This window comes from Micromonospora sp. WMMD729, from assembly GCF_049315225.1.
Lineage (GTDB): Bacteria > Actinomycetota > Actinomycetes > Mycobacteriales > Micromonosporaceae > Micromonospora.
On the sequence record NZ_CP186059.1, the window covers coordinates 514797 to 571615 of the forward strand.

A 56819-nucleotide genomic window follows, 5' to 3' on the forward strand; every position below is an offset into this window, starting at 1 on the left:
GCGCGTCTTCTGGGCCACACCCGCCGCGGCAGAGCCGTGGCCGATAGTCTCGCGGCATGTCGGAGCACTCAGCGAACCCCTCAGCGACGGTCGCCGCAACCGGCCGTCCCCTGGCGGTCAAGGCCGTCATCCCGGCCGCCGGACTGGCCACCCGCTTCCTGCCGGCCACCAAGGCGGTTCCCAAGGAGCTGCTGCCGGTCGTCGACCGGCCGGTGTTGCAGTACATCGTCGAGGAGGCCGCCCAGGCCGGCATCGACGACGTGTTGCTGATCACCGGTCGGGGTAAGACGTCGATGGTGGACCACTTCGACCGTCGCCCGGACCTGGAGACCAGGCTGGAGGAGAAGGGCGACGCCGAGCGGCTGGCGGCCGTGCGTCGGCCCGGTGAGCTGGCCGAGATCTACACCGTCCGGCAGCCGGAGCAGCTCGGGCTCGGGCACGCCGTCGGGTACGCCGAGTCGCACGTCGGCGACCAGCCGTTCGCGGTGCTGCTCGGCGACGAGTTCGTGAAGCCGTCCGAGCCGCTGCTGCCGGCCATGCTGGAGCTGCAGGCCCGTACCGGCGGCGTGGTGCTCGCCTTCTTCGAGGTCGACCCGGCCGACACCAAGCGGTACGGCATCGCCTCGGTCGAGCCCGCCGAGGCGGACCTGACCGACATCGGCGAGGTCGTCAAGGTGACCGGCATGGTGGAGAAGCCGCAGCCGGAGGACGCGCCGAGCAACCTGGCCGTGCTGGGCCGGTACGTGCTGCCCGGCACGATCTTCGACGCCATCCGGCGGACCAAGCCGGGCAGTGGGGGTGAGATCCAGCTGACCGACGCGATGGAGCTGCTGCGCAGCGAGGGCACGCCGGTGCACGCGATCGTCTATCGGGGCACCCGCTACGACACCGGCATGCCGCTGGGCTACCTCCAGACGGTGGTGCAGATCGCCGCCGAACGCGAGGACTTCGGCACCGAGTTCCGGGCCTGGCTGGCCGAGTTCGTCAAGGCCGACGCGGCAGGCGGATCTGGTACATGACCGCGACGGCCGACGCCGAGGCGGCCGCGAACGAGTTGACGCCGCTCGCCGACTACCTGGGCAGCGTGCTGCGCAGGTTACGAGCGCTGCCGCCACTCGACCTCGACCTCACCCAGGCGCACGGCAACGTCCTCGCCGAGGACGTCGTCGCGCCGCACGCCTTCCCGGCCTTCGACCAGGCGGCCGTGGACGGGTACGCGGCCCGCTGGGAGGACATCTCCGGAGGGGGTCGGGGCCCGAGCTACATCCCGGCCCCCTCCGGCACGCCCGGTGGGCGGAGCATCCGGCTCAACGTCGTCGGCGACCTGGGCGCGGCGAGCTGGCGTCCGGTGCGGCTCACCCCCGGTTCGTGCTTCTCGGTGGCCGCCGGGGCGCCGCTGCCGGTCGCCGCGGACGTGGTGGTCCCGGTGGAGTGGACCGACCAGGGCATGGCCGCCGTCGAGATCTTCCGCACCCCCAAGCGGGGGTACGGCGTCCGCCGCGCCGGTGAGGAACTGCCCGCCGGCACCCTGCTCGCCCGCGCCGGCACGTACGTCTCGCCGGCCCTTGTCGCGGTCTTCGCCGCCACCGGCATCGGGCACGTGGTGGTGCGGCCCAGCCCTCGGGTGGTCATCGTGGCCACCGGGGACGAGCTGGTCGACGTGGGCCGTGGCAGCCAGCCCGGTCAGGTGGTGGACGCCAACTCGCACGCGTTGACCGCCGCCGCGGCCGAGGTGGGCGCGCTGGCGTACCGGGTGGGTATCTGCGACGACGACCCGGAGGGGCTGCGCGGGCTGCTGGAGGACCAGACCCTGCGCGCCGACCTGATCATCACCACCGGGGGGACCGGCACCGGCCCCGGGGACATGGTCCGGCGGATCCTGTCCCGCCGTGAGGGCGGCCGGGCCGGGCCGGTGGCCTTCACCGACGTGGCGCTCTATCCCGGCACCGCGCTCGGGTTCGGCACCGTCGGCGCCGAGGAGGTCCCGGTGGTCTGCCTGCCCGGCGACCCGGGCGCCGCGCTGATCGGCTTCGAGGTGCTGGCCCGACCGGCGATCCAACTGCTCGCCGGCGCCGAGCCGGTGTTCCGTCCCAGCGTCCGGGCGCACCTGTTGGAGACCGTGTCGTCTCCGGGCGGGCTGCGTGAGTTCCGGCCCGCGCACGTCGCCGAGCGACGCGGCGGCGGTTACACCGTGCAGCCGTTGCGGGGCGGCCCGTTCACCCTCTCCGGCCTCGCCGAGGCGAACGGCCTGCTGGTGCTCGGGGAGCGGGTCACCACCGCCGCTGCGGGCTCCACCGTGGACGTCCTACTGCTGGACCGCCGTCGGTGAGATCCCCCGGAGGTCCACTTGCGCGCGAACCGGTCCCGCGCGGGAGACTGTGCGGGTGAGTCTCTTCGGAGCAGTCCGTGCGCCCGGATGGCCGGCGGTGCTGGTCGACGGCCCGGTGCTGCTGCGCCCGTATCGGCGCTCCGACGCGGCGGCATGGTCGGAGGTACGCCGGGCCAACCAGGCCTGGCTGGCCCCCTGGGAGTCGTCGCTGCCGGGCGGTTGGGACGAGTTGAATTCGCCGGCCGCGTTCCGGTGGGTGCACCGCGACCAGCGACGCTCGGCCCGTGAGGGCGAGGGGATGCCCTTCGCGGTCTGCCTGCGTGAGGCCGATGGGGAGCGGCTGGTCGGGCACCTCAACGTCGGCAGCATCGTGCGCCGGGCCTTCTGCTCCGGTTACGTGGGCTACTGGGTCGACGCCCGGGTCGCCGGGCAGGGGGTGATTCCGACCGCGCTCGCGCTCGCCGTCGACCACGCGTTCGGCCCGGGTGGACTGCACCGGATCGAGGTCAACATCCGGCCGGAGAACCGCCCGTCGCGGCGGGTGGTGGAGAAGTTGGGCTTCCGCGAGGAGTCGTACCACGTGCGCTACATGCACATCGACGGCGCGTGGCGCGACCACATCGGATACGCGATGACGAGCGAGGAGATCGCCGCCGAGGGCGGTCTGCTGGCCCGTTGGCACCGGATCCGCGCCACCGCCCGGTAGCGGCTGTCCCACGCACGGGATCGGCGCGGCGCGGCGGTATCCCGGTCGGTGCACCGTAACCTCAAGTAACTGCAAGCTGCGGCAAGCGCTCACCGCCCGGATGATCCACGCGCTCAGGCGTGATCGGTGGAAGATCCTGCGGTCGGGGAGCGGTTGCTCCGAATTCGGTGACGGGAGGGGTGAGGGTGCCGACCTCGGTGCTCCTCGCCGTCCTCGCCGCCGCCGGCCTGCTCGCCCTGGCTCCGGCGCTGGTTCGCCGGTACGACGCCACCGAGCGGCTGGTGGCGGAGCGGGCGCAGTCGACGGCGCGGGTGCTCCAGCGCCGTCGGCGGCGTCGTACTGTGCCGGGACGGCAGCCCCTGCACCCACCCCGCTCCCTCATCGTCACCCTCAGTGAAGACGCGACTACGGGGAAGCTGGCCGTGCCGGTCTCCGGGCCGCCGGCCGCCCGCCGCTCCGGCCGGCTGCGCGCCGTACCGTCGGCCCCGAAGCGCCCCCGTCGTCGTCCACCGCGTCGGCAGCACACCCCCGCCGTGTACCGGCGACGCCGCGTGCTCGCCGCACTGCTGCTGCTCAACGTCGTCGAGCTGATCGGCGTGCTGTTCGTCAGCCCCGGCTTCTGGATCGGCTTCTCGGTCACCTTCATGCTGCTGGCCCTGTACGTCGTACACCTGCGCAGACGGGCCCTGGCCGCCCGCCGGCGGCGTCGGGCCCGGGCCCGGGAGGCCGCGTGGCTGGCCGCCCGCCAGGCTGAGGTCCGCCGCGAGCAGGCCCGTAGGGCGGCGGCCCGCCGGGAGGCGCAGCGCCGTCTGGCGGCCCAGCGCGAGGGGGTACGCCGAGCCGCCATGGGCCTCGACCGCCCCGCGGACCTTCCGGCGGCGGTCAACGGCGGCTCGGTCTCGTACCGGCGCTCGGGTGGCCTGCGCGGCCGCCCCTACGAGGCCGGCCGCGGCGCCTGACCGCGCCCGGGTGGCCTCGTGGCGCTCAGGCCTACACCGGCCTCGTAGGGCTTGATCGACTCGGTTTCCGGGAAGGCGTGCTGTCCGGGTGTCCGGGATGCCCCGCCCTCCGGGATGTCGAGTGGATCTCGGGGGCGGTGGGGCGGCGCACCGGGGGTGGATTCGCGGTGGAGGCGGGCGACCTGTTAGCCTTGCTGCCGGCCCGCCCGGTGCAAGCCGGGTGGGACCGAAGCCGGTTCGCCGGCGGGGGGCTGTGGCGCAGACTGGTAGCGCACCTCGTTCGCATCGAGGGGGTCAGGGGTTCAAATCCCCTCAGCTCCACCAGCAGGGCAAGGGCGGGTTCTCGGGAAACCGGGAACCCGCCCTTGCTGCATGCCGTGGCTGTCGAGCGTCAGCTGACGGTGATGTCGCTGCACCACATGTAGGTCTGGTCCATGTGCGACGCCTTCCACAGCACGAACAGGATGTGGTTTCCGCTGCGCGTGGACGGGATCGTGACGTTGAACGAGATGTTCTGCGCCGGCGCGTAGCGACCGGTTGTCGCGATCAGATCCAGGTTGCCCCACCCGAGTTTCTGGGTGGCCGGGTTGAACCCCTGCTTCGAAACGTAGACCTGGAAGAAGTCAGCACCGTGGCTGGCCTGGTCGTACATCTGGACCGTCAGGTTGCGGCTGACGGGGGTCGACTTCCACGCTCCCGGCTGGTTGAGCGAGTCGTTCCGGGCGAGGGCGTTGCTGCACAGCTGCCCGTCCGGGGTGCGGGCCTGGAACTGGCCACCGAGACCGTCACGCAGTTGGCTCATCCAGTTCCACATGGTGTCGGGATTGGCCTGGAACGCCCGGTAACACATCGGGTCCTGCTGCTGCATGGCCGGGTTGGTGTGCTGGTTACCCCAGGTCTTCCAGCACTGGTACGCGCGGGTCGCCGGGTTGATGACGGTGCCGTGTGCCTGGGCCGCGCCGACCGAGGGCAGTGCGCCGGCCACCATGGCGAACAGCAGGACCAGCGCCTGGAGGGACCGACGGACGGTTGACCGGGGTTGTCCGCCGGACTGATCGGACTTGGTTGAACGCACGGTTCAGCCTCCGTTCTTCGGGATGATCGGGGGGTTGGGAACGCTCCCAAACCCACTGTTACATCCATGTGTCTAAATATCAATGCTGATCTATCTAAAATGGGATATGAGGTGGCCAGGGTGGTCGCCACCGACCGGGGGAACGGGGTCAGAGGCCGGCTGCGGCGTCGTACCGGCGACGCTGGTCGGCCATCTCCGACTGGGTCAACGCCTCCTTGAGCGCCAACTCCTCGTACTTGTCCGGGAACATCTCCCGCAGCCGGTCGACGAACCTCACGTCGGCGGTCGCCTCGACCACCTGGATGCCCGGCGGGTTGGTGGACATGTCCATGATCAACGGACCGGCCAGCTTGACCGCCACGTCCCAGGGGCGCTTCTTCTCGGCGATCCCGCACAGGTGGAAGCCGTAGACCGTACGCACGTCGGCCAGCGCGGCGGCGTCGGTCGGCTCGTACCCGTAGACGCGGACCCCGCAGATCACCGGCGGCTTACCCTCGGTGGCCACCTGCTGGGCACCGTGGCCGGCGTGGTTGTGCTGCCCCGGATCCGCCTGTTCGAGCGTGGTCCGCATCCGGGCCGTGATCTGTGCCTGCAGGTCCGCCGGCTTCGCCTCCTGGTCCGCCTGCCTGACCAGGACGACCGCGCCGGCCGACACCACCAGCAGGATCACCGCCACCCACACCAGCCGGTTCCGGTACCACCTGGCGGCATTCTCTGGGGAAGTCATGATTGCCTTTCACCTCGTCGCCGGTTCCGGCGTCCTGGCAGACCGAACCGGACGTCCCGGCGGATGCGACGTCGAGCGCGTCGGCCGTCGGGGACACGTGTCGGGGGATGCGTACGACGGACACGGCGGCCCACCCGGCGGGTTGTCCGTCGTCACGGAGATGGCCCGGCTGTGTGGCAGGCGAGCGGCTGCCCAGGTGGCGCGCTGCCGGCACTGCGCTGCTCCCGCGCTGGCCGTTCCCGGCGCGGTTGCCCCCGCGCTGCGGCGATACGAGCCATTCCAACACGTCTGGCCCCACTGTGGCAACATCGACGTACATCATTGCAAAATCGGCACCGTCGTCAGGCGAACCGTTCGGTCGTCACGGTGACCAGGCCGTGCTGCCGCAGCAGGTTCGTCAGGTCGGCCAGGGTTGCGGGCACCTCCTCGACCCCGTCGGTGCCCAGCAGGACCGTCACGTCGAGGGCCCAGGCGAGGCTACGGCCGACGCGTCGCAGGTCCCAGATGAACCGGGTACCACCGCTCTCGTACCGACCGTCGGCGACCGATCCGGAGGTTCCGCCACCCGTCGTACGCCAGCGGCTCCGTAGCGCGGCCACCTGCTCCGCCCGCAGGTCCTTGGCGAACAGGAGGCGGTACAGCCGTCGTTCGAAGAAGCCGTCCGGCGGCTGGGCCGGGCCGAGCCGCAGGGGCGCGGTCGCCGCGATCGGTTGGTGGTCGCGGAAGTACGTCCGCAGCACGTCCTCGGGCGGCAGCTCGCCCCCGCCGAGGCGGCGGTAGGCGTCCGCCGCCTCGGCGCGGCCGGTGGGCACGACCCGGGCGAGTACGGCGGGCTCGGTACGCAGACCACGGCTCAGCGTGGCGGAGCTCCACCAGCCGCCGTCCGGTCTCCAACTCGTGCTGTGCAGGCCGGTGGCGCAGAAGTCGTCCTGGCGGGTGAACTCCTCGACGAGGATGCCCGCCTCGGCCTGTCCGCCCGGGTCGGGCAGGAGCAGGTGGTAGTCCAAAGTGCGGCTCGAACGCGGCCGATCGACGATCATCCGTCCGATCCTGCGGCCACGGCCGACGCCGGGCAAGAGCCGTCCACAGGTGCCCGGCAGCGGTCGTCCGTAGCAGACGGACGGCCGTGTGGAGCAGTCACGTCACTCATCGGACAGACCGCAACCGAAGGACGCCTTCAGGAGTGCATCTGGCATCAGTCGACGCCCGGGACGGTCCGGGATTCACACGGGGAGACAGAAATGAACCACACCGCTCGACGCAGGATGCTCGCCGGCACCGCCGCCGGACTACTGGCCGCCTCGCTCGGCGTCGCCGTGTCCGCGACGGCGACCGCCGCACCCGCCAGGACCACCGCCGGCGCCTGCACGATCAGCACCCTGCCCTACCCGGCGGACACCTACCGGGCCGAAGCGGACGCCATCGACCCGTCGGGCCGCTTCGTCGTCGGGTCCGCCCTGCGGGTCCTCGACACCGGCAACCAGTCCGTGCTGCTGTTCTGGGACGGGCAGCAGCTCACCGAGACCGAGATGCCCGGCCGCAACGGGGTTGTTCCGGTCGACGTCAACGAGAGCGGCACCGTGATCGGCAACGGTTGGGCGGAGGACGGCATCAGTCAGCCGTGGACGTACCGCGACGGCACGTTCGAGAAGTTGCCGGTGCTGCCGTCCACCGGCATCGTCGTCTCCGCCATCAACGCCGCCGGTGACATCGTCGGTTACGGCTCGGACATCGTGCCCGGCGAGTACGTCGGGCTGCGCTGGCCGGCCGCCCGGCCGGGCACGGTCGAGGTGCTCGACGCCCCGGTCAACGCGCAGCCGACCGGGATCACGCCGAACGGGACCATCGTGGGTACCGCAGGCCCGTTCGGTGACTGGACCGGCTGGGTCCGCCGGCCGAACGGCAAGGTCAAGCCGCTCGCGGTCGCCGGTGGTGGGTCGACGGTGGTCAACGCCGCCGGGGGCCGCTGGGCGATCGGCCAGGTCTGGCTCGGCGGCGACAGCCCGGCGAAGGTGCGGTGGAACCTCCGCGACGGATCGCACTCGATCCTCGACCCGGAGGCCGGCCTCGACGACGTGAACGCCAAGGGCATCGTGGTCGGCGGTGCCCTGGTCACCCGCGGCGCCACCTCCCGGGTCCTGCCGGGCGGTGGTACCCGGATCAACATCGGCGCCCGGTCCATCGCCGACACGGGCACGATCGTCGGCTTCCGCAACGCCGACCGGGTGACGCCGGTCCGGTGGACGGGCTGCTGACCTTCCGAAGGTGACGGTGCGTGGGGCCGGTCCGACCATCGGGCCGGCCCCCGCCACGTCAGGGCCGGGGCCGGTCCGACCATCGGGCCGGCCCCCGCCACGTCAGGGCCGCCAGAAGCCGGCGGTCGCGAACCGGTGCTGGTACTCCAGCATCCCGGACGTGTCGTGCACGTCGAACACCACGCTGCCGGTACGCCTGCTGCCGGCGGCCAGGTCGTTGCCCGCCGGGATGGGCTTGCCGCAGCCGGAGAAGGCGCCGGTGACCGCGTTGGTCTCGGTGCCGTCGGCAGCCACCCACTGGAAGAAGAGCGGGTTCGCCGAGCCGGTGCCCTTGGTCACCGCCACCGTCACGTCAGCGATCACGAACAGACCCTCATCGGGCTTCAGGCCGTACGACTTGCAGGGTTTGGTGGCGGTGCGGAACTTCGTCACGGTGATCTCGACGGTGCCGCCGTTGTCGTCGATGACGAGGGTGTCCCCCACGGACATGGTCCGCGCCACGCCGGCGACCGACGGTACGGGCGAGGGCGTGGCCCCGACCGCCGGTTGCCCGACGCCGCCGGTGACGCCGGGGGTGGGCAGCGCCTCGGTCACCTCGTTGGCGGCGTGCTTCGCGCCGATGACGACGGCCACGATACCGCCGGCGCAGAACATCAGGGCGAGCACGGCCGTCGTCACCGCGACAGCGACCACGGTCCGCTGCGACGTCGCCGTCGGTGTGGGCGGCGGCATCGTGATCGGCTGGCCCGGCCCGGCGGCCTGCGGGTACGCGGCACCGGAGTACGGCGGCGGAACCGGCCCGCTGCCCGCAGCCGACCAGGGGCTGGGCGTCGCGGGCGGGACCGTCGGGTCTGTCGCGGACTGCTGCGGTGTCGCCGGGAGCGGCTGCGTCGGCGGCGGCTCCGGGCTCGGCTGCTGAGGGTCCTGCGGTCCGACGGGGGGCTGGGGGTGGGTCACCGTACTCCTTGACGCCTCGTACGTGCGGTTCGGGAACCCGCCGACGCTACCGCGCGCCGCCGGGCACCCGATCGCCGCGCCCGGGCGGTGTCCCATGGCCACAGCAGTGGCCAGCATGGACGGTGACGGTCAGCGCGGGGCGAGGACGGCGGCGGTGCGGACCAGGCCGTCGGCGACCACGAACCGGCCGTCGATCGTGGTCGGCGGGTCGGCCACCTCCGCCGCGTCCACCCGCTTCGGTGCGATCCGGGCGGTGAACGTGCCGGCGTCCGGGTCGATCTCCAGCCGGGCGTCGTGGAAGTCCAGCCAGGTCCCGACGACCGGGTGCCAGACCTTGTAGACGGTCTCCTTGGCGCTGAACAGGACGATCGGCCACCGGATGCCGGAGGGTAGCCGCGCGAAGCTCTGCTCCTCCTCGGGCAGCAGCACGAGCCGGCGTACCCCCGCATTGATCTCGCGGTGCTGTTCGGCGTCCATCCCGACGGACCGCACGTCGGTGGTGCGGGCCGCCGCGGCGGCGCAGTAGCCGGCGGTGTGGGTGATGGCGCCCACCACGCCCGCGGGCCAGACCGGCGCGCGGTTCGCGGCGCTGGGCACGGCCACCGCCGGCAGGCCGAGCTCGGCCATGGCCCGGCGGGCGCAGACCCGGCCGGCGGTGAAGTCCCGTCGACGGGTCTGCACCGCCTGGTCGCTGAGACATGCCTGCTCGGCGTCGAGGAGGTCGCCGGTCCAGTCGCCGGGCCCGGCGACGGCCACGGCGACCGTTGGTGGCAGGAGGTCACGCACGGCCGAAACCTACCGTCGGGTAGTGAGCGGTTGCTCGCTCCACGGTCATATTTCCGACTCCCACGACCGGAGAACGTACCGCAAAGATGTAACACCGGAGGGACGCGTCGCGCTCTCCATGATGGCTCCGGGGGGACCACCATCAAGAGCTGGCATGTCCCGTGAACATCTAAGAGGAGCTGCGATGAGCGATGGCGCCGAACGGCCGAAAGGTCGGGCCGACGACCACGCACCGACGACCCCGGGCTGGAACTGCGGCTCCTGTGGCGACGAGTGGCCGTGCGCGACCAAGCGCGGCCGGCTGCTGGCGGAGTACGGGGGTGACCGGGCGATGCTCAGCGTCTACCTGGGCTCCTGTCTCGCCGCCGCCGCCGAGGATCTGCGGGCCGCGCCGGTGATGTCGTTGCAGGACCGGTTCATCGGCTGGCTGCCCCGGGGCACGCGACGAAGCTGAAACCGCAGGTGGCCCCGCCGGCGAACCGGGCGGGGCCACCTGCGGACGCGGTCGGCTCAGGGCCGCCGGGGCCGCCGGGTCAGCGCGAAACCGACCACCCCGGCCACCGCGGCGAGCACGCCGCCGATGCCGGTCCAGATCCAGCGCGAGCCGAGATCCGGCAGCCAGTCCGTCAGCGAGTCGCCCTCGTCGTCGGCCTCCGGCTCCGGCGTCGGTACGGCGTTGAGCACCGTGCCCGCCTTGGTGTTCGGCACCAGCGGGGCGGCCAGCTCACCGTCGTCGGCCGAGGCGCCCCGGTCGGTCAGGACGCCGACCAGCAGGTCCACGTCGACGGGTGCGCCCAGGTCCGGCTCGGGCAGGTCGGTGACCGAGAGCCGGACGACGTACGTGCCGGGCAGCGGGTCGGCCGACCACGGTTCCGCCCAGGGTCGGACCTCGCGCAGGGTGCAGCCCAGCGTCACGCTCGACGCCTTGCCGTCCACCGTCGGCGTCTGTGCCCCGGCGGTGCACGCCTGCCGCCGGCGCAGCCCGTCGAACACGTCGATGGTCCAGGTCGACGGGCCGCTGCGGGCCTTCGGGAAGGTGACGGTGGCGTTGATCTCGTGGACCTGCCCGGCGGTCGCGGTGAACGACCAGTACAGGTGGTCGCCCACCGAGGCGTCCACGCGTACCGGTTGGCCGGCGGTGATCGGCGTGGCGGTGAGGAACGAGGTGCCGGCCCGGGTCACCGGCGTGGCGCCCGGAGAAGGGGTGGGGGCGGCCACGGCCGTCGCGGGCAGCAGCGCGACCCCGCCGGCGGCGAGCAGCGCCGCCAGCGACCGGAACAGTGCGGTACGCATCAGTTCTCCCTCCAGGTGGCGACCCACCAGCGGGTGAGCAGGCCGGCGATCAGGCCGGTGAGCAGACCTGCCACGGTGAGCAGGACGAGCAGCACCCAGCCGCGGCCGAGATCGGGGCCGTCCGGGGCGCCGGCGGCGGCGACCACGTCGATGGTCAGCTCCACCGGCATGCCGGGCGTCGCCGCGGTGCCCGGGCGCGCGGCGAACGAGTTGCTGACCACCAGGCAGACGGTGGTGGGCTCGGCGGCGGGCGTCGGGCTCGCCTCGGCGGCGTCCTCGTCGTCGGTGGTGGCCTCGTCGTCGGCGGTGGCCGACCAGCGCAGACCGGCGGAGAGCACGTCGGCCCGGCCGCTGCCGGCGTCCGCGCCCCGGACCAGTTCCCGTCCGTCGGCGGCGGTGGCCCGCAGCAGCACTCCGTAGTCGCGGTTCACCGGCCGGTCCAGCGCCATGCTCACCGACGCGCGCAGCTCCTGCCCGGGGCGGACCGGCACCCGGTAGTAGCGGTGCTCGGAGAACGACTCCCGGTCGGCGTACACCCCGGGGGCGAGCAGCGGCGCGGAGTCGCAGGCGTCCGTGCCGCCGACCACGGTCGGCGCCCGGGTGTGGGTGTCGCCGGCCCGCTCGACGAGTTGCTTGATCCGGCCGGTCAGCTCGTCGGCGCTCTGCGCGGCGGTGTACGTGCCGCCGGTCGCGCCGGCGATGCAGAGCAGTTGCCGGCGTACCTTCTCGTCGGGGGCCAGGCCGAGCGTGTCGACGACCAGGCTGGTGCCCTGCGCGGCCAGTTCCCGGGCCACCTGGCACGGGTCCGGCGGGGCGCAGGTGTCCTCCCCGTCGGTGATCAGCACGATCCGCCGGGTGGTGGCCCCGGTGCCCAGGTCCTGGGCTGCGGAGCGCAGCGCCAGCCCGACCGGGGTGAACCCGGTCGGCCGCAGGGTCGCCACGGCTGCCTTGGCGGCGGTCCGGTCGACCGGGCCGACCGGCACGATCTGTTGGGTGTCCTGGCAGCCGACCTTCTTGTCCTTGCCCTTGTACGTCGCGCCGAGCACCCGGATGCCGAGCTGGGTCTCCTCCGGCAGCGCGTCGACCACGTCGTTGAACGCCTGCTGGGCCACCGAGATCCGGCTGCGTCCGTCGATGTCCGCTGCCCGCATCGAGCCGCTGACGTCGAGCACCAGCTCGACCCGGGGTGGCTCGGCCACCTGCTCCTCGTCGGCCGCCGCCGGGAGGGGCCCGGTCAGCGCGGTGGTCGCCAGCAGTCCGAGAAGGACGGCCGCCGATCGTCTGAAGTTGATCACGGCCCGCAGTGTAGTGAGATCCACTTTGGAGGGCCGGCGGGGTGGTTGGTCGTCCCGGACGGTCGGAGCGCCCGTTGCGGGCGCTGGGTCCACGTCAGGTCACCCTCGGTGCAACGGCCGGAGGATAGTCCTCGGCCCGGCCGGAATCGGTCGGAAATCCGACCCAAGTTGACCCGTTGTGCCGGTGGCGCGCGGTGGTTAAGCTCTTCATGCGCGCCCCAATCGCCCGCTTCCCCCGTGGCAGGCGATCGGGGCGCGCGTCTTTGTGTCCAGCTTGGTGCGCATACATCGGGCCCGCACGCTTCACGCGTGCGGGCCCGATGTCCTTCGCGCTGTGCGGCGCGTCGCCTGCCGGTGCTTATATCCAGCGACCGTCGAGCCACATCCGGGCCAGCCAGTCCGAGTACGGGATCAGCTTGCCCACGAAAATCGGATAGAAGTAGGCGAAGCACAGCCCCACGAGCAGCACGTACGCGCCGGCCGCGATGCTGCCCACCAACCGTCGTTCGTAGCCGGCGGTCCCGGGCGTCAACGCCGTCGTCTCGCCCACGTCGCCTCCCGCCGGGGCGATCAGCGCACCCAGCACGTACACCACGGCGAGCACCAGGAAGGGCAGCGCCGGGGCCGCGTAGAACGAGAACATCGTGCGGCCGTCGAGGGCGAACCAGAACCAGGGCAGCAGGCCGGCGGCCACGGTGAGCAGGATCGCGCCGGCCCGCCAGTCCCGGCGGGCGACGCCCAACCAGACGAGCGCCACCAGAGCGGGCAGGAACGACCACCACAGCAGCGGGGTGCCCAGCAGCAGGATCTCCGAGGCGCAGGTCGGCGCGCCGCAGGCGCCGTCCCCCGACCAGTGGAAGGCGACCGGGCGGCCGAGCAGCAGCCACTGCCACGGCCACGACTGGTACTTGTGCGGATCGTCGAGCTGGGCGTGGAAGCCGTACGCGATGCGGTGGTACTCGTAGAGGTTGACCAGTGGGCCGATCACCGGGGTGTCGCTGAGCGACCCCGTGGGGTACGCCGTCGAGGACGCCAGCCGGTAGTAGCCGTCATCGCTGAGCAGCCACCCCGACCAGGTCGCCAGGTAGGTGCCGACCATCAGCAGCCCCGCCAGCACCAGCCAGGGCACCTCGTCCAGCAGGGTGTCCCGCCAGGGCCGGCGGACACCCGCCGACCGGCGGAGCCCGACCTCCCAGAGGACCACGAAGAGGGCGAACACCGGCACGAAGTAGAGCGCGCTCCACTTGACCGCGCAGGCGCACCCGATCAGCACCCCGGCGGCCAGCCGCCACCACGGCCACGTCCGCCATCCGGTCGACGGCCGGCCCGCGGGCCCGGGCAGGCTCGGGTCGAGGCCGTCGTCCAGCGCGCGTGCCCAGCGCCGACGCCGGGCGTCCCGGTCGAGCACCAGCGCGCCGAAGGCGGCCAGCACGAAGAACATCAGGAAGATGTCGAGCAGCGCGGCCCGCGACAGCACCAGGTGGAAACCGTCAAGCGCGAGCAGCAGGCCGGCCGCGCAGCCGAGCACCGTCGAGCGGAACAGCCGGCGGCCGATGCGGACCAGCAGCAGCACCGAGAGCGTGCCGATCAGGGCCGCCGAGAACCGCCAGCCGAACTCCGGCGCGGTGGTGAACAGGTGCCCGCCGACGGAGACCTTCGACTCCGCGTCCTGGTACCCGAAGGCCCACTCGCCGATGCCGATGAGCCACTTGCCCAGCGGCGGGTGCACCACGTACGAGGGGACGTTGTCCTTGTAGTTCCACTCGACGCCCCGGCTGATCAGCCCGTACGCGTCCTTGGCGTAGTACGTCTCGTCGAAGATCTTGCCCTTGGGGCTGGACAGCCCGACGAAGCGCAGGATCGCCGCGATCGCCACCACCACGGCGGTGGCGAGCCACGAGTACGGGTCCATCCGGGTGTCGACGGTCGCGAACCGGCGACGGACCACGGCGGACACGCCCCCGCCGTCGGTTGGCGGCGCCGCCGCTTCCGAAGGGGGGCTGGGCTCGCCGGACACCTCGACCGTGTCTGCCGGGTCGGCGCTCGGGCTCTGCGCTGTCGACGCACTCGTCACCCGGCGATCGTAGGCTGCCAGGGTGTCCTGTGGCGCCCGTCGTCCCTGATACCGGTATCCGCTGTCGATGAAGGAGACGATGACGTGGGTGAAATGTCCGAAGCTGGGCGCCTGATCCTGCTCGGTGCCCCGCTCGGCAACCCCGCCGACGCCTCGGCCCGGTTCCGCGAGGTGCTGGCGAGCGCCGACGTGGTGGCCGCCGAGGACACCCGCCGGCTCACCCGGCTGGCCCGCGATCTCGACCTCACCGTCGGCGGTCGGATCGTCTCCTACTTCGAGGGCAACGAGGAACGGCGTACGCCCGAACTCGTCGAGGTCATCCTCGGCGGGTACACCGTGGCGCTGGTGACCGACGGCGGTATGCCGAGCGTCTCCGATCCGGGATACCGGCTGGTCCGGGCCGCGCTGGACGTCGGCGCGCCGGTCACCGTCGCGCCCGGGCCCAGCGCGGTGACCACCGCCCTCGCCGTCTCCGGGCTGCCCTGCGACCGGTTCTGCTTCGAGGGGTTCCTGCCCCGCTCCGGAGGCGCCCGCCGGTCCCGACTGCGGGCGCTCGCCGCCGAGGAGCGCACCCTCGTCTTCTTCGAGGCGCCGCACCGGATCGGCGCGGCGCTCACCGACCTGGCCGAGACGTTCGGCGCGGACCGGCCGGCCGCGCTCTGCCGGGAGCTGACCAAGACCTACGAGGAGGTCCTCCGCCGTCCCCTCGGTGAGCTGGCCCGCTGGGCCACGGAGACCGAGCCGCGTGGGGAGATCACCCTGGTGGTGGCCGGCGCGCCGGTGACCCCTGCGGAACGCCCCGACGACGAGACCCTGCGCGCGGCGGTCGCCGAGCGGGAGGCCGCCGGCCGGTCCCGCCGGGACGCCATCACCGACGTCGCCACCGAGTACGCCCTACGCCGCCGCGAGGTCTACACGATCGTGCACAGCTGACCCGCCCCGCGCTCACCAGGCGGCGGCCAGGAAACCGAGGGTGATCAGCGACGGGCCGGCGAGCGCGGCGGTCACCGCCCACCGGCGGTGCCGCCGGCCGGGCAGCCGGGCCGACCCGGTCCACCGGACGATGCCGGCGGCGCAGCCGAGCACCACCAGCAGCCCGGGCAGCCAGCGCAGGTGCCGGCTCGCGCCGGTGTCGGCGTACGCGGTGCCGCCGTCCGGGCCGGTCATCCGGGCCCGGTGCGCGGTCCCCGGTGCGCCGCCTCCGGCGGGTACGCCGCTGACCCGTACCCCGTGGGCCAGGAACCGGCCGTCGTCCGCCGTGAAGATCCCCCGGCAGCTCTGGGTGAGCCCTGCCCCGGTACAGGTGTCGATCACCACCGTGCCCTCGCGCCCGTGCCCGACGGCGAGCCAGAACGGTCCCGCGCTGACCCAGGCGAAGAAGGCGGTGACCAGGCTCAACAGCACCAGCGCGGCCAGCCCGGACACGGGGTCGGGCAGGGCTGTCGTCCGGGCGGTCGCGCGGCGGGACGTTGCCGAGGTGCGGGGCGCGGAATCCTCCCGGACCGGGGTGCCGTCCCAGTGCACCTCCTCGATCGGCGCCCAGAAGGCGCTGTCGCCGTCCGGCAGATCCGTTCCGTCCGACCGGTACGCGTCCCAGCTGCGGCCCTGCTGACGGACCGGCACCCGGCGCGGCACCGCGTCCACCGGCGCCCCGGTGGTCGGCTCCACCTCGACCGTCGCCGCCCCACCCGGTTCACCACCGGCGCGCGCCGCGCTCCCGGCCGCCGTCCCGGCGTACGAACCGGCCGCCGCCGTCCCGGCGTGCGAACCGGGTGGTGGCGTCTCGGCGGACGGGCCCGGCGGGTGCGGGCGGGCCGGACTGGGGGTGGGCGCCGCTGGGCTGGGCCGCGCCGGGGTCGGCGTCGGCGGCCGTGGCGTCGGGCTCGGCCGGGACGCGGCGTCCGGCCGTGGCGCCGGACCCGGCACGGTGGGACGCTCGTCATGGTCCCGGGCCGCTCGTCTGCCAGTCACGACGTTCATTGCACACCGGTAGCAAGGGCTGAACGGGCAGCTGGACCGCGTGTCGGCGACAAATCGGACCAAAGGCCGAGGGGGTCGGCCCGGTCCGTCGACCCGGCACCCCCTATTGGTTCGCGGGCCCGCCGGACGGGTCACTAGGCTTGCTGCTCATGAGTCACGTTCTCGCGGCAGTGGCCTGGCCGTACGCCAACGGCCCCCGCCACATCGGCCACGTCTCCGGTTTCGGCGTTCCCTCCGACGTCTTCGCCCGGTACATGCGGATGGCCGGCCACGACGTGCTCATGGTCTCCGGCACCGACGAGCACGGAACCCCCATCCAGGTGCAGGCCGACGCCGACGGGGTCACCCCGCGCGAGCTGGCCGACCGGTACAACAGGGTGATCGTGGAGGACCTGCACGGCCTCGGCCTCTCCTACGACCTGTTCACCCGCACCACCACCCGCAACCACTACGCGGTGGTGCAGGAGTTGTTCGAGGGCATGTACCGCAACGGCTACATCGTGCCCAGGACCACCATGGGCGCGATCTCACCGTCGACCGGACGCACCCTGCCGGACCGGTACATCGAGGGCACCTGCCCGATCTGCGGATACGACAGCGCCCGGGGCGACCAGTGCGACAACTGCGGCAACCAGCTCGACCCAATCGACCTGATCGACCCGAAGTCGCGGATCAACGGCGAGACCCCGAAGTTCGTCGAGACCGAGCACTTCTTCCTCGACCTGCCCGCCCTGGCCGACGTGTTGCGGCAGTGGCTGGACACCCGCGAGGGGTGGCGGCCCAACGTGCTGCGGTTCTCCCGGAACCTGCTCGACGACCTCCAGCCCCGGGCGATCACCCGTGACCTGGAGTGGGGTGTGCCGATCCCGCTCGACGACTGGCGCGACCGCCCCGACAAGCGGATCTACGTGTGGTTCGACGCGGTGATCGGCTACCTGTCCGCGTCGATCGAGTGGGCCCGCCGCTCCGGCGACCCGGAGGCGTGGCGGAAGTGGTGGTCGGCCGACGGCGAGGGCAAGGACGCCCGGTCCTACTACTTCATGGGCAAGGACAACATCGTCTTCCACTCGGTGATCTGGCCGGCGCTGCTCTCCGGCTACTCCGGCGAGGGCTCCCGCGACGGTGAGCCGGGCGAGCTGGGCCGGCTCAAGCTGCCCACCGAGGTCGTTTCCAGCGAGTACCTGACCATGGAGGGGCGCAAGTTCTCGTCGTCCCGCAAGGTGGTCATCTACGTCCGGGACTTCCTGGAGCGCTACGACGCCGACGCGCTGCGCTACTTCATCGCCGCCGCCGGCCCGGAGAGCAACGACACCGACTTCACCTGGGCCGAGTTCCTGCGCCGCAACAACGACGAGCTGGTCGCCGGCTGGGGCAACCTGGTCAACCGGTGCGTCTCGATGGCCGCGAAGAACTTCGGGGCCATCCCGCCGGTCGACCCGGCCGGGCTCACCGAGGCCGACGAGGCGCTGCTCGCCGTGGCCCGGGCCGGCTTCGAGACGGTCGGTGACCTGATCGGCCGGCACCGGCAGAAGCAGGCCATCGGCGAGGCGATGCGGGTGGTCGCCGAGGCCAACAAGTACCTCTCCGAGCAGGCGCCGTGGAAGCTCAAGGCCGAGGCCGACAAGCCGCGCCAGGGCACCATCCTGCACGTCGCCCTCCAGGTGGTGAGCGACGCCAACACGCTGCTCACCCCGTTCCTGCCGCACTCCGCCCAGAAGGTGTTCGAGCTGCTCGGCGGCACCGGCGTACACGCGCCGATGCCCGTCATCGAGCAGGTCGACGACCTGGACGGCGGCCCGGCGTACCCGGTGCTCACCGGGGACTACACGGTGGGCGCACGCTGGGAGTCGGTGCCGATCGAGACCGGCCGGCCGCTGGCCGCGCCGACGCCGGTGTTCCGCAAGCTCGACCCGTCGATCGTCGACGAGGAGCTGGCCCGCCTGGCCGGCTGAGCGTCCGGCGGCACGCGGCGGCACGTCCTGCCGCTGCGTGCCGTCAGAGCGCGTAGGGCGTGTCCATGACCTGGTCGGCGGTCACCTCGACGCCCGGCGCCCAGGTCTCGTAGACGCCCCGGTCGTGGCACTGCGCGCCGGTGTCGACCACCGCCTCCGGGTCGGGGTGCCGCAACCGCAACCGCAGCCAGCCGGCCTCCTCGCGCAGCACCAGGCACGGCACGCCCCGCCAGGTGGCGAACCGGAGCCGGCGGGCCACCGCCTCCACCGGGTAGCGGGCCGCCCGGGTCATCGCCAACACCCGGAAACCCCCGGGCAGATCGGCCACCGCCTCGTACTCGGTGTCGCCGTAGCGGCCGACCAACTGTGTGGAGCGCAGGGCGTCGCCGGTCGGCACGAACTCCTGGTCGGGGGAGAGGCCCGGCACCGCGGCCAGCAGGTGCCGCCACTGCGGTCCCACCATCCGCAGCCACGCGCGCTGCTCGGCCTGGTAGCTGTAGAGCACCACCTCCACCCCCTCGGCGGTGTACGCGAGCAGCGTCGCGTTCGCCGGCATCGGCAGGTCGGCGAAGTCCCGGGTGACGAACTCCGGGATGAGCTGCCCGTTGCTCGGCACGAACCCGGTGCCCAGCACCGCGGGGCCCACCCGGTCCCGGGGCCGCAGCGCGGGCAGCCCCCGGTGCGCCTCTCCCACCGGCACGTCGTAGTCGCCCGGGTCGGCCGCCCGCCAGCGCAGCGCGTACGCCACGTCCGAGCCGTCCCGCTCGACGTCGCCGTCGGTGCGCAGCACGGTGGTCGCGGCCGGTGTGCGCAGGTGCGCCACGTCGTGCTCCCGGTAGCAGAAGCCGTGCGGCAGCCAGCCCCGCACGTACCCGGCGAGCTGCCGCGCGGAGAGCACCTTCACCATCCGGGTCCCGCGCCGCACCACCGCCGAGGCGCGCACCGCGGCCAACACCGGGTCGCCCGCCGCCGACGGCTGCTGGCTGAGCTGGTGTACGTGCGACCAGCCGTGCTCCCGGTGCGCCGGCAGCATCAGCGGCGTCTCCGGTTCCTCGGCGGCCTCGACCGCCCCGTGCACCGCGCTCACCTCGGTGACGTGCACGAATCGACGCCACGGCAGGGCGGTGCCCGAGCGGGGCGTCCGTTCGAACCCGGCCACCTCCTCGGCGCTGAACAGCTCGTACGCGGCACCCCGGGCGATCTCCTCGGCCGGGTACACGCCGCCGCCGAACGCCACGCGCAGCCCGGTCCGTTCGCCGGCCGCGTCGCTCGTGTGCGGTGTGACGCTCACGCCGCCGTACCCGATGGCTCGGCCGCCACTGACTCGCTCCGCTCGCTCACACCCCTGCCTCGCTCCGCTCGGCAGCGGCGTGAGACGCCACGCTGCTGTGCCTCCTGGTTCGCTCGCTGCGCTCGCTCACTCCGCGACGGTAGAGTCGCGCGGCGTAGTCGAGGTGAACGCCGGGTGGCGGGCGGGTGGACGACGTCGGTGTGTGATGCTGTCGCTGATGAGCGAGCCGACTGAAACCCGCCGCGAGCGTGCCGCCCGGCGGGCCGGAGAGTTCCCGCCCGCCCCCGAGCCGCTGCCCCGGCCGGTGCTGGACAGCCACACCCACCTGGACATCACGGTCAGCGAGGCCGGCGTACCGGGTGGCGGGCCGGTCGACGACCCGGTCGCCGCGGTGGTCGACCTGGCCACCTCGGTGGGAGTGGACCGGTTGGTGCAGGTGGGGGTCGATGTCGCCTCCTCACGCTGGGGCGCGGACATCGCCGACCGGCATCGGTCCGTGCTGGCCACCGTGGCGCTGCACCCCAACGAGGCGCCCCGGCTGGCGGACCTCGACGAGGCGCTGCGGGAGATCGAGTCGTTGGCCGCCCGGGACCGGGTCCGGGGGATCGGCGAGACCGGGATGGACTTCTTCCGGACCGGCGACGAGGGGCGCGTCGCGCAGGAGGAGAGCTTCCGGGCGCACATCGCCATCGCCAAGCGGTACGGCAAGGCGCTGGTCATCCACGACCGGGACGCCCACGCGGACGTGCTGCGGATCCTCGACGACGAGGGCGCCCCGGACACGGTGGTGCTGCACTGCTTCTCCGGTGACGCCGAGTTCGCCCGGGAGTGCGTGCGCCGGGGGTACCTGCTCAGCTTCGCCGGCACGGTCACCTTCGGCAGCGCCACCGCTCTGCGCGAGGCCGCCGCGCTGACACCGCCGGACCAGATCCTGGTGGAGACCGACGCCCCCTACCTCACCCCGACGCCGCACCGGGGACGGCCGAACGCGTCGTACCTGATCCCCCTGACCGTCCGCTTCCTCGCCGAGACCACCGGCAGTGACCTGGACGAGCTGTGCGCGGCCATCTCGGCCACCGGCGACCGGACCTTCGGCCCGTGGTGAGTCTCCTCGGCCCGGCGGAGATCCGGGAACTCGCCACCCGCCTCGGCGTCGCGCCCACCAAGAAGCTGGGCCAGAACTTCGTGCACGACCCCAACACCGTCCGGCGGATCGTCACCGCGGCCGGCCTGACGCCCGACGACGTGGCCCTGGAGGTCGGCCCCGGCCTCGGTTCGCTCACCCTGGGACTGCTGCCGGTCGCCGGGCACGTACACGCCGTGGAGATCGACCCCACGCTCGCCGGCGCGCTACCGGAGACCGCCGGCCGGCACGCCGGGGCGGACGCCGGCCGGCTCACCGTGCACCGCGCCGACGCGCTGCGCGTCCGGGCCGCCGAGCTGGGCGACCCGCCGCCGACCGCGCTGGTCGCGAACCTGCCCTACAACGTCGCGGTGCCCGTGGTGCTGCACCTGCTGGCCGAGCTGCCGACCCTGCGGCACGGCCTGGTCATGGTGCAGAAAGAGGTCGCCGACCGGCTCGTCGCCGGTCCCGGCTCCAAGGTGTACGGCATCCCGTCGGTCAAGCTCGCCTGGTACGCCGACGCCCGAAGCGCCGGACGGGTGCCGCCGAACGTGTTCTGGCCGGTCCCCAACGTCGACTCCGGTCTGGTCGCCTTCACCTGTCACGAGCCGCCCCGATCCGACGTACCCCGGGAGCGGGTCTTCGCCGTGGTGGACGCGGCGTTCGCGCAACGTCGCAAGACCCTGCGCGCGGCGCTCGCCGGCTGGGCCGGCGGTCCGGACCGGGCCGAGGCCGCCCTCACCGCCGCCGGCGTCGACCCCGGCGCCCGCGGCGAGTCGCTGACCGTCGAGCAGTTCGCGGCCATCGCCGCGTCGGCTCCGGCCCCCACGCCGACCGCGAAGTAGGCTGACGCCCGTGCCCGCCCAGGACGCCGAGGAGCTGATCGTGGCCAAGCCGTTCGACATCCGCCTTCGCCTGCGGGACATCACCCCGTGACCGAGGCCTGGCGACCGGACGACGAGGACGAGCGACGCGGGGCCATCGGCCCGGTACGGGTACGCGTGCCCGCGAAGGTCAACCTGCACCTCGGGGTCGGCCCGCTGCGCCGGGACGGCTACCACGAGTTGAACACCGTCTACCACGCGATCTCCATCTACGACGAGCTGACCGCCCGCAGGGGCGACACCCTCGCCCTCACGATGGAGGGCGAGGGCACCGGCGAGCTGGCGCTCGACGACTCCAACCTGGTGATCCGCGCGGCGCACGCCCTGGCCGGGTACGCGGGTGTCCTGCCGCACGCCCGGCTGCACCTGCGCAAGCAGATCCCCCTCGCCGGTGGGCTGGCCGGCGGCAGCGCCGACGCGGCTGCCGCGCTGGTGGCCTGCGACGCGCTCTGGGGCACCGGCCTGTCCCGCGACGAGCTGGCCGGGATCGCCGCCGACCTCGGCTCGGACGTGCCGTTCCTGATCTACGGCGGTACCGCGCTGGGCACCGGTCGCGGCGAGGCGGTCAGCCCGGTGCTGGTCCGGCCCACGTCCTGGCACTGGGTGGTGGCGATCGCCGACGTCGGCCTGTCCACGCCGGCCGCGTACCGCGAGTTGGATCGGCTTCGTGACGCCGGCACCGCCGGCGCCCCGCTGGGCAGCACCGATGCCCTGCTCGGTGCGCTGCGTCAACGCGACCCCCGGGTCCTCGCCCGTACGCTCGGCAACGACCTGCAGGACGCGGCGCTGGCCATGCGCCCGGCCCTGGCCGACACCCTCAAGGCCGGCGAGGCCGCCGGCGCGCTCACCGGCATCGTCTCCGGCTCCGGCCCCACCTGCGTGTTCCTGGCTGCCGACGCCGCCGCCGCCGAACGGATCGCCGCCGAGCTGACCAGTGCCGGGGTGTGCCGGGAGGCACGGGTCGCGCACGGTCCGGTGGCGGGGGCGCGCGTCGTCTGACGTCGCCGGCCGCGCGGCGCGGAGGGTCCGGTCGTCCGCGTACCCTTGGGTCAGGCGTCCCGAGGTGCCCGCCGGCACCCGGACGCCTTGATCTTGAAGGGTGGAACGTGGCCAACATCGTCAATCTGGACCGGGTGTCCAAGGGGTACGGCGCCGCCGGGCGGCTGCTCACGGACGTCTCGCTCGGCCTGGACGACGCCGACCGGATCGGTGTGGTCGGCCTCAACGGCGCCGGCAAGTCCACCCTGCTGCGCCTGCTCACCAAGCAGGAGGAGCCCGACGACGGCCGGGTCACCCACCGCCGTGACCTGCGCGTGCTCTGGCTGCCGCAGCAGCTCACCCTCGCCCCCGACGCCACCGTCCGGGACGTGGTGCTCGGCACCGCCTGGCTGGTCGAGGGCATGGGCGCGGAGCACGAGTGGGCCGGCGACGCCGGCGTCCGCAACATCCTCGACGGCCTCGGCATGCCGCACCTCGGCCTCGACCAGCCGGTCGGCCCGATGTCCGGCGGTGAACGGCGACGGGTCGCGCTCGCCGCGCTGCTGGTCCGCGACGCGGACCTGCTGATCCTCGACGAGCCCACCAACCACCTCGACGTCGGCGGTGTGGACTGGCTGGCCCGGCACCTCGTCGGCCGCAAGGGCGCCCTCGTCGTGGTCACCCACGACCGGTGGTTCCTGGACGCCGTCTGCACCACCACCTGGGAGGTGGCCGACCAGACCGTCCGGGCGTACGAGGGCGGCTTCGCCGCCTGGACCCTGGCCCGCGCCGAGCGCGAGCGGGTCGCCGCCGCCACCGAGGCCCGCCGGCAGAACCTGCTGCGCAAGGAGATCGCCTGGCTGCGTCGTGGCCCGCCCGCCCGCACCTCCAAGCCCCAGTTCCGGATCGACGCCGCCAACGCGCTGATCGCCGACGTGCCGCCGGCCCGCGACACCATGTCGTTGCAGCGGATGGCCGTCTCCCGACTCGGCAAGCAGGTGTACGAGCTCACGGACGTCGAGCTGCACGCCGGGCCGAAGGAGATCCTGCGCGACGTCACCTGGCTGGTCGGCCCCGGCGACCGGATCGCCATCCTCGGCGCCAACGGCGCCGGCAAGACCACCCTGCTGCGGATGCTCGCCGGCATCACCCGACCCGAGGGTGGCCGCCTCACCACCGGCTCCACGGTCCGGCCGGCGTTCCTGTCCCAGGAACTCGCCGAGCTGCCCGGACAACTGCGGGTGCTGGAAGCCGTCGAGGAGGTCGCCCGCCGCGTCCAGCTCGGCGACCGGGAGGTCTCCGCCGCTCAGCTCGCCGAGGTCTTCGGCTTCGACGACCGCCGGCTCTGGACGCCCGTCAGCGACCTCTCCGGCGGTGAGCGCCGCCGGTTGCAGATGCTGCGGCTGCTCGCCGGCGAGCCCAACGTGCTGCTCTTCGACGAGCCCACCAACGACCTGGACACCGACACCCTGGCCGCGCTTGAGGACCTGCTCGACTCGTGGCCGGGCACGATCATCGTGGCCAGCCACGACCGCTACCTGATCGAACGCGTCACCGACACCGCGTACGGGATGTTCGGCGACGGCCGGCTGGTGCACCTCCCCGGTGGCGTCGACGAGTACCTGGCCCGGGCCGCCGAGCGGGCCGGTGCCACCCGGGCCGGCGGCACCGCGGCCTCCGCACCGGCCGGCCCGGCCACGAGCGGCATGTCCGCCGCCGAGGTGCGCCAGGCCCGCAAGGAGCTGACCCGCCTCGAACGGCAGCTCGGCAAGCTCGACCAGCGCGAGGCGACCCTGCTCGACCAACTCGCCGCCGACGCCACCGACTACGCCCGCGTCGCCGAGCTGGACACCCAGCTCAAGGATCTGCGCGCCGAACGGGAACGGATCGAGGAGAGCTGGATGACCCTCGCCGAGGAACTGCCCGAGGGCTGACCCGACCGGGCACGCCGGCCGGGGGCCGTGTGCGGCGTCACACCGGCACATGCGGGACAATCATCAACGACACCTCACCCCACGGCGTTGGAGACCCAGACATGGCCCACACCCCCATCAACCACCCCGCGCGGCCGATCTACCGGGCGATCGCCGGGTTGACCGGTCTGTACCTGGTGGTCTTCGGTGTGCTCGGCATCATCGCGAGCGCCGGCAACGAGGTCCTCGCGCAGGACGACACGAAGGTCCTCGCCCAGGGCACCAACCTCGGCTTCTCGCTACTCAGCGTGTTGCTCGGGCTCGTCGTCGTGGCCGGCGCGGCGCTCGGTCGCAACATCGACGTGGCGGTCAACCAGTGGCTGGCGTACGCGCTGATGGCGATCGGCCTCGGCGGTCTCGCGTTCATCCGTACCGACGCCAACATCTTCAACTTCAACGTCATCACAGTGATCGTGCTGCTGTCGGCCTCCCTGGTGCTGCTGATGGCCGGGATGTACGGCAAGGTCGGCACGGACGAGGAGGCGGAGGCGTTCCAGAAGGCTCGTCTCGTTCTCTGAGTCCTTTTCTTGGTTGCGGCCGTGGGTCTTCGCCGGAGCCCGAGCTGCTCCGGGCGGTCAGGCTTGATCCCTGCGCAGCTCGGGCTCCGGCGAAAACCTGACCTGGTCCAGCCTCCGGCGGACCCGTCCTGCTTCGTGGTTCTTCGGACAGTTGGCCCTGCCTTGGGTGACAATCCTCCTGAAACGGTCAAACTCAGGTGGATGGGGTCTCGGGTATGCCGCACTTTCCGGTCAACCATCCGGCACGGCCGCTCTACCGGGTTCTGTCCGGGCTGATCGGTGTCTACATCCTGGTGTTCGGGGTCTGGGGCGTCGCCGAGACGATCGGTGACCCGCTCTTCGCCCGCAGCAGCACCTGGGCCCTCGGCCTCCGGACGAACCTGGCCTTCTCGCTCGCCTCGGTGGTCTTCGGAGTCGTCCTGATCGTCGGGGCGTCCCGGCGCACCAACCTCGGCCACTACATGAACCTCACCGCCGGCGTGGTGTTCCTGGTGACCAGCATCCTCATGATGTCCGTGCTGCAGACCGACGCGAACTTCCTGAACTTCTCGATGTCGACAGTGGTCGTGTCGATGCTGTTCGGTCTGGTGCTGCTGGGCACCGGCCTCTACGACAAGGTCGGCCCGTCGGAGCACGCCGAGGCGGAGCTGGAACGCCGCAAACATCCGGTGGCCGACGCGCACCGGAGCTGAACCGGGGTCAGCGCCGGCGGGCGGTGATCAGCGTGGGCTTCGCCTCCAGATGCGACAACCCGTTCCAGGCCATGTTGACCAGGTGCGCCGCCACCGTCTCCTTGCGCGGCTTGCGCACCTCCAGCCACCAGCGGCCGGTCAACGCGACCATGCCCACCAGCGCCTGCGAGTAGAGCTCGGCGAGTTTCGGGTCGTACCCCCGGCTCTTGAACTCGGCGCCCAGGATGTGCTCGACCTGATGGGCGACGTCGTTCATCACGCTGCTGAAGGTGGCCGTGCCGGACATCAGCGGCGACTCGCGGACGAGCACCCGGAACCCGCTCGTCTCCTCCTCGATGTAGCCCAGCAGGGCCATCGCCGCCTGCTCCAACAGCTCCCGCGGATGCCCCGCCGTCAGGGCCGTGGTGATCCGGTCCAGCAGGGACCGGACCTCCCGGTCGACCACGACCGCGTAGAGCCCTTCCTTGCCGCCGAAGTGCTCGTACACCACCGGCTTGGAGACCTTTGCCCGGGCCGCCACCTCCTCGATGGAGGTGGCGTCGAAACCCCGCTCGGCAAAGAGTTGCCGGCCGATCGCGATCAACTGCTCCCGGCGCTGGGCCGCCGACATGCGTACCCGGGAAGTGGACTTGGGTTTTGCCGCCGCGGCCGGCGCGGGCCGCCGGCCGGCCGGCTCGTCACTCGCCTCGGGCATGTCGCCGCCTCGCTGGCGCTCCGTCACGCCCTGCCGTGGAATGGTGTCTCCGCTGTGCCCGTTCACGTCGTCGCCTCACTGGCGGGCGGACCGACCGCCCTACCGTGCCGTGCGACCAAACCCGGATCGGGCCCGGCCCTCGTCCGCCGAGCCGTCCGGTCCCCCCGTGTCGCTCGGTCATCCGGCCATCCTGCCAGGCGACATCCCGTGGCACCGCCCGGTTTACCGGGGTGCGACCGGCTTCACGAGCTTGGCGGCGAGGCGTTCGGGCTTGGGCCAGCGCACCTGCGACGCCGCGCCGACCTTCTCGAACAGCCAGATCACCCGCGCCGAGATGTCCACCTGACCCCGCAGCACACCGTGCCGGGCACTGGTCGGGTCGGCGTGGTGCAGGTTGTGCCAGCTCTCGCCGAACGACAGGATGGCCAGCGGCCAGAAGTTCGACGCGCGGTCACCCTGGCGCATCGCGAACGGGCGCTCGCCGTACACGTGGCACACCGAGTTGATCGCCCAGGTGACGTGGTGCAGGAGGCCGATCCGGACCAGCCCGGCCCAGAAGAACGCGGTCAGCGCGCCCTGCCACGACCAGGTCACCAGACCCCCGATCAGCGCCGGGCCGAGCAGCGAGACGGCCACCAGCGCGGGGAAGAGCCGGTCCACCCGGCTGATGTCGCGGTCGGCGATCAGGTCGGGGGCGAAGCGCTCCCGGTTGGACAGCTCGCGACGGAACAGCCAGCCTACGTGGGCGTGGAACAGGCCCCGGGTCAGCGCCCAGACGCTCGTGCCGAACCGCCACGGCGAGTGCGGGTCACCCTCCAGATCGGAGAAGGCGTGGTGCCGCCGGTGGTCCGCCACCCACTGGATGATCTCGCCCTGCACGGCCAGCGAACCCGCGACCGCCAGGCTCACCCGCAGCCACCGCTTGGCCTTGAAGGAGCCGTGCGTGAAGTAGCGGTGGAAACCCACCGTGATGCCGAGCCCGGACACCACGTACCAGACCAGACCGATGATCACGTCCGTCCAGCCCAGCCAGCCGCCCCAGGCGACCGGCACGGCGACGAGCAGGGCGACGAACGGGATCACGACGAACGCCCACAGGGCCGCCAGAATCCCGGGAGACTGGGTGCCGTCGGTGAGCGGTTTCGGGCCGGGGCCGGTGGTGGGGGGTTCGAGCACGGTGGTGGACATGACACCTCGCAGAGGGACGGGGGAAGATCACTAACCTACGCTTACGTCACCGTAACTTACGGGCCGGTAGATCGCACGAGGAACTTTCTCAGAGCTGTCGTACGCCCGTTTTAACCTGCTGGTCACGGCCGATTTGCTGGCCGCCGGGGTGCGCCGTTCGCGCGCCCTGGAACGGCTCTGCGTGGCGCGGATCCAGGTCCGCCCGGGCACCGGGCGCAACTGTCTCCAGCGCCGCGTGCGCGGGGGTGCCACCGGGATCATGAAGGGTATGAGTGCTGGCGTCGACGCGGTCGGGCGTTAAGGTGTAGCGGCGGGATGCGTATCCTGCCGCGTCGTCTTTCCTGACGGTGCGATCGGCCGTGGTGTAATTGGCAACACCCGGGTCTTTGGTACCCGTATTTCAGGTTCGAACCCTGGCGGCCGAGCTGTCCCCATAAGTCCGCTTTGGGTTCTCCTGGGGGTAAGAGGGAACCGTGCCGGGCCTCGTGGTTAGCATGGCCGCGAGAGTGTCCGCCGTCCCGACGGGAGCCACGTCGTGCCCCAGCCCCACCTTCGAACCGTCGTCGTACTCGCCGCCGGTGAGGGCAAGCGGATGAAGTCGACACTGCCCAAGGTGCTGCACCCCCTGCTCGGCCGAACCCTGCTGGGCCATGTGTTGAGCGCGGCGGCACCGCTGGCCGCCGATCGGACCGTCGTCGTGGTGGGCCACGGCGCTGACCAGGTCCGTGCCCACCTCGCCCAGATCGCCCCCGACGCCACGCCGGTGCTACAGGCCGAGCAACTCGGCACCGGGCACGCCGTGCGGATCGCGTTGGACGCCGTGCCGGACGGTTCGGGCACGGTCGTGGTGATCAACGGAGATGTGCCGTTGCTGCGCCCGGAGACGGTGGGCGCGCTGGTGACCGCGCACGAGGAGGCCGCTGCGGCCGCCACCGTGCTGGCCGCCGAGGTGCCCGACCCGACCGGACTGGGGCGCATCGTCCGGGACGCCGACGGTCGGCTGGAGCAGATCGTCGAGGAGCGCGACGCCGACGCGGCGCAGCGCGCGATCCGCGAGATCAACGCCGGCATCTACGCCTTCGACGCGGCCCGGCTGCGTGCCGCCCTGGGCAAGCTCTCCACGGACAACGACCAGGGCGAGGAGTACCTGACCGACGTGTTCGGCCTGCTCCGCTCGGCCGGCGAGCCGGTCGCGGTGCACGTGGCCGTCGACCATGTCGAGACGCTCGGCTGCAACGACCGGGTCGAGTTGGCGTCGCTGCGTCGGCTGCTGCGCGACCGGGTCAACGAGGCGTGGATGCGTACCGGGGTGAGTCTGCTCGACCCGGTGACCACCTGGATCGACGTGACGGTGGCGCTGGACCGGGACGCGGTGATCGACCAGAACACCCAGTTGCGCGGCGCCACGGTGGTCGGCGCGGGCGCGCTGGTCGGGCCGGACGTCACACTTGTCGACACGATCGTGGGCGAGGGCGCGTCGGTGGTGCGCAGCCACGCGGTCGGCGCCGAGGTGGGTGCGGGCGCGAGCGTGGGGCCGTACGCGTACCTGCGGCCGGCCGCGCGCCTCGCCGACAAGGCGAAGGTCGGTACGTTCGTCGAGGTGAAGAACTCCGAGATCGGGGCGGGCTCGAAGGTGCCGCACCTGACCTACGTGGGTGACGCGACGATCGGTGAGCAGAGCAACATCGGTGCCGCGTCGGTCTTCGTGAACTACGACGGGGTCAACAAGCACCGCACGGTGATCGGCAGCCACGCCCGCACGGGCGCGGACAACATGTTCGTGGCGCCGGTCGAGGTGGGCGACGGCGCGTACACGGCGGCCGGTTCGGTGATCGTCGACGACGTGCCGCCGGGGGCGATGGGCGTCGCCCGGGCGCGGCAGCGCAACATTGAGGGCTGGGTGGTGCTGCGGCGGGCCGGTACTCCGGCGGCCGAGGCCGCGCAACGTGCCCGCGGTGGGCAGCGGTCCGACGACGCGAAGGGTGCGTCGGAAGCGGGCGGCACCGCAAGTGACAGTGAGGCAATGCACGGGCGGGCCGAGACGGTGGGCGGTGCGTCCGGCGCGGGAGATACTGCAACCGAATAGTCCCCGACCCACCACCACCGGGCCGGGTACCGCCGACAAACGGGAGCAGACGGGCCCATGGGCAGCATCGTCGCCGAAAACCGCAAGAGCCTGATGCTCTTCTCCGGACGGGGTTTCCCGGAGTTGGCCAAGGAGATCGGCGAGGTGCTCGGCGTGGCACCGACGCCGGCCGACGCGTACGAGTTCGCCAACGGTGAGATTTTCGTACGGTTCAAGGATTCGGTGCGTGGTTCGGACGCCTTCGTGGTGCAGTCCGTGACGCACGGGGTGAACACCTGGGTCATGGAGACCCTGATCATGGTGGACGCGTTGAAGCGGGGTTCGGCGAAGCGGATCACCGTGGTGCTGCCGTTCTACCCGTACGCGCGGCAGGACAAGAAGCACCGGGGTCGGGAGCCGATCTCGGCCCGGCTGGTGGCGGATCTGCTGAAGACCGCCGGTGCGAACCGGATCCTCACCGTCGACCTGCACACCGCGCAGATCCAGGGCTTCTTCGACGGGCCGGTGGACCACCTCTTCGCGATGGACGTGCTCGCCGAGTACGTGGAGCACAGGTACGCGGGCCGGCCGATGACCGTGGTGGCGCCGGATTCGGGCCGGGTGCGGGTGGCCGAGCGGTGGACCGACCGGCTGGGCGGTTGCCCGCTGGCGTTCATCCACAAGACCCGGGACCCGATGAAGCCGAACCAGGTGGTGGCGAACCGGGTGGTCGGCGAGGTGGAGGGTCGGGTCTGCCTGATCGTCGACGACATGATCGACACGGGTGGGACGATCACCAAGGCGGCGGACATCCTGAAGGAGTCGGGCGCGGCGGAGATCGTGGTGGCGTCCACCCACGCGCTGCTGTCCGACCCGGCGACCGAGCGGTTGAAGAACAGCCCGATCAGCGAGGTCGTGGTGACCAACACGCTGCCGTTGCCGCCGGAGAAGCAGCTCGACAAGTTGACCGTGCTGTCGATCGCGCCGCTGCTGGCGCGGGCGATCCGGGAGGTGTTCGACGACGGCTCGGTGACCACCCTCTTCGGTGGCCTGAGCTGAACCTCGCCGGGCTCGGCGGGTAAGACTGACAAACTGGTCGAAACGGGCTGACCTGCCGACGGAAGACACCGCCGGCAGGTCAGCCTGGAGCCGTGACCGGGGACTGCCGGAAACCTGGGAATTGGCTCGGGTAGACTGGTGCGGTTGCCACGGCGAGGGTGCCCGGCGGGCCGCTGAAAAGCGCCGCACGGAGGCACCGTCATCGACGCGGTGCTCCGGGCAGTCGTTCATGACGCATGAGCCCCAGCGAGCCCCTCGCCCCAGCACCGCCAGACGACAAGCCGCCGCAGCGAAGCATCAGGAGTTTCCCCGTGTCCGAGGTAAAGATCAGCGCCGAGCCCCGCACCGAGTTCGGCAAGGGTGGTGCCCGTCGTACCCGCCGGGCCGGCAAGGTGCCTGCCGTGCTGTACGGCCACGGCGAGAAGCCCAAGCACATCGCGCTGCCGTCGCGGGAGTTCGCCGCCGCGATCCGCAAGGGTGGCGCCAACCAGCTCTTCGCGATCGACATCACCGACGGCACCCAGGTGCTGGCGCTGCCGAAGGCGATCCAGCGTGACCCGATCAAGGACACCTTCGAGCACGTGGACCTGCTGCTGGTCCGCCGCGGCGAGAAGGTCACCGTCGAGGTCCCGGTCCAGCTGACCGGTGAGGCCGCGAAGGACACCCTGATCGTGCACGACCACGACACCCTCTCGGTGACCGCCGACGCCACCAAGGTGCCGGACCACCTGGAGGCGTCGATCGAGGGCGCCGAGGCGGGCACCACGATCACCGCCGGCGACGTCGATCTGCCGTCCGGCGTCGAGCTGGCCGCCGACTCGGAGCTGCCGGTCGCGTCGGTGACCGCCGCGCCGACGGCGGAGCAGCTCGAGGCGACGCTGCCCGAGGTCGAGACGGCCACCGAGGAGGCCGAGGCCGAGGTCGGCGAGACCACCGAGGGCTCCGAGGGCGCGGACGCCGCCCCGGCCGCCGAGGGCGACGAGTCCACCGAGGCGCGCACCGAGGCCTGATCGGTTCGTATCGTGCGGCAGGCGCTCCCGAACATCGGGGGCGCCTGTCGGCGTATCGGGAGTCGGTAGAGACGTATTAAAAAGGGGCGGGTCGTGACGGACGAGGCGGGACCGTGGCTGGTGGTCGGCCTGGGCAACCCGGGTCGGGAGTACGCCGGTAACCGGCACAACGTCGGGTTCATGGTGGCCGAACTGCTGGCCGGGCGGGTCGGCGCGCGGTTCGGCCGGCACAAGCGGGCGGTGGCCGAGGTCGCCGAGGGGCGGCTGGGGTTCGGTGGTCCGAAGCTGGTGCTGGCGAAGCCACTGACCTACATGAACCTCTCGGGTGGGCCGGTGGCGGCGTTGTCGCAGTTCTACAAGGTGCCCCCGGCGCAGGTGATCGCGGTGCACGACGAGTTGGACATCGACTTCGGCCAGGTACGGATCAAGTTCGGCGGCGGCGAGGGCGGGCACAACGGCCTGCGGTCGATGTCGAAGTCGTTGGGCACGAAGGACTACGTCCGGGTGCGGTTCGGGGTGGGTCGTCCGCCGGGGCGGCAGGACCCGGCGGATTTCGTACTGTCGGATTTCGGCGCGGCGGAGCGCAAGGAGCTTGATTTCCTGGTGGACCGGGCTGCCGACGTGGTGGAGTCGGTGATCGTCAAGGGCGTGGAGCCGACCCAGAACCTGTATCACGGGGGTTGAGTCGGGCGGTGCGTACCGGATCGGAAACGCCGGGCCGGTAGTCTGCGCCTTTCGGCGTGCCGTGACCGGCGACGCGGGTCGCGGCCGATCGGTGCGTGCGGGCACGGGCCGCGGCGAGGCGACGGGAGCAGGCAGATGGGCAGTCCTCCGATGATCGACGGGGCGTTCGCCCGGTGGTTGGCCTCCCGGGCCGGCCAGGCGCTGCTGGACCTGCGTACGGAGTTGGGCTTCTCGGACACCGGGGCGCTGAAGTCGGCCGGGGACAAGGTGTCGCACGACCTGATCCGCACCGAGTTGGCGCGGTGGCGGCCGGGGGACGCGGTGCTCTCCGAGGAGGACGAGGGCTCGCGGTTGGCCTGGGCGGCCGAGGTGAACGCCGGGGCGGTGTCCCGGCTGACCGCGGACCGGGTCTGGATCATCGATCCGTTGGACGGCACCCGGGAGTTCGCCGAGGAGGGCCGCTCCGACTGGGCGGTGCATGTGGCGCTCTGGGCGCGCAGCGCGCCCAGCCCGCACGGGCTGGTCGCCGGTGCGGTGGGGTTGCCGGCGCAGCACCGGGTGCTGGGCACCGACTATCCGCCGGCGTACCCGCCGATGACTGTCGAGGCGGCGACCGCCGGTGAGCGCAAGATCCGTCTCGCGGCGAGCCGGAGCCGGCCGCCGGTGTTCCTCACCGACCTGGCCGAGGACGTGGGCGCGCACCTGGTGCCGATGGGGTCGGCCGGTGCGAAGATCGCGGCGGTGGTGACCGGCGAGGTGGACGCGTACATCCATGCCGGTGGGCAGTACGAGTGGGACTCGGCGGCACCGGTTGCTGTGGCGACGGCCACCGGACTGCACGCTTCCCGGATCGACGGTTCTGCGCTTCGATACAACGAGGCGGATCCGCGCCTGCCGGACCTGCTGGTCTGTCGCAAGGATCTCGCCAGCCGGTTGCTTGCAGCGCTGCAGAGGCATTCCGGGTAGCCTGAGCGCACTTCTTGACATGTCCGACCGGAAAGGTCTGGAAATCGGATGAGCGAGCGAGTGTCATGACCTCCCCCGCGGCCTACCGGGTCTCCCACCTGGACGCACTCGAGGCGGAGAGCATCTTCGTGATGCGCGAGGTTGTCGCCGAGATGGAACGCCCGGTGCTGCTCTTCTCCGGCGGCAAGGACTCGATCGTCATGCTGCGGTTGGCGCAGAAGGCCTTCGCCCCGGCCAACATCCCCTTCCCCGTCATGCACGTCGACACCGGGCACAACTTCCCCGAGGTGCTGGAATACCGCGACCAGCGGGTCGCCGAGCTGGGGTTGCAGCTGGTGGTGGCGAGCGTGCCGGAGGCCCTGGCCAGCGGGTTGGTCCGGGAGTCCGGCGACGGCATGCGGAACCGCATCCAGACGCCGGTGCTGCTGGACGCGGTGGAGAAGCACCGCTTCGACGCGCTGTTCGGTGGCGCCCGCCGCGACGAGGAGAAGGCGCGGGCCAAGGAGCGGGTGTTCAGCTTCCGCGACGAGTTCGGCCAGTGGGACCCGAAGAACCAGCGTCCGGAGCTGTGGTCGCTCTACAACGGCCGGCACCACCCGGGCGAGTCGATCCGGGTCTTCCCGCTGTCCAACTGGACCGAGCTGGACGTCTGGCACTACATCGCCAGCGAGCGCATCCCGCTGCCGTCGATCTACTACGCGCACGAACGCGAGGTGATCGAGCGCGACGGCATGCTCTACGCGGTCAACGAGTTCTTCCGGCCGCGCGCCGGCGAGGAGCGGTTCAAGGCGCAGGTGCGCTACCGCACCGTCGGCGACGCCTCCTGCACCGCGGCGGTCCGCTCGGACGCGGACACCGTGGAGAAGGTCATCGAGGAGGTGGCGGCCACCCGGATCACCGAGCGCGGCGCGACCCGTGGTGACGACCGGGTCAGCGAGGCTGCCATGGAGGACCGTAAGCGGGAGGGCTACTTCTGATGAGCACCGAGACCCTGGCGTCGGCGAATGCGGAGGCGCGGGCTGCTACCGGGGCCGGGCCGGAGGCCCGGTCCATGGACCTGCTGCGATTCGCGACCGCCGGCAGCGTGGACGACGGCAAGTCGACCCTGATCGGCCGGCTGCTGTACGACACCAAGTCGCTCTTCACCGACCAGTTGGCCGCGGTGGAGGCGGTCAGCGCGGCCCGGGGCGACGAGTACACCAACCTCGCGCTGCTCACCGACGGCCTGCGCGCCGAGCGGGAACAGGGCATCACGATCGACGTGGCGTACCGCTACTTCGCCACCCCTCGGCGCAAGTTCATCATCGCGGACACCCCGGGGCACATCCAGTACACCCGCAACATGGTCACCGGCGCGTCCACGGCCGACCTGGCGCTGATCCTGGTGGACGCCCGCAAGGGCCTGGTCGAGCAGTCCCGCCGGCACGCGTTCCTCTGCTCGCTGCTGCGGGTGCCGCACCTGGTCCTGTGCGTCAACAAGATGGACCTGGTCGACTGGTCGCAGGAGGTCTACGAGCAGATCGCCGACGAGTTCACCGCCTTCGCCGCGAAGCTCGACGTACCGGACCTGACCGTGGTGCCGATCTCCGCGCTGCGCGGCGACAACATCGTCGCCCGCTCGGAGAACATGCCGTGGTACGAGGGCCCGTCACTGCTGCACCACCTGGAACGGGTGCACATCGCCAGCGACCGCAACCTGGTCGACGTCCGGTTCCCGGTGCAGTACGTGATCCGCCCGCAGTCCACCACGGTCACCGACTACCGGGGCTACGCGGGCCAGGTCGCCTCGGGTGTGCTCAAGCCGGGCGACGAGGTGATGGTGCTGCCGTCCGGCTTCACCAGCCGGATCGCCGCCGTGGAGACCGCCGACGGGCCGGTCGCGGAGGCCTTCCCGCCCATGTCGGTGACGGTACGGCTGGCCGACGAGATCGACATCTCCCGGGGCGACATGATCTGCCGGCCGAACAACGCGCCCGCCGTCGCCCAGGACATCGAGGCGATGGTCTGCTGGATGGACGAGACGGCCCCGCTGCGGGTCGGCGGCCGGTACGCGATCAAGCACACCACCCGGTCGGCGCGGGCGATCGTGCGCGGGCTGCACTACCGGTTGGACATCAACTCGTTGCACCGCGACGAGTCGGCGGACGAGCTGCGGCTCAACGAGATCGGCCGGGTACGGCTGCGTACGACGGTGCCGCTGCTGGCCGACGAGTACCGCCGCAACCGCACCACCGGCGGTTTCGTCATCATCGACGAGACCACCAACCGCACGGTGGGCGCCGCCATGATCGTCGAAGCCGCCTGACCCGCGCCACTCACCCCCGACCCGCGCCGCCCTTGCCCCTGACCCGCGCCACCCGCCCCTGATCCGCGCCGATCTTGCACTTTCTGTTGTCCATAGGTCAGTAATCGCACCTTATGTCGCCACAGAAAGTGCAAGATCGACGCGGGCTGGGGGCGGGGGCGGGGGGGCTGGGGGGGGTTAGCGCAGGCGGGTGGCGCCGGGGGAGGGGAGGACCGGGGTGGCGGTGGGGGCCGTGTAATTGCGGTCGGCGTAGGCGGTCCGGACCGCGTCGGCCACCGCTTCGACTCCGTCGGTCTCGACCAGGGCCAGGACGCAGCCGCCGAAACCGCCGCCGGTCATCCGGGCACCCAGCGCGCCGGCCGACAGCGCGGCCTCGACCGCCGTGTCGATCTCCGGGACGGTGATCTCGAAGTCGTCGCGCATGGAGACGTGCGAGGCGGTGAGCAGCGGGCCGATGTCCCGGACCCGGTCGGCGCGCAGCAGCGCGACGGTGTCGAGAACGCGCTGGTCCTCGGTGACCACGTGCCGGACCCGGCGACGGGTCTCGGCGTCATCGAGGCGGGCCAGGGCGGCGTCGAGTTCGTCGACGGTCACGTCGCGCAGCGCGGGGACGCCGAGTGCCTTGGCGGCGGCCTCGCAGGACCGGCGGCGGGCAGCGTACTCACCGTCGGCGTGCCGGTGCGGCGCGTGGCTGTCGATGACCAGCACGGTCAGCCCGGCGGCGTCCGGGTCGAAGGGGATGTGCTCGACGGACTCGTCGCGGCAGTCGAGGAAGAGCGCGTGCCCGGCGCGGCAGCGGATCACCGCGGACTGGTCCATGATGCCGGTCGGCGCGCCCACGTAGACGTTCTCGGCCCGCTGCGCCAGCCGGGGCTGCCCCTCGGCGGGCAACTCCAGCCCGCCGAGGTCGAGCAGGGCGGCGAGCACCGCCGACTCGAGCGCGGCCGACGAGGAGAGCCCGGCGCCCAGCGGCACGTCGGAGGCGATGGCCAGCCGGGCGCCGGGCACCGCGTGGCCGGCGTCGCGCAACGCCCAGACCACCCCGGCCACGTACGCGCCCCAGCCGGTCACCCGGCCGGGCTCGGCCACGTCGTCCGTGGCGAAGGTGATCGTCTCGCCGGAGAGCTCGGACCAGACCGTCCAGTGTTCGTCGTCGCGCCGGTCGGCGGCGACCACGGTACGCATGGGAAGCGCGAACGGCAGCACGAACCCGTCGTTGTAGTCGGTGTGCTCACCGATCAGGTTGACCCGACCGGGTGCGGCCCAGAGGCCGGTGGGCCGAGCGTCGTACTGGTCGGTGAAGCCGGCGGCGGCCCGCTCGACCACGTCACCGGTGGGGGCGGTCACAGCGTCTCCTTTGTTCGCGACTGCGGGGCTCGCAAACCCGGCTCACTCCTCGCGCTCACGGTGCCTCCTTTGTTCGCGACTGCGGGGCTCGCAACCCCGGCTCACTCCTCGCGCTCACGGTGCCTCCTTTGTTCGCGACTGCGGGGCTCGCAACCCCGGCTCACTCCTCGCGCTCACGACTGCTCCAGGACGTGGGCGCGGTAGAAGGCCCAGGCGTCGCCGACCATGTCGTGCAGGGTGGGCTTGCGCGGTACCCAACCCAGCTCGTCACGGGCCAGCGCCGAGGAGGCGACCAGCTCGGCCGGGTCGCCCTCGCGGCGCGGCGCCACCTCGACCGGAAGCTGCCGACCGGTGACCTCGCGGACCACGTCGACGACCTGGCGGTTGGTGAAGCCGTTTCCGTTGCCGAGGTTGTAGATGCGGTGCTGACCGGCGGTGGCGGCGTCCAGCGCGAGCAGGTGCGCGCGGGCCAGGTCGGCGACGTGGATGTAGTCGCGTACGCAGGTGCCGTCCACGGTGGGGTAGTCGTCGCCGAAGAGTTGGAGCTTCTCCCGCCGGCCGGCGGCGACCTCGAGGGCGATCGGGATGAGGTGGGTCTCCGGGTCGTGTCGCTCGCCGAGTGCGACGTCGCCGGCGAGGTACGCCCCGGCCACGTTGAAGTAGCGCAGGGACACCGCGGCCAGCCCGTGCGCGACGGCTTCGGAGGTCAGCGCCATGTCGACCGCGAGCTTGGTGGCGCCGTACGTGTTGGTGGGTGCCTTGATCGCGGTCTCGGGAATCGGCAGCTCGGTCGGGTTGCCGTAGACGGCGGCGGTGGAGGAGAAGACCATCCGGGGCACCCGGGCGGCGCGGACCGCGTTGATCAGAGCGAGCGTGCCGACGGTGTTGTTCTCCCAGTACAGCTCGGGTTTCACCATCGACTCGCCGGCGGCGATGAGGGCGGCGAAGTGCAGCACCCCGTCGAAACCGGCGTCGGGGGTGATGACCCGGGCGGCGTCGTGGATGGACGCCTCGACGTGCGTCGCGTCCGGAGCGAGTGCCTCGCGGTGACCGGTGCGCAGGTCGTCCAGGACGACGACCTGGTGGCCGGCGTCGAGCAGCATCCGGGTCACCACGCTGCCGATGAAGCCGGCACCCCCGGTGACGAGCAGTTTCACGTCGTTGCCTCCTGCCTGGCCCGCCGGGACGTGGCCCTCGTGATCACCCTACGGCGGCGCTCGGGAGCAGTGTGGATCGCGCCGCCGGCTATTCCATCATAATCTCTCACGTTTAAACAGAGCCGCACATCTCCGGTGCGGTGGGCACCCGGTGTCTACCATCTCTGTCATGCGGGAAGCAGCCCGTTCCGGGCTCCGGCGGCGCGTGCGGAAGAGGTCCCGCCGTGACCCCGGGCCGCTCGCGCGGGCGGTCGCCCGGATCCTGGTGCGTACCGCCGACGGGGCCACCCGGCTCGTCACCGATCTGCTCGGTACCGGCCCGGCGGCCGGCCGGGAGCGCATCTCCGAGGCCGAACTGCGGGACCTCGTGGCGGTCAACACGGTGCTCGATCCGGACGAGCGGCGGATCATCGACGAGGTGCTGGTGGCCGGCGCGAGCCTGGTCCGCGAGGTGATGATGCCCCGCACCGAGGTGGTGTTCCTGCCGGCCCGGCTGACCATCGCCGATGCCGCCCGGCTGGTCCGGGTCGAGACGCACTCCCGTTATCCGGTCACCGACGGCACCCACGACGACGTGGTGGGGTTCGTGCACCTGCGGGACGTGCTGCTCCGCCCGGACGCCGACCCCTGCCGCACGGTGGGCGAGCTGACCCGCGAGGTCAAGCAGGTGCCGGGGAGCAAGCGGGTCCTGGCCGCGCTGACCGAGATGCGCCGGGAGGGCCACCACCTGGCGGTGGTGGTGGACGAGTACGGCGGAACCGCCGGCATCGTCACCCTGGAGGATCTGATCGAGGAACTCGTCGGGGAGATCCACGACGGGTACGACCCGACGCCCGACCCGACCCACGCCGGCCTGCCGGCCGTGGTCGACGGCCGGCTCAACCTCGCCGACTTCGCCGAGCGGACCGGGGTGGCGTTGCCCGCCGGCCCGTACGAGACCGTCGGCGGGTACGTGATGGCCGTGCTGGGTCGCCTGCCGCTGACCGGCGACGAGGTGCCGGTGCCCGCCGAGCCGTCCGACGGCGGGGGAGAAGATCCGGCGGCCCCGGCGGACGGGTGGCTGCTGCGGGTGCTGGCCCTGGACGGACGCCGGGTGGCTCGGCTCGCGGTGACGGCGGCCCGGGTGCCGGAGCAGCGGCGCGATCCCGCGGCGGGTCACCCGCGCGAGGCGGACCGGGGCGTGGCGGGGCAGCAGCGCGGTAGCGCGGTCGGGCCGGGCCGGCGGGTGGGGACGAGCGGACCACGCGAGGTCAGCGCCCCGACACCGGCCGGCCGGGGCCGACGCGCCGGCCCGTCATGACGGCCCCGCATGCTTGCTGACAGAATTATCGTCATGCCCGACGTTCCCGAGCGACCCCGCGTCTTCTCCGGCATCCAGCCGACGGCCGACTCGTTCCACCTCGGCAACTACCTGGGAGCCGTGCGGCACTGGGTGGCCCTGCAGGACACGCACGACGCGTTCTACTGCGTGGTGGACCTGCACGCGATCACCGCCGGCCACGACCCGGCGGTGCTGCGCCAGCGGACCAGGGTGGCGGCCGCCCAGCTCTTCGCGGTCGGTATCGACCCGGAGCGCAGTACCCTGTTCGTCCAGTCGCAGGTGCCCGAGCACCCGCAGTTGGCCTGGGTGCTCGGCTGCATCACCGGGTTCGGCGAGGCCAGCCGGATGACCCAGTTCAAGGACAAGTCGCAGAAGCAGGGCAACGAGCGGGCCAGCGTCGGGCTGTTCACCTACCCGGTCCTGCAGGCCGCCGACATCCTGCTCTACCAGGCCAACGCCGTGCCGGTCGGCGAGGACCAGCGCCAGCACCTGGAGCTCTCCCGCGACCTGGCCCAGCGGTTCAACTCGCTGTTCGGCGCGACGTTCACGGTGCCCGCGCCGCACATCGTCAAGGACACCGCGAAGATCACCGACCTGCAGGACCCGACGGCGAAGATGTCCAAGTCGTCGTCCTCGCCGGCCGGCATCATCGACCTGCTGGAGGACCCGGCCCGCTCGGCGAAGAAGATCCGCTCCGCGGTGACCGACACCGGTCGGGAGATCGTCTTCGACGCCGAGACCAAGCCCGGCGTGTCCAACCTGTTGACCATCTACTCGGCGCTCAGCGGGCGGAGCATCGACGACCTGGTGTCCGCGTTCGCCGGTCGCGGCTACGGCGACCTCAAGAAGGAGTTGGCCGAGGTCGTGGCGGAGTTCGTCCGTCCGATTCAGGAGCGCACGCGCGCGTACCTCGACGACCCGGCCCAACTGGACAAGCTCCTCGCCGCGGGCGCGGAGAAGGCCCGGTCGGTGGCCGGCGCGACCCTGCGGTCGGCGTACGAGCGGGTGGGGTTCTTCCCGCCGGTGCGCGGCGAATAGCGCCGCGGGGACGGGTGGGCGAGTCGGTGGCCGAGGTGGCGGCACGGGGCGTGGATCGCAGTGGCGGGGCGCCGTCGTCGGGCGACACGGTGCAGATCGGCATCGCGGTGGACATCCCGGAGCCGTGGGGTGCGCAGCTCACCCGGCGGCGCGTCGAGGCGGGTGACCCGCTCGCGGTGCCCGCGCACGTGACGCTGCTCGGTCCGACCGAGATCCCGACCGAGGTGTTGCCGGGCGTCGAGCGGCACCTGGCCGCCGTGGCCGCCGCGCACCTGCCGTTCACGCTGCACCTGCGCGGGACCGGTACGTTCCGGCCGGTGACGCAGGTGGTGTTCGTCGCGGTGGCCGCAGGCATCAGTGAGTGCGAGTTGCTGGCCGCGGCCATCGCGGCCGCGCCCGGCCTGCACCGCCAGACCCGCTTTCCGTACCATCCGCACGTCACCGTGGCGCAGGACGTCGCTCCGGAGGCGTTGGACAAGGTGTACGAGGACCTGGCCGACTTCTCCGCGATGTTCGAGGTCGACGGGTTCACCCTGTTCTCGCACAGTGGGCAGGCCCGGTGGCAGCCCCGCCGGGACTTCCGCCTCGGCGACTGACGTTTCGGCGACGCGCCGGGTGGCGAGCGCTCTTGTGCCGGTTGCCGGGACGGCGGCGGGAGATCGGCGAGGATGATCGCGTGAACGTGATCGGCCGGATCGAGGCGGGCATCGACCGCTGGGTGGGTGCCGCGCGCTCCCGGTCGGGCCTGTTCGACCACGTGTGGCGGGCCGGGACGCTCTACGCCGACGTGCTGGCGGGGCGGCTCGCAGCGGCGATCGCCTACTACGGGTTCTTCGCCGTCTTCGCGCTCGCCCTGGTCGCGTACTCCGTCTTCGGCGCGATCCTGGAGGACAACGACGAGGTCAGCGAGGCGGCGGCCGGGTTCCTGAAGGAGAACCTGCCGTTCCTGGACGCGCAGCAGATCGCCAACTCCAGCGGCACGGTCGGCGTGGTCGGCCTGGTCATCCTGGTGTTCACCGGGATCGGTTGGGTGGAGGCGATCCGCTCCTCACAGCGGCTCATGTACGCGCTCAACCAGCAGCCCGGCAACCTCGTGGTCCGGCGTCTGGTCGACCTCGGGGTGATGATCGGCGTCTTCGTGCTGCTCGGCCTCAGTGTGGCGGCGGTGGACGCGTTGGAATCACTGCTGCGCTTCCTGTTACGCAGCACCGGCTCGGTCGGCCTGACCACCGTCAGCGCCGTGCTCAGTGTGCTGGTCAACGCCGTGCTCGCCACCGCGCTGCTGCTCGCGGTGCCCCGGCTGCGGATGAGTCGGTCCCGACTGCGTCCGGTGGTGCTGCTGGTGGCGGTCGGCATCACGCTGCTCAACACGGTGGGGAGGTACTACGTGGTGCGCACCGAGCGGAATCCGGCGTACACCGTGGTGGCCGGCGCGGTCGGTCTGCTGCTCTACCTCTACCTGCTGAACCAACTGGTGCTGTTCGGCGCGGCGCTGCTGGCGACCAGCCGGCGCGGACGCGTGGTGGACCTGGCGGAGGGCGCCCCCGTGGTGGATATCGACGAGGACACCGATCCCGGCGCTCCGGGCGGTGCGGGGTGAGGGTGGAGATGTCCGACGTGTTGATCACCGTCGACCAGGACTCGCCGGTGCCGCCGTACGAACAGGTGCGCGTGCAGCTCGCCGAGCTGATCGGCGACGGCCGGCTGCCGGTGGGCAGTCGCCTGCCGACCGTCCGGCAGCTCGCGGCCGACCTGCGACTGGCCGCGAACACGGTGGCGCGGGCCTACCGCGAGCTGGAGGCGGCCGGGCTGTTGCAGACCCGGGGACGCAACGGCACGTTCGTCGCGCCCGGCCGCGATGACGCCGTCGACCGGTTGCACAGGGTCGCCGTCGAGTACGCGGCCGAGGCGCGGCGGTTGGGCGTGTCCCCGGACCGGGCCGTCGCTCTGGTGCGGGCCGCCCTGGACGCCACCCGACACGACTGACGGGCAGCGCTGATCTGGATACGCGGATAGTCCCCATGGTCGGCACACGACGTCACTGCCCAACCTGGCGACGGGGAGCGCGATGATCGAGACCGAACGGGAGTTCGAGTCCTTCGCGGCGGGCCGCAGGACGACATCACGACGATGGCTCCTGCTGGCGGTGCCGGCGGTGGCGCTGATCCTGGTGGCGCTGGTAGGGGTCGTGGTGTCGCGCGACCAGAACGGGAGATCCCTTCCCGCCGCCCCGCAGGGCAGCAGAGGTAACCCCGGGGAGGCCGGGAACAGCTCACCCGCCGTCACCCCTTCCGGACCGATGGCGGTGTTCCCCGGCATGACACCGAGCAAGGTCATGGACGCCTGGGCCGGGCGGTGGCCCGTCCCGGTGACGGTGGACGGTTCGCTGCACATCATCCGGGTGACCCTGCCGGGCAAGCAGGGCCGGTTGTCGGCCGCGGTCGGACAGCCCTCAAAGGACCGCGAGAACGAGGTGGCCCAGGTCCTCTGCATGGTCAAACTGCCCGGTGCGGTGCAGCGGCAGTTGCTGCAGACGCTTGTCGACGGGTGCATCGGTCCGGTCCTCGGGGCCAAGGAACGCAAGGCGGTGTTCGACTGGCTGATCGGCATCGACTTCTCCGCTCCGACGTACGAGTTCCGGCGGACCTCCGGGTACGAGCTACTCGCCAACCACAACTCCGACGAGAGCTTCGCGCTCAACCTCTTCGCGCGTTGACCCCGGCGGCACGTCGGTCGACGGCTGCCCGGTCCTCATCGGGTGCCGGACGGGCGGTAACTGAACAGAACGGCACCGGCGCTCACGTTCGCGGACCATGATGGGCCCGTGGGCGCACTCATGACACTGGACCTGCCGGCCGACTCGCCGATGCTCGGCCTGCCGTGGATCATCACCTTCGGGCCGCTCGGTGACCTCGACGAGTGGGAGCCGGTGGTCTGCGGGCCGTACGAACGGCCGCACGCGTTGGCGTTGGCCGAGGCGGTGGTGGCCGACGAGCAGTTGATGGCCGTGGTGGAACCGCTGCTGCCGGCGCTGTCGGCCGACGAGATCCGCAACGAGATCGCCGCCGCTCAGGTGGCCGCGGAGGACGAGGCTCGTCAGGTCGAGGGGGCCGACCTGTACGGCGACTTCGAGGACGTGATCGACGAGGAGTTGGACGCCGCGGCCGACGAGGCGGGTCACGGCGAGCCCGCCGAGCCGCCGGACGAGGCCGAGGTACGCGCCGGTTTCACCCGGATCGCGGCGCTGCTCACCGCGAAGTGACGCGGCGGGTCGGCGCCTCGGGGCGGCGACGAAACGCACCACGGACGTCACACGAACACCGGCGCCGCGCGGAGTCCGCTCCGCGTGGCGCCGGTGCACCTCACCCCCCACCACAAGGGGTCGGCAGCCCAGTCGCCCGTTGGCGCGGGGCACGACGGACGACCAGGTCGAGATTGGCTTACCCGCTCAGCGCCGTTCCAACCAGGCGGCCGCGTCGACGGGCAACAGGTGGTCGGTGAGCGGGGCGCTGGCGACGACGGGCGTGCCGTACCCGTCGAGTGCCACGGGCGCCGCGCCGAGGTTGACGACGCAGGTCAGCACGGTGTCACCCGCGCTGCGGGAGAAGGCCAACACGCCCGGCGCGGTCTGCAACCAGGTGACCTCGCCGTCGTCGGTGGCCAGCGCCGGATGCTCGCGGCGGATGCGTAGGGCCGCCCGGTACAGCTCCAGCGTCGAGCCCGGGGTGCCGGCCTGGGTGCTGACCGACAGGGCCCGCCAGGTCGCCGGCGCGGGCAGCCAGCTCAACTCGCTGCCGGCCGGCCCGAAGCCGTACGGCGCCAGCTCGCCACTCCACGGGATCGGCACCCGGCAGCCGTCGCGGCTCTCCCCGGTACGCAGGAACGCCGGGTCCTGGCGGAGTTCGTCGGGGAGGTCGAGCACCTCGGGCAGGCCCAACTCCTCACCCTGGTAGAGGTAGGCGGAGCCGGGGAGCGCGAGCATCAGCAGGCTGGCGGCGCGGGCCCGGCGCAGCCCGTCGGGGCCGTCGCCGTAGCGGGTGACGTGCCGCTGCTTGTCGTGGTTGGACAGCACCCAGGTGGTGGGCGCGCCGACCACCGTCGCCTCGGCGAGCGCGGTATCGATCACCTTGCGGAACGAGTCGGCCGACCAGGTGGCGTCGAGGAAGTCGAAGCTGAACGCCTGGTGCAGCTCGTCCGGGCCGATGTAGCGGGCCAGCCGCTGCGGCGTCTCGGCCCACGCTTCGGCGACCGCCATTCGGCCGCCCGGGTAGCTGTCCAGGATGGGCCGCCACGCGCGGTAGATCTCGTGGACCTCGTCCTGGTCGAAGTAGGGCAGGCGGCCCTTGCCGAGCAGTTCGACCTGGCGTTGCCCGGTCGTCGCCGTGCTGAAGCCGACGTCCGGCAGCCCTTCGGCCTTGATCATGCCGTGCGCCACGTCGACGCGGAAGCCGTCCACGCCCCGGTCCAGCCAGAAGCGCAGGACGTCCTCGAACTCGGCGCGTACCTGCGGGTGGCGCCAGTTCAGGTCCGGCTGGGCCGGGTCGAAGAGGTGCAGGTACCACTGGCCGTCGGCGACCCGGGTCCAGGAGGGACCGCCGAAGATGCTCTCCCAGTCGTTGGGCGGCAGTTCGCCGTGCGCGCCCTGCCCGTCGGCGAAGAGGTAGCGGGCCCGCTCGGGTGAGCCGGGACCGGCGGCGAGGGCGTCGACGAACCAGCGGTGCGCGCTGGACGTGTGGTTGGGCACCAGGTCGACGATGATCCGCAGGCCGAGGGCGTGCGCGTCGGTGATCATCGCGTCGAAGTCGGCGAGCGTGCCGAACATCGGGTCGACGTCCCGGTAGTCGGCGACGTCGTACCCGCCGTCGACCATCGGCGAGGTGTAGAAGGGGGTCAGCCAGAGCGCGTCCACCCCGAGGTCGCGCAGGTACGGCAGGCGCTCCCGGATGCCCGCCAGGTCGCCGACGCCGTCCCCGTTGCTGTCGGCGAAGCTGCGCACGTAGACCTGGTAGACGACCGCGGAGCGCCACCAGTCGTCGTCGGTACGGGGCAGGGTGGTGGTGCTGACGGTCATTGGTGATTCTTCCCCGTCTGTCGCAGGCTCGGGCGCGGTTGTGTGAGCAATATGCCGCCCGCCCTTGCAAGAGTCAAGCAGATCTTGCGTAAGGAAACCGCACGGCGGCCGGGGCCACCGCTGTGGAGCCGCGCACGACCAGCTCGGGGCGGAACAGGTACTCGGAGTGCGGGGCGCCGTGCCCGTTGATCTCGTCCACCAGGGCCCGGACCGCGGCCACCGCCATCGCGGTGACCGGTTGCCGCACGGTGGTCAGCGGCGGGTTGGTGAACGCCATCAGCGGCGAGTCGTCGTAGCCGACCACCGAGAGGTCGCCCGGCACGGACAGGCCGCGCTGGCGGGCGGCCCGCACCGCGCCGAGCGCCATCAGGTCGGAGCCGCAGACCAGCCCGGTGACACCACGGTCGAGCAGCCGGCCGGCCGCCGCCTCGCCACCCTCCACACCGAACAGTGTCAGTTCGGCCAGGGGGCCGAGATCGGTCTCGGCGACGCCGGCCAGCCGGGTCATCGCCGCCCGCCAGCCGGCGACCTTGCGCTGCACGGGGACGAACCGGTCCGGACCGGTGATCAGGCCGATCCGCCGGTGTCCCAGGGCGACGAGGTGGGCCACCGCCAGGTCGGCGGCCTCCCGGTCGTCGCAGGAGACGAAGGGCGCGGCGACGTCGGGGACGTACCCGTTGATCATCACGACCGGCAACGGCCGGGCGATCAGCGCCCGGTAGCGGTCGTGGTTGGCGGCCGTGTCGGCGTGCAGGCCGGAGACGAAGACGATCCCGGAGACCTGCCGGTCCAGCAGCATCTCCACGTATTCGTCCTCGGTCACGCCGCCGGCGGTCTGGGTGCAGAGCACCGGGGTGAACCCGCTCTGCGCCAGTGTCGACTCGATGACCTGCGCGAACGCCGGAAAGATCGGGTTGTCCAACTCCGGCACCACCAGGCCGACCAGGCCGGCGCTGCGCTTGCGCAGTCGTGCCGGTCGCTCGTAGCCGAGCACGTCGAGTGCGGTGAGAACGGCCTGCCGGGTCTCCGGTGCCACGCCGGGGCGGTCGTTGAGCACCCGCGACACCGTGGCCTCGCTGACTTCGGCCTGTTGGGCGATGTCGGACAGTCGAGCGCGCATGTGCGGCACTGTAGCCCACCGGCAAGTTCTTGCGGGGCTCTCTGCAAGCCCTTCCATTATCTGCAACGTCTTGCTAACGTCCCCGCAACATACGGGAGCAGCGGTGCAGTATCGCTGCGCCGATCAGCAAGAACTTTCAGCTTTCCACTGGCGGGGCGTCCTTCCCCCGGCGGACCCGCCATGACGACAGGAGTACCGATGCGCATCCGTACCGCGGGTGTGGTCGCCGTTCTCGGCCTGGCGCTCGCCGCCTCCGGCTGCGGTGGCGACAACGACGAGCCGGCCACGAAGGAGACCCCCAAGGCCGCCGGCGGCAAACTGGTGATCTGGGCCGACGACAAGCGGACCGCGGCGCTCAAGCCGTTCGCCGAGAAGTTCGGCCAGGAGAACGGCGTCACCGTCGAGGTGCAGGCCGTCCCGAACGAGGACCTCCAGAACAACTTCGTGACCGTGTCGAGCCAGGGCGGCGGCCCGGACGTGGTGATCGGCGCGCACGACTGGATCGGCAACCTGGTCCAGAACGGCGCCATCGATCCGGTGCAACTGTCCGACGAGCAGAAGGCCGGCTTCAGCGAGAGCGCCGTCAAGGCCGTCACCTTCAACGGCCAGCTCTACGGCGTGCCGTACGCGCAGGAGAACCTGGCGCTGATCCGCAACACCGACCTGGCCCCCGAGGCCCCGAAGACGATCGAGGACCTGGTCGCCACGGGCAAGCAGCTCAAGGCGCAGAAGAAGGTCACCGAGACGCTCTGCCTCCAGGTCGGACAGAAGGGCGACGCGTACCACATCTACCCGCTGTACGCGTCGGCCGGCGGCTACCTCTTCGGCACCACGGCGAACGGGGACTACGACCCCAAGGACCTCGGTGTGGGCAAACCGGAGTCGATCGCCGCGTTCAAGAAGATCGCCGCGCTCGGCGAGAAGGGCGAGGGCGTGCTGAAGCGCTCCATCGCCGACACCAACGCGACCGCCACCTTCACCGGCAAGAAGTGCGCCTTCCTGGTCTCCGGGCCGTGGGCCACCGCCGACGTGAAGAAGGCCGGCATCACGTACGACATCTCCGCGGTTCCCGGCTTCGCCGACGGCAAGGCGGCCGCTCCGTTCATCGGCGTGCAGTCCTTCTACGTGGCGGCCAAGGGCAAGAACAAGGCGCTCGCCCAGGAGTTCGTCGTCAACTACGTCGCCAAGCCGGACCTGGCGGTGGCGCTCTACCAGGCCGACCCGCGCCCACCGGCGTTGACCGCCGCGCTGGACCAGGTCAAGGGCAGCGACCCGGACCTGGCCAAGTTCATCGAGGCCGGCAAGAACGGCCAGGTGCTCCCGGCCATCCCGGCGATGGCCGCGATCTGGGACCCGTTCGGCAAGGCGGAGGCCGCCGTCATCGGCGGCGCCGACCCGACCAGCACGGTCACCGCTGCCGGCAAGACGATCGCCGGTTCGATCAAATAATGAGTACGCCGCTGTCCGGCCCGGGAACTGCCCAGCAGGTCCCGGGCCGGGGGCCCACCGGGTCCCCGCGCACGTCCCGTACCGCGCGGAACCACGCGCCGATCACCGCGGCCGGCCTCGCCGCGAAGGTGATCCTGCTCGGCCTGGTGGCCGGCATCGCGATCTGGGCGGCGTTCCCGCTCGTGCAGGCCGAGCAGTGGATCGGCCTGGCGGTGCTGGCGCTGACCACCGCCGCGCTGTTCTACCTGTACGCGGGGCGCCGGCACGTACCGGCGAAGTATCTCGTCCCGGGCACGCTCTTCCTCATCGCCTTCCAGATCGTGCCGGTCCTCTACACCGCGAGCACGGCCTTCACCAACTTCGGCGACGGTCACCGGGGTACCAAGGACGACGCGATCGTCGCGATCCAGACCAGTTCGGTGCGGCAGGTCCCCGGTTCCACCCAGTACCCGCTCTCCGTCGCCACGAAGGGCGACCCCGCGACCGGCGCCCTGGTCTTCCTGATCACCGACCCGGCGACCGGCACCGTCTCGGTGGGCGACGACGACGGCCTGCGTCCACTCGATCCCGGCACGGTCACCGTCGCCACCGGCGGGAAGGTCACCGCCGCCGACGGCTACACCGTGCTGACCATCGGTCAGGCCGGTGCCCGTAGCAAGGACGTCACCGACCTGGTGGTGCCGACCGCCGGTGGCGCGTTGCGCTCGTCCGGCCTGTCCCGGGCGTACGAGGGCAAGGCCGTGCGGGCGTACGACGCCGGCTGCGACTGCGTCCGGGACAGCGACAGCGGCAAGACCTGGACCGCGGACGGCGAGGCCGGCGCGTTCGTCGCCACCGACGGCGAGCGCCTGGCCCAGGGGTGGCAGGTGAACGTCGGGCTGGCCAACTTCACCCGGGTACTCACCGACGAGCGGATCTCCGGACCGTTCCTCGGCACGCTGGTCTGGAACTTCGCCTTCGCGATCGGCTCCACCGGCGGCACGTTCATCCTCGGCATGCTGATCGCGCTCGCGCTGCACTCGCCCCGGATGCGGGGCACCAACCTCTACCGGATGCTGCTGATCCTGCCGTACGCCATGCCGTCGTTCGCGATGCTGCTGGTCTGGCGGGACATGTTCAACACCGACTTCGGGCTGATCAACAACCTGTTCGGGCTCGGCGTCGACTGGTTCGGCCAGGACTGGACGGCCCGCGCGGCGGTGATCCTGGTGCAGCTGTGGCTCGGCTACCCGTACATGTTCCTGGTCGCCACCGGCGCGCTCCAGGCCATCCCGCGGGAGTTGACCGAGGCCACCTCGGTCGACGGGGCCTCACCCTGGCAGTCCTTCCGGGCGGTCACCCTGCCGCTGCTGCTGGTCGCGCTCTCGCCGCTGCTGATCTCGTCGTTCGCGTTCAACTTCAACAACTTCAACGCGATCTACCTGACCACCGAAGGTGCGCCGTTCCCGGCGGACAACCCCAGCAACGGGGCCACCGACCTGCTGATCACCTACACCTACCGGCTGGCGTTCGGTGGACAGGCCGCACAGTTCGGCTTCGCCGCGGCGATCTCGCTGTTCATCTTCGCCATCGTCGCGGTGGTGTCGGCGGTCAGCTTCCGGCGGACCCGCCAACAGGAGGAGGTGTACGCGTGACCACGCTCATCAACCCTGGCCGCCCCGCGCGACGGCGGCGGAACCGCTGGATCGCCCAGGTCGGTTGGCGGCACCTGGTCGGCCTGCTCGGCGTGCTGTTCAGCCTCTTCCCGCTCGTGTTCGTCGTGTCGGCGGCGCTGAACCCGCTCGGCACCCTGTCGTCCACCGAGTTGGTGCCGACCGCCGGGGTGTCGTTCGAGAACTTCGGGGACCTGTTCGCGCGTACCGAGTTCGCGCACTGGTTCCTGAACTCGCTGCTCATCGCCGGCGGCGCCGCCTTCGCCTCGGTGTTCCTGTCGGCGCTCGCGGCGTACGCCTTCTCCCGGATGCGGTTCCGGGGTCGGCGGGTGGGGTTGCTGTCGTTGCTGTTGATCCAGATGTTCCCGCAGTTCCTGGCGATCGTGGCGATCTTCCTGATCTTCGGCACGATCACCGACCTGTGGCCGGCCGTCGGCTTCAACACCCCGTGGGGGCTGCTGCTGCTCTACCTGGGTGGTGCGCTGGGCGTGAACACCTGGCTGATGAAGGGCTTCTTCGACACCCTGCCCCGGGAGTTGGACGAGTCCGCCACCGTGGACGGGGCCTCGCACGTCCAGGTCTTCTTCCGGATCATGCTGCCGTTGGTGGCGCCGATCCTCGCGGTGACCGGGCTGCTCGCCTTCATCAACACCATCAACGAGTTCCTGATGGCGAGCGTCTTCCTGACCGACACGGACGCCAAGACGCTCGCCGTCGGCATGCGGGGGATGTTGCAGGGCGCCGAGCGGAACACCAACTTCGGCATCTTCGCGGCCGGCACCCTGCTCACCGCGATCCCGACGGTGCTGGTCTTCCAGTTTCTCCAGCGGTACATCGTCTCCGGACTGACCTCGGGGGCCGTCAAGGGATGAGCCGGGGGTGGTCAATCCCGGGGTGTCGCGGGGTAGGGTGCTTCGGCACCGCCCCAACGTTGCTCAGCGACAGCGGGCCAGCGAACGAGTGGCGCGCCTGCTTCACTAACCGCTGGTGGCCGCCCTTCATTCGCCGTCCGGTGCCGTTCCCGGGGAGACTCTCGTGCAATTGTCGATCTTGATGCCGGTTTACAACGAAGCGGAGCGCGTCGCGGAGGCCCTGAAGCAGGCCCTCGCGGTGCAGTACCCGTGCGAGATCGAGATCGTGGTGGTCAACGACGGCAGTACGGACGACACCGCCGAGATCCTCGGTCGGACCGACAACGCGCGACTGCGGATCGTGACGCATCCGCGCAACGCGGGCAAGGGTGCGGCGATCAAGACGGCGGTGGACAGCGCCCGGGGCGACTACATGGTGATCCTGGACGCCGACCTGGAGTACGACCCACAGGACATTCCGAAACTGTTGGCGCCGGTGTTGGACGGGCACGCGACCGTCGTCTATGGAAACCGCACCTTCGGCAGCCACAGCGCCTACAGTTTCTGGTACGTGGTCGGAAACCGTGGAGTGACGACGGCCGCGAACGTCCTGTTCAACTCCTACATCGGCGATCTGGAGACCTGCTTCAAACTGATGCCGGTGGAGCTGTACCGGTCGCTGGACATCCGGTCCCGCGGGTTCGGCATGGAGGCCGAGGTGACGGGCAAACTGCTGCGGCGTCGGATCCGCCCCTACGACGTGCCGATCACCTACCGGGCACGGGGCCGCGCCGAGGGCAAGAAGATCACCTGGCGGGACGGGGTGGAAGCGTTGTGGATCCTGGGCCGGGAACGGGCCCGCCGCCGTCCCGGCGGTGTCCCCGCCAAGACGCTCGCTGACCGATGACGGCCCCGAAACACCGGGACCACACCACCATCGCACGCGTCGTCGTGGCGCTCGTCGGGGTGGGCTGCCTGCTGCTGACCGCCCAGGGCGCCGTGCAGGCCACCGGCCGCGGCGTGGCCCTGATGCGGGACCGGGAATACGACGTAGGCGCCCACCAGCACCACGTGAACTACGAGACGCTCTGGCGTCAGTTCGTCGAACAGGTGCCGTCCGGCAGCCGGATCTCCCTCGTTCCGGCGCGGGCCAACAAGGACCTGTGGCATCAGCGACTGAGCGAGTTCGCCGCGTTGCACGGATGTGTGGTCGTCCAGGGGTCGCGGCGGGACTACTCGGTGGGCGTCGCCACTGTGGAGCCGAAACGGCCGTCCGGCGCCACCGTGCGGTTGGTCGTACGGAAGGTCGACTGACGACACATGGGTCTCACCCCGATTCTCGCCGTTCTCGCCCTCCTCACCGCCGGGTTCCCGCTGGCCTTCGCGATACTGCGCACCCCCTTCCTCGCGTTGCTCCTCGCACCCCTGGTGGCGGCGCTGTCGAGCACCGTCGCGGTGGTGCTGATGCTGGTCGTGGGCGGTCCACTCCCGCTCTGGATCGCCCTGGTGCTGGCCGCCGGCGCGGCGGGCGCCTGGTGGCTGTTGCGCCGCCCGGGCGAGCCGGTGCCGTACGGAGGGTGGCCGCACGTACTGCTGATCGCGCTGCCGCTGCTTCCGCCGTGCCTCCTGGTCTTCGAGCCGGCCTTCCAGTGGGACGCGCACTCCATCTGGTGGCTGCACGCCGGTTACTTCGCCAACGGCAGCGAGTACGCGCGTGCGGCGATCGGCAGCCCCGCCTTCGTCTTCTCGCACACCGACTACCCGCCACTCGCCTCCGCGCCCGCCGCGGCCGTGTGGAGCGTCGTCGAGCCGGACTTCCGTACCGCACAGCTCGTTGGCGCGACGGTCACCGTCTCCGCCATCGCGATGCTGGCCTACCTGGTCCGGCGCACGCTGGATCGGGTGTCCGCGCGAGTGGCCTGGCCGCTCGCCATCGCAGTGGGCCTGGCGTCCTGGTCGACCGCCTCGTACGGGGTGACCGGCGGGCTCGCCGACGCGCTCTGGTCCGCCGCCTTCGCCGGCGCGGTGGTGGCCCTGCTGCTCGGTGCCGATCCGCTGCGCCGACCCCTGTTGCCGCTGTTGCTGCTGAGCGTTGCGGCGCTCACCAAGAACGAGGGGCTGGTGGCCGCGGCGGGCGTCGCGCTGCTGGTCACCCTGCGGGCCCGCGCCGACCTGCGGCGCGCCGCGCTGGTCTGGCTGCCGGTGCTGGCCGGAGGTGCCTGGGCGGTGCTGGCCCGCCTTCTGGACGCCCAGTCGGACATCACCAACGGCGCCTCCCAGGACGCGGACATGGTGGAGCGGTTCCAGCTCACCATCGCGGCCCTGTGGGACGTGGTCGGTCCGGTGCTGGCGGGCGCTGCGGTGGTGGCACTACTCGGCACCCTGTTCCTGCGGGAGCGACGCCGTGCCGCCGGGCTGGCAGCGGACGGCTGGTTGTGGGCGGCCAACGGCTACTACCTGGCCGTCCTGGTCGGGACCTACCTGTCCGGTCCGAACGACATCGAGTGGTGGCTGATCACCTCGGTGGAACGGGTGACGCTGCCGGTGCTGCTCCTGTCGGCGGTGAGCCTCGCCGGATGGGTCGCCGCCGCGTTCGGCGACGGTCACCCGGCGGGGTCGCGACCGGCGATCGACGAGCCGCGCGAGCCGGCGCTATCGGGCGCAACCCCGAAGGCGCCCGGCTGATCGGTGCCCGTCGGCGGTTCCCACTACTACGAACCGTCGTTCATAGGGAAGGATGGCGGCTGTGGAAGCTCTCAGACTCATCCTTCTCTACGTCCATCTGATCGGGTTCGCCCTGCTGCTCGGCGGCTCGATCGCCCAATACATCAGCGGCCGGCTGCGAATCAACCCGGCCATGCTGTGGGGTGCGGTGATCCAGCTCCTGACCGGGCTCGGCCTGTCCGCTCCGCTGCGCGACGGCGACGAGCCGGCACCGGCAAAACTTGTGACGAAGTTGGTTATCGCCCTGCTGATCTTCGTCATGGTCTTCTTCTCCCGTAAGCGGGACGCGGTCAACCGCGGCCACTTCCTCGCGATCGTCGGCCTGACCCTGGTCAACGCGGCGGTGGCGGTCTTTTGGCGGTAACGTCCGAGGGGGGAACCACACCCCGCAAACCGGACTTCGACGACACCTTGGTGCTCGGATAACAGCACGAAGAGTGATGTGCCCCACGCAAGGGTTACACCCGGGTAACAGGCGTTCAACAGTCGTGCACGATTGTCGGCCGGTGGGTGGGCGCGGGCGTACGCTCCCGTCCGTAACGTGGGACAGCCGGCGGCACACCCGCAGGTCGGCTGATGGGCTGCCACCGCACTAGGCGCGGTGTGCAATGGGAAGGAGACGTCTTGCGCTCGGTGCGTGGGATGCGGATCGCTTCGATCCTCGCGGTGGGTGGGCTCGCGCTCAGCGCCGCCGCGTGTGGCGAGGCCCCCGATGATGACAAGAACGCCGGCAGTGGCGCCAAGAAGTACAGCGCCTGCATGGTGACCGACGTCGGCGGCATCGACGACAAGTCGTTCAACACCTCGGCCTGGAAGGGTCTCCAGGAGGCCAAGGCCGCCAACGACAACATCGACATCAAGTACGTCGCGTCGAAGGCCGAGGCCGACTACGAGCCCAACCTGACGCAGTTCGTCAACCAGAAGTGCGACTTCATCCTGGCCGTCGGCGGCCTGATGCAGAACGCCACCTCGAAGATCGCCAAGGCGAACCCGAACCAGGTGTTCGGCATCGTCGACGCCAACCCGGGTGACGCCAACGTCTACCCGATGCAGTTCGACACCGCCCAGGCCGCCTTCCAGGCCGGCTACCTCGCCGCCGGGATGAGCAAGTCCGGCAAGGTGGGCACCTACGGTGGTCTGCCGATCCCGCCGGTGACGATCTTCATGGACGGCTTCGTCGACGGCGTGGCGTACTACAACAAGACCAAGAACAAGAACGTCCAGGCGCTCGGCTGGAACAAGGAGACCCAGAAGGGCTCCTTCACCAACGACTTCGCCAAGCAGGACGAGGGCAAGAAGGTCTCCGACGCGCTGGTCGCCCAGGGTGCGGACATCATCATGCCGGTCGCCGGTGGCTCGGGCCTCGGCACCACCGCGGCGGCCAAGGCGTCGGGCGGCAAGTACAACACCATCTGGGTGGACGTCGACGGCTGCGAGAGCACCCCGGACTGCGCCGCGATCATCACCACCGTGGTGAAGAACATCCCGGAGGCCGTCAAGGAGGCCGTCGTCAAGGCGGCCGGTGGTGAGAAGCTCCAGGCCAACCCGGGCTTCGTCGGCACCCTGGCCAACACCGGTGTCTCGATCGCCCCGTACCACGACTTCGACGGCAAGGTTCCGGCCGAGCTGAAGTCCGAGGTCGACAAGATCAAGGCGGACATCGCCGCCGGCACCATCACCGTCACCTCGAAGGCTCAGCCGACCAAGTGACGTCCGGCGGACCTCTCCGGTGAGATCATCGGAAGGTCTGCGGGGCACAGGTACGACCGATCGGCCGCTTCGGCCCTGCGGGTGACCGTGGGGTCGGAGCGGCCGATCGCGCACCGCGTCGGCCAGGCCGCTCCGGTCCGCTCGACGGCAGCTAGGCTGCACCATCGCTCGCACTCCAGGAGGTTGCGCTGAGACTCGAACTGCGCGGCATCACCAAGCGGTTCGGTGATCTGGTCGCCAACGACCACATCGATCTGACGGTGGAGCCTGGAGAGATCCACGCCCTGCTCGGCGAGAACGGCGCGGGCAAGTCGACCCTGATGAACGTGCTCTACGGGCTCTACCAGCCCGACGAGGGCGAGATCCTGGTCGACGGCACGCCGCTGAAGCTGAAGGGGCCGTCCGACGCGATCGCGGCCGGGATCGGCATGGTGCACCAACACTTCATGCTGGTGCCGGTGTTCACCGTCGCCGAGAACATCATGCTCGGCGCGGAACAGGTCCGGGGCGGCATCGCCGGTTTCCTGGACCGGCGGCGGGCCCGACGCGAGGTCACCGAGGTGTCCGAGCGCTACAACCTGCGGGTCGACCCGGACGCGGTGATCGAGGACCTGCCGGTCGGCATCCAGCAGCGGGTGGAGATCGTCAAGGCGCTCACCCGCGACGTCGACCTGCTCATCCTGGACGAGCCGACCGCGGTGCTCACCCCGCAGGAGACCGAGGAGCTGTTGACGGTCATGCGGTCGCTGAAGGCGGCCGGCAAGTCGATCGTCTTCATCACCCACAAGCTGGGTGAGGTCAAGGCCATCGCCGACCGGATCACGGTGATCCGGCGCGGTAAGACGGTCGGCACGGCCACACCGGAGACCAGCCGGGACGAGCTGGCCGCGCTGATGGTCGGCCGCAGCGTGCGACTCACCGTCGAGAAGTCGCCGGCCACGCCGGGCGAGCCGGTGCTGGAGGTGGCCGGGTTGGTCGTCGACGACGACCGGCAGGTCCGGGCGGTCGACGGGGTGGACCTGACCGTACGCGCGGGTGAGGTGCTCGGCGTGGCGGGCGTGCAGGGCAACGGCCAGACCGAGCTGATCGAGGCGATCATGGGCCTGCGCCCGGTGCTCGCCGGCACGGTCAGCCTGGCCGGTGACCGGATCGACGGCTGGGCGACCAAGAAGGTGCTCCGCGCCGGAGTCGGCTACGTGCCCGAGGACCGCAGCGTGGACGGCCTGGTCAAGGAGTTCAGCGTCGCCGAGAACCTGGTGCTGGACATCTACGACCGGCCGCCGTTCGGTGCCGGGCTCGCGCTCAAGCCCGACGCCATCGCGTCCTCGGCCAAGGAGCGGATCGAGCAGTTCGACGTGCGCACCTCATCGGCGGAGGCGGCGGTCGGCACCCTCTCCGGCGGCAACCAGCAGAAGGTGATCGTGGCGCGGGAGCTGTCCCGGCCGCTGAAGCTCTTCATCGCCGCCCAGCCCACCCGTGGCGTGGACGTCGGGTCGATCGAGTTCATCCACAGCCAGATCATCCACGAGCGGGACATCGGCACCGCCGTCATGGTGGTCTC

54 protein-coding genes and 2 tRNA genes (2 of these 56 cut by a window edge) are annotated in these 56819 nt (G+C 71.5%); 40 read left to right on the forward strand and 16 right to left on the reverse strand.

Features of this window, described 5'->3' with window-relative positions; translation table 11 throughout:
- The 6 genes from ACN263_RS02400 to ACN263_RS02425 form a co-directional block, all read left to right on the forward strand.
- Positions 1–47, forward strand: the 3' end of a protein-coding gene (locus ACN263_RS02400; protein WP_422738195.1) for a diguanylate cyclase. Its footprint begins 2371 nt before the window's first position; the window shows 47 of its 2418 coding nt (coding positions 2372–2418); the start codon falls outside the window, past its left edge; the stop codon is at positions 45–47.
- Between the two features lie 9 nt (positions 48–56).
- Positions 57–1019, forward strand: coding sequence for a UTP--glucose-1-phosphate uridylyltransferase (locus tag ACN263_RS02405; protein WP_422738196.1), 963 nt, complete (start codon positions 57–59; stop codon positions 1017–1019).
- Complete coding sequence (glp, locus tag ACN263_RS02410) at positions 1016–2329, forward strand: gephyrin-like molybdotransferase Glp (protein ID WP_422738197.1); 1314 nt, start codon at positions 1016–1018, stop codon at positions 2327–2329. The genes ACN263_RS02405 and glp overlap by 4 nt, the downstream gene beginning before the upstream one ends.
- A 55-nt stretch (positions 2330–2384) precedes the next feature.
- Entirely contained in the window at positions 2385–3035 is a 651-nt protein-coding gene (locus ACN263_RS02415; protein ID WP_422738198.1) for a GNAT family N-acetyltransferase, read from the forward strand.
- A gap of 179 nt (positions 3036–3214) precedes the next feature.
- Complete coding sequence (locus ACN263_RS02420) at positions 3215–3994, forward strand: hypothetical protein (protein ID WP_422738199.1); 780 nt, start codon at positions 3215–3217, stop codon at positions 3992–3994.
- A 247-nt stretch (positions 3995–4241) separates the two neighbouring features.
- Positions 4242–4318 (forward strand) — tRNA-Ala (locus tag ACN263_RS02425).
- Between the two features lie 67 nt (positions 4319–4385).
- Here the strand turns inward: ACN263_RS02425 and ACN263_RS02430 are convergent.
- From ACN263_RS02430 to ACN263_RS02440, 3 genes are all read right to left on the reverse strand, one after another.
- Positions 4386–5069: a lytic polysaccharide monooxygenase auxiliary activity family 9 protein gene (locus ACN263_RS02430; protein WP_422738200.1), complete on the reverse strand. Its 684-nt coding sequence runs from the start codon at positions 5067–5069 to the stop codon at positions 4386–4388.
- A gap of 148 nt (positions 5070–5217) precedes the next feature.
- Positions 5218–5796: a hypothetical protein gene (locus tag ACN263_RS02435; RefSeq protein WP_422738201.1), complete on the reverse strand. Its 579-nt coding sequence runs from the start codon at positions 5794–5796 to the stop codon at positions 5218–5220.
- Positions 5797–6137: 341 nt separating this feature from the next.
- Positions 6138–6836 carry a hypothetical protein gene (locus tag ACN263_RS02440; RefSeq protein WP_422738202.1) on the reverse strand — a complete coding sequence of 233 codons (699 nt, stop codon included), beginning with the start codon at positions 6834–6836 and terminating at the stop codon, positions 6138–6140.
- Between the two features lie 201 nt (positions 6837–7037).
- Between ACN263_RS02440 and ACN263_RS02445 the strand changes: the two genes are divergently transcribed.
- Positions 7038–8051 carry a hypothetical protein gene (locus tag ACN263_RS02445; RefSeq protein ID WP_422738203.1) on the forward strand — a complete coding sequence of 338 codons (1014 nt, stop codon included), beginning with the start codon at positions 7038–7040 and terminating at the stop codon, positions 8049–8051.
- 102 nt (positions 8052–8153) lie between these two features.
- On the opposite strand, the gene ACN263_RS02450 is transcribed toward ACN263_RS02445, so the two are convergent.
- On the reverse strand, positions 8154–9008 hold the full coding sequence (locus ACN263_RS02450; RefSeq protein ID WP_422738204.1) for a DUF4352 domain-containing protein: 855 nt from the start codon (positions 9006–9008) through the stop codon (positions 8154–8156).
- Between the two features lie 129 nt (positions 9009–9137).
- Positions 9138–9794 carry a 4'-phosphopantetheinyl transferase family protein gene (locus ACN263_RS02455; RefSeq protein WP_422738205.1) on the reverse strand — a complete coding sequence of 219 codons (657 nt, stop codon included), beginning with the start codon at positions 9792–9794 and terminating at the stop codon, positions 9138–9140.
- A gap of 184 nt (positions 9795–9978) precedes the next feature.
- Here ACN263_RS02455 and ACN263_RS02460 point away from each other — a divergent pair, with 184 nt between their 5' ends.
- On the forward strand, positions 9979–10248 hold the full coding sequence (locus ACN263_RS02460) for a hypothetical protein (RefSeq protein WP_422738206.1): 270 nt from the start codon (positions 9979–9981) through the stop codon (positions 10246–10248).
- A gap of 56 nt (positions 10249–10304) precedes the next feature.
- Here ACN263_RS02460 and ACN263_RS02465 read toward each other — a convergent pair whose 3' ends face one another.
- From ACN263_RS02465 to ACN263_RS02475, 3 genes are all read right to left on the reverse strand, one after another.
- On the reverse strand, positions 10305–11087 hold the full coding sequence (locus tag ACN263_RS02465) for a peptidase (protein ID WP_422738207.1): 783 nt from the start codon (positions 11085–11087) through the stop codon (positions 10305–10307).
- The gene (locus ACN263_RS02470; protein WP_422738208.1) at positions 11087–12382 is read right to left on the reverse strand and encodes a VWA domain-containing protein; all 1296 of its coding nucleotides are present in this window, start codon (positions 12380–12382) and stop codon (positions 11087–11089) included. The genes ACN263_RS02465 and ACN263_RS02470 overlap by 1 nt, the downstream gene beginning before the upstream one ends.
- A 358-nt stretch (positions 12383–12740) precedes the next feature.
- The gene (locus ACN263_RS02475; protein ID WP_422740571.1) at positions 12741–14294 is read right to left on the reverse strand and encodes a dolichyl-phosphate-mannose--protein mannosyltransferase; all 1554 of its coding nucleotides are present in this window, start codon (positions 14292–14294) and stop codon (positions 12741–12743) included.
- 255 nt (positions 14295–14549) lie between these two features.
- Between ACN263_RS02475 and rsmI the strand changes: the two genes are divergently transcribed.
- A complete protein-coding gene (gene rsmI / locus ACN263_RS02480) occupies positions 14550–15389 on the forward strand; it encodes a 16S rRNA (cytidine(1402)-2'-O)-methyltransferase (protein ID WP_422738209.1) in 840 nt (279 codons plus the stop codon).
- A 12-nt stretch (positions 15390–15401) separates the two neighbouring features.
- Here the strand turns inward: rsmI and ACN263_RS02485 are convergent, their stop codons facing one another.
- Positions 15402–16436, reverse strand: a complete 1035-nt coding sequence (locus tag ACN263_RS02485) for a hypothetical protein (RefSeq protein ID WP_422738210.1) — start codon at positions 16434–16436, stop codon at positions 15402–15404.
- A 149-nt stretch (positions 16437–16585) separates the two neighbouring features.
- Here ACN263_RS02485 and metG point away from each other — a divergent pair, with 149 nt between their 5' ends.
- Positions 16586–18388 (forward strand): methionine--tRNA ligase, encoded by a 1803-nt coding sequence (metG, locus tag ACN263_RS02490; RefSeq protein WP_422738211.1) that lies wholly within the window; start codon positions 16586–16588, stop codon positions 18386–18388.
- 43 nt (positions 18389–18431) lie between these two features.
- Here the strand turns inward: metG and ACN263_RS02495 are convergent, their stop codons facing one another.
- Positions 18432–19679 (reverse strand): hypothetical protein, encoded by a 1248-nt coding sequence (locus tag ACN263_RS02495; protein WP_422738212.1) that lies wholly within the window; start codon positions 19677–19679, stop codon positions 18432–18434.
- A 205-nt stretch (positions 19680–19884) separates the two neighbouring features.
- Between ACN263_RS02495 and ACN263_RS02500 the strand changes: the two genes are divergently transcribed.
- From ACN263_RS02500 to ACN263_RS02525, 6 genes are all read left to right on the forward strand, one after another.
- The gene (locus ACN263_RS02500; protein WP_422738213.1) at positions 19885–20784 is read left to right on the forward strand and encodes a TatD family hydrolase; all 900 of its coding nucleotides are present in this window, start codon (positions 19885–19887) and stop codon (positions 20782–20784) included.
- Positions 20778–21647, forward strand: coding sequence for a 16S rRNA (adenine(1518)-N(6)/adenine(1519)-N(6))-dimethyltransferase RsmA (gene rsmA, locus ACN263_RS02505; protein ID WP_422738214.1), 870 nt, complete (start codon positions 20778–20780; stop codon positions 21645–21647). Before ACN263_RS02500 ends, rsmA begins: the two co-directional genes overlap by 7 nt.
- Before the next feature lie 87 nt (positions 21648–21734).
- Complete coding sequence (locus ACN263_RS02510; RefSeq protein ID WP_422738215.1) at positions 21735–22685, forward strand: 4-(cytidine 5'-diphospho)-2-C-methyl-D-erythritol kinase; 951 nt, start codon at positions 21735–21737, stop codon at positions 22683–22685.
- Between the two features lie 107 nt (positions 22686–22792).
- Positions 22793–24598, forward strand: coding sequence for an ABC-F family ATP-binding cassette domain-containing protein (locus ACN263_RS02515; RefSeq protein ID WP_422738216.1), 1806 nt, complete (start codon positions 22793–22795; stop codon positions 24596–24598).
- 101 nt (positions 24599–24699) lie between these two features.
- Positions 24700–25155, forward strand: a complete 456-nt coding sequence (locus tag ACN263_RS02520; RefSeq protein ID WP_422738217.1) for a DUF4383 domain-containing protein — start codon at positions 24700–24702, stop codon at positions 25153–25155.
- Between the two features lie 215 nt (positions 25156–25370).
- Complete coding sequence (locus tag ACN263_RS02525) at positions 25371–25847, forward strand: DUF4383 domain-containing protein (RefSeq protein ID WP_422738218.1); 477 nt, start codon at positions 25371–25373, stop codon at positions 25845–25847.
- A 7-nt stretch (positions 25848–25854) separates the two neighbouring features.
- Here ACN263_RS02525 and ACN263_RS02530 read toward each other — a convergent pair whose 3' ends face one another.
- Both ACN263_RS02530 and ACN263_RS02535 read right to left on the reverse strand, forming a co-directional pair.
- Positions 25855–26541 (reverse strand): TetR family transcriptional regulator, encoded by a 687-nt coding sequence (locus ACN263_RS02530; protein ID WP_422738219.1) that lies wholly within the window; start codon positions 26539–26541, stop codon positions 25855–25857.
- A gap of 222 nt (positions 26542–26763) precedes the next feature.
- Complete coding sequence (locus ACN263_RS02535; RefSeq protein ID WP_422738220.1) at positions 26764–27729, reverse strand: acyl-CoA desaturase; 966 nt, start codon at positions 27727–27729, stop codon at positions 26764–26766.
- A gap of 353 nt (positions 27730–28082) precedes the next feature.
- On the opposite strand from ACN263_RS02535, the gene ACN263_RS02540 reads away from it, so the two are divergent.
- The 8 genes from ACN263_RS02540 to ACN263_RS02575 all read left to right on the forward strand — a co-directional run bounded on the left by ACN263_RS02540 (position 28083) and on the right by ACN263_RS02575 (position 35818).
- Positions 28083–28154 (forward strand) — tRNA-Gln (locus tag ACN263_RS02540).
- Between the two features lie 110 nt (positions 28155–28264).
- Entirely contained in the window at positions 28265–29815 is a 1551-nt protein-coding gene (gene glmU, locus ACN263_RS02545) for a bifunctional UDP-N-acetylglucosamine diphosphorylase/glucosamine-1-phosphate N-acetyltransferase GlmU (RefSeq protein ID WP_422738221.1), read from the forward strand.
- A 57-nt stretch (positions 29816–29872) separates the two neighbouring features.
- Positions 29873–30853 carry a ribose-phosphate diphosphokinase gene (locus ACN263_RS02550; protein WP_355048964.1) on the forward strand — a complete coding sequence of 327 codons (981 nt, stop codon included), beginning with the start codon at positions 29873–29875 and terminating at the stop codon, positions 30851–30853.
- A 311-nt stretch (positions 30854–31164) separates the two neighbouring features.
- Positions 31165–31863 (forward strand): 50S ribosomal protein L25/general stress protein Ctc, encoded by a 699-nt coding sequence (locus ACN263_RS02555; protein ID WP_422738222.1) that lies wholly within the window; start codon positions 31165–31167, stop codon positions 31861–31863.
- Positions 31864–31956: 93 nt separating this feature from the next.
- Entirely contained in the window at positions 31957–32547 is a 591-nt protein-coding gene (gene pth, locus ACN263_RS02560; RefSeq protein WP_422738223.1) for an aminoacyl-tRNA hydrolase, read from the forward strand.
- Between the two features lie 135 nt (positions 32548–32682).
- Positions 32683–33513: an inositol monophosphatase family protein gene (locus ACN263_RS02565; protein ID WP_357124581.1), complete on the forward strand. Its 831-nt coding sequence runs from the start codon at positions 32683–32685 to the stop codon at positions 33511–33513.
- 65 nt (positions 33514–33578) lie between these two features.
- Entirely contained in the window at positions 33579–34490 is a 912-nt protein-coding gene (cysD, locus tag ACN263_RS02570; RefSeq protein ID WP_422738224.1) for a sulfate adenylyltransferase subunit CysD, read from the forward strand.
- Positions 34490–35818 carry a sulfate adenylyltransferase subunit 1 gene (locus ACN263_RS02575; protein WP_422738225.1) on the forward strand — a complete coding sequence of 443 codons (1329 nt, stop codon included), beginning with the start codon at positions 34490–34492 and terminating at the stop codon, positions 35816–35818. Before cysD ends, ACN263_RS02575 begins: the two co-directional genes overlap by 1 nt.
- A 177-nt stretch (positions 35819–35995) precedes the next feature.
- Here the strand turns inward: ACN263_RS02575 and galK are convergent, their stop codons facing one another.
- Both galK and galE read right to left on the reverse strand, forming a co-directional pair.
- A complete protein-coding gene (galK, locus tag ACN263_RS02580; RefSeq protein WP_422738226.1) occupies positions 35996–37165 on the reverse strand; it encodes a galactokinase in 1170 nt (389 codons plus the stop codon).
- A 173-nt stretch (positions 37166–37338) separates the two neighbouring features.
- Positions 37339–38322 carry a UDP-glucose 4-epimerase GalE gene (gene galE / locus ACN263_RS02585; protein ID WP_422738227.1) on the reverse strand — a complete coding sequence of 328 codons (984 nt, stop codon included), beginning with the start codon at positions 38320–38322 and terminating at the stop codon, positions 37339–37341.
- Positions 38323–38491: 169 nt separating this feature from the next.
- Here galE and ACN263_RS02590 point away from each other — a divergent pair, with 169 nt between their 5' ends.
- The 7 genes from ACN263_RS02590 (at position 38492) to ACN263_RS02620 (ending at position 43943) form a co-directional block, all read left to right on the forward strand.
- A complete protein-coding gene (locus tag ACN263_RS02590) occupies positions 38492–39622 on the forward strand; it encodes a hemolysin family protein (protein ID WP_422738228.1) in 1131 nt (376 codons plus the stop codon).
- Positions 39623–39655: 33 nt separating this feature from the next.
- Complete coding sequence (gene trpS / locus ACN263_RS02595) at positions 39656–40681, forward strand: tryptophan--tRNA ligase (RefSeq protein WP_422738229.1); 1026 nt, start codon at positions 39656–39658, stop codon at positions 40679–40681.
- A 14-nt stretch (positions 40682–40695) separates the two neighbouring features.
- Complete coding sequence (locus ACN263_RS02600) at positions 40696–41277, forward strand: 2'-5' RNA ligase family protein (RefSeq protein WP_422738230.1); 582 nt, start codon at positions 40696–40698, stop codon at positions 41275–41277.
- Between the two features lie 80 nt (positions 41278–41357).
- A complete protein-coding gene (locus ACN263_RS02605) occupies positions 41358–42281 on the forward strand; it encodes a YhjD/YihY/BrkB family envelope integrity protein (RefSeq protein ID WP_422738231.1) in 924 nt (307 codons plus the stop codon).
- Positions 42282–42289: 8 nt separating this feature from the next.
- Positions 42290–42667: a GntR family transcriptional regulator gene (locus ACN263_RS02610; RefSeq protein ID WP_422738232.1), complete on the forward strand. Its 378-nt coding sequence runs from the start codon at positions 42290–42292 to the stop codon at positions 42665–42667.
- 82 nt (positions 42668–42749) lie between these two features.
- Positions 42750–43397 (forward strand): hypothetical protein, encoded by a 648-nt coding sequence (locus tag ACN263_RS02615; RefSeq protein ID WP_422738233.1) that lies wholly within the window; start codon positions 42750–42752, stop codon positions 43395–43397.
- 108 nt (positions 43398–43505) lie between these two features.
- Positions 43506–43943, forward strand: a complete 438-nt coding sequence (locus ACN263_RS02620; protein WP_422738234.1) for a hypothetical protein — start codon at positions 43506–43508, stop codon at positions 43941–43943.
- 186 nt (positions 43944–44129) lie between these two features.
- On the opposite strand, the gene ACN263_RS02625 is transcribed toward ACN263_RS02620, so the two are convergent.
- Both ACN263_RS02625 and ACN263_RS02630 read right to left on the reverse strand, forming a co-directional pair.
- Entirely contained in the window at positions 44130–45752 is a 1623-nt protein-coding gene (locus ACN263_RS02625; protein WP_422738235.1) for a glycoside hydrolase family 13 protein, read from the reverse strand.
- Between the two features lie 73 nt (positions 45753–45825).
- Positions 45826–46872 (reverse strand): LacI family DNA-binding transcriptional regulator, encoded by a 1047-nt coding sequence (locus ACN263_RS02630; protein WP_422738236.1) that lies wholly within the window; start codon positions 46870–46872, stop codon positions 45826–45828.
- Between the two features lie 198 nt (positions 46873–47070).
- Here ACN263_RS02630 and ACN263_RS02635 point away from each other — a divergent pair, with 198 nt between their 5' ends.
- The 9 genes from ACN263_RS02635 to ACN263_RS02675 all read left to right on the forward strand — a co-directional run.
- Complete coding sequence (locus tag ACN263_RS02635; protein ID WP_422738237.1) at positions 47071–48321, forward strand: sugar ABC transporter substrate-binding protein; 1251 nt, start codon at positions 47071–47073, stop codon at positions 48319–48321.
- Entirely contained in the window at positions 48321–49955 is a 1635-nt protein-coding gene (locus ACN263_RS02640; RefSeq protein ID WP_422738238.1) for an ABC transporter permease subunit, read from the forward strand. The genes ACN263_RS02635 and ACN263_RS02640 overlap by 1 nt, the downstream gene beginning before the upstream one ends.
- Positions 49952–50845 carry a sugar ABC transporter permease gene (locus ACN263_RS02645; RefSeq protein ID WP_422738239.1) on the forward strand — a complete coding sequence of 298 codons (894 nt, stop codon included), beginning with the start codon at positions 49952–49954 and terminating at the stop codon, positions 50843–50845. Before ACN263_RS02640 ends, ACN263_RS02645 begins: the two co-directional genes overlap by 4 nt.
- A 163-nt stretch (positions 50846–51008) precedes the next feature.
- Entirely contained in the window at positions 51009–51731 is a 723-nt protein-coding gene (locus ACN263_RS02650) for a glycosyltransferase family 2 protein (protein ID WP_422738240.1), read from the forward strand.
- Complete coding sequence (locus ACN263_RS02655) at positions 51728–52138, forward strand: hypothetical protein (protein WP_422738241.1); 411 nt, start codon at positions 51728–51730, stop codon at positions 52136–52138. Before ACN263_RS02650 ends, ACN263_RS02655 begins: the two co-directional genes overlap by 4 nt.
- A 6-nt stretch (positions 52139–52144) precedes the next feature.
- Positions 52145–53509 (forward strand): hypothetical protein, encoded by a 1365-nt coding sequence (locus ACN263_RS02660; RefSeq protein WP_422738242.1) that lies wholly within the window; start codon positions 52145–52147, stop codon positions 53507–53509.
- Between the two features lie 61 nt (positions 53510–53570).
- Positions 53571–53912, forward strand: coding sequence for a hypothetical protein (locus tag ACN263_RS02665; RefSeq protein ID WP_099857000.1), 342 nt, complete (start codon positions 53571–53573; stop codon positions 53910–53912).
- Between the two features lie 278 nt (positions 53913–54190).
- A complete protein-coding gene (locus ACN263_RS02670; RefSeq protein ID WP_422740572.1) occupies positions 54191–55258 on the forward strand; it encodes a BMP family lipoprotein in 1068 nt (355 codons plus the stop codon).
- Between the two features lie 248 nt (positions 55259–55506).
- Positions 55507–56819 carry the 5' portion of an ABC transporter ATP-binding protein gene (locus tag ACN263_RS02675; RefSeq protein ID WP_422740574.1) on the forward strand. The gene runs 250 nt beyond the window's last position, so 1313 of the gene's 1563 nt are visible here — the first part of the coding sequence; its start codon is at positions 55507–55509; its stop codon lies off the right edge, out of view.

Bases quoted from the DNA above. Each gene is read 5' to 3' on its own strand.
- glp (WP_422738197.1), top strand. From the start codon at position 1,016: ATGACCGCGACGGCCGACGCCGAGGCGGCCGCGAACGAGTTGACGCCG.
- ACN263_RS02530 (WP_422738219.1), bottom strand. From the start codon at position 26,541: ATGCCCGAGGCGAGTGACGAGCCGGCCGGCCGGCGGCCCGCGCCGGCC.
- ACN263_RS02630 (WP_422738236.1), bottom strand. From the start codon at position 46,872: ATGCGCGCTCGACTGTCCGACATCGCCCAACAGGCCGAAGTCAGCGAG.
- ACN263_RS02445 (WP_422738203.1), top strand. From the start codon at position 7,038: ATGAACCACACCGCTCGACGCAGGATGCTCGCCGGCACCGCCGCCGGA.
- ACN263_RS02610 (WP_422738232.1), top strand. From the start codon at position 42,290: ATGTCCGACGTGTTGATCACCGTCGACCAGGACTCGCCGGTGCCGCCG.
- ACN263_RS02465 (WP_422738207.1), bottom strand. From the start codon at position 11,087: ATGCGTACCGCACTGTTCCGGTCGCTGGCGGCGCTGCTCGCCGCCGGC.
- ACN263_RS02525 (WP_422738218.1), top strand. From the start codon at position 25,371: ATGCCGCACTTTCCGGTCAACCATCCGGCACGGCCGCTCTACCGGGTT.
- ACN263_RS02590 (WP_422738228.1), top strand. From the start codon at position 38,492: ATGCGGGAAGCAGCCCGTTCCGGGCTCCGGCGGCGCGTGCGGAAGAGG.
- ACN263_RS02520 (WP_422738217.1), top strand. From the start codon at position 24,700: ATGGCCCACACCCCCATCAACCACCCCGCGCGGCCGATCTACCGGGCG.
- ACN263_RS02660 (WP_422738242.1), top strand. From the start codon at position 52,145: ATGGGTCTCACCCCGATTCTCGCCGTTCTCGCCCTCCTCACCGCCGGG.
- ACN263_RS02625 (WP_422738235.1), bottom strand. From the start codon at position 45,752: ATGACCGTCAGCACCACCACCCTGCCCCGTACCGACGACGACTGGTGG.
- cysD (WP_422738224.1), top strand. From the start codon at position 33,579: ATGACCTCCCCCGCGGCCTACCGGGTCTCCCACCTGGACGCACTCGAG.
- ACN263_RS02635 (WP_422738237.1), top strand. From the start codon at position 47,071: ATGCGCATCCGTACCGCGGGTGTGGTCGCCGTTCTCGGCCTGGCGCTC.
- trpS (WP_422738229.1), top strand. From the start codon at position 39,656: ATGCCCGACGTTCCCGAGCGACCCCGCGTCTTCTCCGGCATCCAGCCG.
- ACN263_RS02435 (WP_422738201.1), bottom strand. From the start codon at position 5,796: ATGACTTCCCCAGAGAATGCCGCCAGGTGGTACCGGAACCGGCTGGTG.
- ACN263_RS02485 (WP_422738210.1), bottom strand. From the start codon at position 16,436: ATGAACGTCGTGACTGGCAGACGAGCGGCCCGGGACCATGACGAGCGT.
- ACN263_RS02550 (WP_355048964.1), top strand. From the start codon at position 29,873: ATGGGCAGCATCGTCGCCGAAAACCGCAAGAGCCTGATGCTCTTCTCC.
- ACN263_RS02565 (WP_357124581.1), top strand. From the start codon at position 32,683: ATGGGCAGTCCTCCGATGATCGACGGGGCGTTCGCCCGGTGGTTGGCC.
- ACN263_RS02640 (WP_422738238.1), top strand. From the start codon at position 48,321: ATGAGTACGCCGCTGTCCGGCCCGGGAACTGCCCAGCAGGTCCCGGGC.
- ACN263_RS02655 (WP_422738241.1), top strand. From the start codon at position 51,728: ATGACGGCCCCGAAACACCGGGACCACACCACCATCGCACGCGTCGTC.
- rsmI (WP_422738209.1), top strand. From the start codon at position 14,550: ATGTCCGAAGCTGGGCGCCTGATCCTGCTCGGTGCCCCGCTCGGCAAC.
- metG (WP_422738211.1), top strand. From the start codon at position 16,586: ATGAGTCACGTTCTCGCGGCAGTGGCCTGGCCGTACGCCAACGGCCCC.
- ACN263_RS02670 (WP_422740572.1), top strand. From the start codon at position 54,191: ATGCGGATCGCTTCGATCCTCGCGGTGGGTGGGCTCGCGCTCAGCGCC.
- ACN263_RS02460 (WP_422738206.1), top strand. From the start codon at position 9,979: ATGAGCGATGGCGCCGAACGGCCGAAAGGTCGGGCCGACGACCACGCA.
- ACN263_RS02440 (WP_422738202.1), bottom strand. From the start codon at position 6,836: ATGATCGTCGATCGGCCGCGTTCGAGCCGCACTTTGGACTACCACCTG.
- ACN263_RS02535 (WP_422738220.1), bottom strand. From the start codon at position 27,729: ATGTCCACCACCGTGCTCGAACCCCCCACCACCGGCCCCGGCCCGAAA.
- ACN263_RS02575 (WP_422738225.1), top strand. From the start codon at position 34,490: ATGAGCACCGAGACCCTGGCGTCGGCGAATGCGGAGGCGCGGGCTGCT.
- ACN263_RS02405 (WP_422738196.1), top strand. From the start codon at position 57: ATGTCGGAGCACTCAGCGAACCCCTCAGCGACGGTCGCCGCAACCGGC.
- ACN263_RS02475 (WP_422740571.1), bottom strand. From the start codon at position 14,294: ATGGACCCGTACTCGTGGCTCGCCACCGCCGTGGTGGTGGCGATCGCG.
- ACN263_RS02500 (WP_422738213.1), top strand. From the start codon at position 19,885: ATGCTGTCGCTGATGAGCGAGCCGACTGAAACCCGCCGCGAGCGTGCC.
- ACN263_RS02615 (WP_422738233.1), top strand. From the start codon at position 42,750: ATGATCGAGACCGAACGGGAGTTCGAGTCCTTCGCGGCGGGCCGCAGG.